The sequence below is a fragment of the Desulfosporosinus burensis genome (assembly GCF_054657535.1).
Genome location: NZ_BAAHYN010000001.1, coordinates 459,495 through 517,165 on the forward strand (window position 1 = coordinate 459,495; position 57,671 = coordinate 517,165).

At 42.0% G+C, this 57,671-nt stretch carries 48 protein-coding genes, 1 tRNA gene and 1 other RNA gene (1 of these 50 only partly in view); 11 read left to right on the forward strand and 39 right to left on the reverse strand.

What is annotated here, in order from left to right; all coding sequences use genetic code 11:
* Positions 1–110 precede the first annotated feature (110 nt).
* Positions 111–242 carry a hypothetical protein gene (locus ACYQ3Q_RS02495; RefSeq protein ID WP_459927078.1) on the reverse strand — a complete coding sequence of 44 codons (132 nt, stop codon included), beginning with the start codon at positions 240–242 and terminating at the stop codon, positions 111–113.
* Positions 243–432: 190 nt separating this feature from the next.
* Here ACYQ3Q_RS02495 and ACYQ3Q_RS02500 point away from each other — a divergent pair, with 190 nt between their 5' ends.
* Both ACYQ3Q_RS02500 and ACYQ3Q_RS02505 read left to right on the forward strand, forming a co-directional pair.
* On the forward strand, positions 433–1,752 hold the full coding sequence (locus ACYQ3Q_RS02500; RefSeq protein ID WP_459927079.1) for an aminotransferase class V-fold PLP-dependent enzyme: 1,320 nt from the start codon (positions 433–435) through the stop codon (positions 1,750–1,752).
* Positions 1,753–1,820: 68 nt separating this feature from the next.
* The gene (locus ACYQ3Q_RS02505; protein WP_459927080.1) at positions 1,821–2,297 is read left to right on the forward strand and encodes a DsrE/DsrF/DrsH-like family protein; all 477 of its coding nucleotides are present in this window, start codon (positions 1,821–1,823) and stop codon (positions 2,295–2,297) included.
* 12 nt (positions 2,298–2,309) lie between these two features.
* On the opposite strand, the gene ACYQ3Q_RS02510 is transcribed toward ACYQ3Q_RS02505, so the two are convergent.
* Positions 2,310–2,942, reverse strand: coding sequence for a ribonuclease H1 domain-containing protein (locus ACYQ3Q_RS02510; RefSeq protein ID WP_459927081.1), 633 nt, complete (start codon positions 2,940–2,942; stop codon positions 2,310–2,312).
* A gap of 202 nt (positions 2,943–3,144) precedes the next feature.
* Here ACYQ3Q_RS02510 and ACYQ3Q_RS02515 point away from each other — a divergent pair, with 202 nt between their 5' ends.
* Together ACYQ3Q_RS02515 and ACYQ3Q_RS02520 are read left to right on the forward strand one after the other, a co-directional pair.
* Complete coding sequence (locus ACYQ3Q_RS02515; protein WP_459927082.1) at positions 3,145–3,813, forward strand: AbrB family transcriptional regulator; 669 nt, start codon at positions 3,145–3,147, stop codon at positions 3,811–3,813.
* Between the two features lie 406 nt (positions 3,814–4,219).
* Positions 4,220–5,671: an MFS transporter gene (locus tag ACYQ3Q_RS02520; protein WP_459927083.1), complete on the forward strand. Its 1,452-nt coding sequence runs from the start codon at positions 4,220–4,222 to the stop codon at positions 5,669–5,671.
* A gap of 72 nt (positions 5,672–5,743) precedes the next feature.
* Here the strand turns inward: ACYQ3Q_RS02520 and ACYQ3Q_RS02525 are convergent, their stop codons facing one another.
* The 7 genes from ACYQ3Q_RS02525 to ACYQ3Q_RS02555 all read right to left on the reverse strand — a co-directional run bounded on the left by ACYQ3Q_RS02525 (position 5,744) and on the right by ACYQ3Q_RS02555 (position 22,072).
* Positions 5,744–6,457: a class I SAM-dependent methyltransferase gene (locus tag ACYQ3Q_RS02525; protein ID WP_459927084.1), complete on the reverse strand. Its 714-nt coding sequence runs from the start codon at positions 6,455–6,457 to the stop codon at positions 5,744–5,746.
* 65 nt (positions 6,458–6,522) lie between these two features.
* A complete protein-coding gene (locus ACYQ3Q_RS02530) occupies positions 6,523–15,102 on the reverse strand; it encodes a GH36-type glycosyl hydrolase domain-containing protein (protein WP_459927085.1) in 8,580 nt (2,859 codons plus the stop codon).
* A gap of 298 nt (positions 15,103–15,400) precedes the next feature.
* The gene (locus tag ACYQ3Q_RS02535; RefSeq protein WP_459927086.1) at positions 15,401–17,926 is read right to left on the reverse strand and encodes a DNA translocase FtsK; all 2,526 of its coding nucleotides are present in this window, start codon (positions 17,924–17,926) and stop codon (positions 15,401–15,403) included.
* A 110-nt stretch (positions 17,927–18,036) separates the two neighbouring features.
* Positions 18,037–19,008: a metal-dependent hydrolase gene (locus ACYQ3Q_RS02540; RefSeq protein ID WP_459927087.1), complete on the reverse strand. Its 972-nt coding sequence runs from the start codon at positions 19,006–19,008 to the stop codon at positions 18,037–18,039.
* Between the two features lie 197 nt (positions 19,009–19,205).
* The gene (locus ACYQ3Q_RS02545; protein ID WP_459927088.1) at positions 19,206–20,096 is read right to left on the reverse strand and encodes a BON domain-containing protein; all 891 of its coding nucleotides are present in this window, start codon (positions 20,094–20,096) and stop codon (positions 19,206–19,208) included.
* Between the two features lie 95 nt (positions 20,097–20,191).
* Positions 20,192–21,199, reverse strand: a complete 1,008-nt coding sequence (locus ACYQ3Q_RS02550) for a potassium channel family protein (RefSeq protein ID WP_459927089.1) — start codon at positions 21,197–21,199, stop codon at positions 20,192–20,194.
* 45 nt (positions 21,200–21,244) lie between these two features.
* Positions 21,245–22,072: a PHP domain-containing protein gene (locus ACYQ3Q_RS02555; protein ID WP_459927090.1), complete on the reverse strand. Its 828-nt coding sequence runs from the start codon at positions 22,070–22,072 to the stop codon at positions 21,245–21,247.
* Positions 22,073–22,280: 208 nt separating this feature from the next.
* Between ACYQ3Q_RS02555 and ACYQ3Q_RS02560 the strand changes: the two genes are divergently transcribed.
* A tRNA-Trp gene (locus ACYQ3Q_RS02560) sits at positions 22,281–22,354 on the forward strand.
* A 192-nt stretch (positions 22,355–22,546) separates the two neighbouring features.
* Here ACYQ3Q_RS02560 and ACYQ3Q_RS02565 read toward each other — a convergent pair.
* Together ACYQ3Q_RS02565 and ACYQ3Q_RS02570 are read right to left on the reverse strand one after the other, a co-directional pair.
* Positions 22,547–22,843 carry a type II toxin-antitoxin system RelE family toxin gene (locus ACYQ3Q_RS02565; RefSeq protein WP_459927091.1) on the reverse strand — a complete coding sequence of 99 codons (297 nt, stop codon included), beginning with the start codon at positions 22,841–22,843 and terminating at the stop codon, positions 22,547–22,549.
* A gap of 6 nt (positions 22,844–22,849) precedes the next feature.
* Positions 22,850–23,077: a hypothetical protein gene (locus ACYQ3Q_RS02570; protein ID WP_459927092.1), complete on the reverse strand. Its 228-nt coding sequence runs from the start codon at positions 23,075–23,077 to the stop codon at positions 22,850–22,852.
* Between the two features lie 496 nt (positions 23,078–23,573).
* Between ACYQ3Q_RS02570 and ACYQ3Q_RS02575 the strand changes: the two genes are divergently transcribed.
* On the forward strand, positions 23,574–23,759 hold the full coding sequence (locus ACYQ3Q_RS02575) for a hypothetical protein (RefSeq protein WP_459927093.1): 186 nt from the start codon (positions 23,574–23,576) through the stop codon (positions 23,757–23,759).
* Positions 23,760–23,805: 46 nt separating this feature from the next.
* Here ACYQ3Q_RS02575 and ACYQ3Q_RS02580 read toward each other — a convergent pair whose 3' ends face one another.
* The 4 genes from ACYQ3Q_RS02580 to iadA all read right to left on the reverse strand — a co-directional run bounded on the left by ACYQ3Q_RS02580 (position 23,806) and on the right by iadA (position 32,419).
* Positions 23,806–28,149, reverse strand: coding sequence for an acyl-CoA dehydratase activase-related protein (locus ACYQ3Q_RS02580; protein WP_459927094.1), 4,344 nt, complete (start codon positions 28,147–28,149; stop codon positions 23,806–23,808).
* Positions 28,150–28,200: 51 nt separating this feature from the next.
* Positions 28,201–28,782 (reverse strand): TetR/AcrR family transcriptional regulator, encoded by a 582-nt coding sequence (locus ACYQ3Q_RS02585; RefSeq protein WP_459927095.1) that lies wholly within the window; start codon positions 28,780–28,782, stop codon positions 28,201–28,203.
* Positions 28,783–29,072: 290 nt separating this feature from the next.
* Entirely contained in the window at positions 29,073–31,094 is a 2,022-nt protein-coding gene (fusA, locus tag ACYQ3Q_RS02590; protein ID WP_459927096.1) for an elongation factor G, read from the reverse strand.
* Between the two features lie 158 nt (positions 31,095–31,252).
* Positions 31,253–32,419 (reverse strand): beta-aspartyl-peptidase, encoded by a 1,167-nt coding sequence (gene iadA, locus ACYQ3Q_RS02595; protein WP_459927192.1) that lies wholly within the window; start codon positions 32,417–32,419, stop codon positions 31,253–31,255.
* A 189-nt stretch (positions 32,420–32,608) separates the two neighbouring features.
* Between iadA and ACYQ3Q_RS02600 the strand changes: the two genes are divergently transcribed.
* On the forward strand, positions 32,609–34,153 hold the full coding sequence (locus ACYQ3Q_RS02600; RefSeq protein WP_459927097.1) for a putative polysaccharide biosynthesis protein: 1,545 nt from the start codon (positions 32,609–32,611) through the stop codon (positions 34,151–34,153).
* An 8-nt stretch (positions 34,154–34,161) separates the two neighbouring features.
* Here the strand turns inward: ACYQ3Q_RS02600 and ACYQ3Q_RS02605 are convergent, their stop codons facing one another.
* Positions 34,162–34,419, reverse strand: coding sequence for a hypothetical protein (locus ACYQ3Q_RS02605; protein ID WP_459927098.1), 258 nt, complete (start codon positions 34,417–34,419; stop codon positions 34,162–34,164).
* Positions 34,420–34,535: 116 nt separating this feature from the next.
* On the opposite strand from ACYQ3Q_RS02605, the gene ACYQ3Q_RS02610 reads away from it, so the two are divergent.
* The gene (locus tag ACYQ3Q_RS02610; protein WP_459927099.1) at positions 34,536–34,766 is read left to right on the forward strand and encodes an alpha/beta-type small acid-soluble spore protein; all 231 of its coding nucleotides are present in this window, start codon (positions 34,536–34,538) and stop codon (positions 34,764–34,766) included.
* A 60-nt stretch (positions 34,767–34,826) separates the two neighbouring features.
* On the opposite strand, the gene surE is transcribed toward ACYQ3Q_RS02610, so the two are convergent.
* The 12 genes from surE to ACYQ3Q_RS02670 all read right to left on the reverse strand — a co-directional run bounded on the left by surE (position 34,827) and on the right by ACYQ3Q_RS02670 (position 45,316).
* Positions 34,827–35,609, reverse strand: a complete 783-nt coding sequence (gene surE / locus ACYQ3Q_RS02615) for a 5'/3'-nucleotidase SurE (protein ID WP_459927100.1) — start codon at positions 35,607–35,609, stop codon at positions 34,827–34,829.
* 13 nt (positions 35,610–35,622) lie between these two features.
* A complete protein-coding gene (locus ACYQ3Q_RS02620) occupies positions 35,623–35,817 on the reverse strand; it encodes a YpmA family protein (protein WP_459927101.1) in 195 nt (64 codons plus the stop codon).
* 13 nt (positions 35,818–35,830) lie between these two features.
* Positions 35,831–36,403: a GTP cyclohydrolase I FolE gene (folE, locus tag ACYQ3Q_RS02625; protein ID WP_459927102.1), complete on the reverse strand. Its 573-nt coding sequence runs from the start codon at positions 36,401–36,403 to the stop codon at positions 35,831–35,833.
* Between the two features lie 46 nt (positions 36,404–36,449).
* Positions 36,450–37,181: a 7-carboxy-7-deazaguanine synthase QueE gene (locus tag ACYQ3Q_RS02630; protein ID WP_459927103.1), complete on the reverse strand. Its 732-nt coding sequence runs from the start codon at positions 37,179–37,181 to the stop codon at positions 36,450–36,452.
* The gene (locus ACYQ3Q_RS02635) at positions 37,181–37,738 is read right to left on the reverse strand and encodes a DUF366 family protein (RefSeq protein WP_459927104.1); all 558 of its coding nucleotides are present in this window, start codon (positions 37,736–37,738) and stop codon (positions 37,181–37,183) included. The genes ACYQ3Q_RS02630 and ACYQ3Q_RS02635 overlap by 1 nt, the downstream gene beginning before the upstream one ends.
* 69 nt (positions 37,739–37,807) lie before the next feature.
* Positions 37,808–38,503 carry a 7-cyano-7-deazaguanine synthase QueC gene (queC, locus tag ACYQ3Q_RS02640; protein ID WP_459927105.1) on the reverse strand — a complete coding sequence of 232 codons (696 nt, stop codon included), beginning with the start codon at positions 38,501–38,503 and terminating at the stop codon, positions 37,808–37,810.
* Entirely contained in the window at positions 38,503–38,883 is a 381-nt protein-coding gene (gene queD, locus ACYQ3Q_RS02645; RefSeq protein WP_459927106.1) for a 6-carboxytetrahydropterin synthase QueD, read from the reverse strand. The genes queC and queD overlap by 1 nt, the downstream gene beginning before the upstream one ends.
* Positions 38,884–39,119: 236 nt before the next feature.
* On the reverse strand, positions 39,120–40,283 hold the full coding sequence (locus tag ACYQ3Q_RS02650) for a tetratricopeptide repeat protein (RefSeq protein WP_459927107.1): 1,164 nt from the start codon (positions 40,281–40,283) through the stop codon (positions 39,120–39,122).
* Positions 40,284–40,537: 254 nt separating this feature from the next.
* On the reverse strand, positions 40,538–40,984 hold the full coding sequence (locus ACYQ3Q_RS02655; RefSeq protein WP_459927108.1) for a Fur family transcriptional regulator: 447 nt from the start codon (positions 40,982–40,984) through the stop codon (positions 40,538–40,540).
* A 69-nt stretch (positions 40,985–41,053) separates the two neighbouring features.
* Positions 41,054–42,328 (reverse strand): class I SAM-dependent rRNA methyltransferase, encoded by a 1,275-nt coding sequence (locus tag ACYQ3Q_RS02660; RefSeq protein WP_459927109.1) that lies wholly within the window; start codon positions 42,326–42,328, stop codon positions 41,054–41,056.
* A 373-nt stretch (positions 42,329–42,701) separates the two neighbouring features.
* Positions 42,702–42,941, reverse strand: a complete 240-nt coding sequence (locus tag ACYQ3Q_RS02665; RefSeq protein WP_459927110.1) for a YkuS family protein — start codon at positions 42,939–42,941, stop codon at positions 42,702–42,704.
* A gap of 65 nt (positions 42,942–43,006) precedes the next feature.
* Positions 43,007–45,316 (reverse strand): M28 family metallopeptidase, encoded by a 2,310-nt coding sequence (locus ACYQ3Q_RS02670; RefSeq protein WP_459927111.1) that lies wholly within the window; start codon positions 45,314–45,316, stop codon positions 43,007–43,009.
* A gap of 142 nt (positions 45,317–45,458) precedes the next feature.
* On the opposite strand from ACYQ3Q_RS02670, the gene ACYQ3Q_RS02675 reads away from it, so the two are divergent.
* Positions 45,459–46,484: a phospholipase D-like domain-containing protein gene (locus tag ACYQ3Q_RS02675; RefSeq protein ID WP_459927112.1), complete on the forward strand. Its 1,026-nt coding sequence runs from the start codon at positions 45,459–45,461 to the stop codon at positions 46,482–46,484.
* A 64-nt stretch (positions 46,485–46,548) separates the two neighbouring features.
* On the opposite strand, the gene ACYQ3Q_RS02680 is transcribed toward ACYQ3Q_RS02675, so the two are convergent.
* The 4 genes from ACYQ3Q_RS02680 to panB all read right to left on the reverse strand — a co-directional run bounded on the left by ACYQ3Q_RS02680 (position 46,549) and on the right by panB (position 48,912).
* On the reverse strand, positions 46,549–47,202 hold the full coding sequence (locus ACYQ3Q_RS02680) for a histidine phosphatase family protein (RefSeq protein WP_459927113.1): 654 nt from the start codon (positions 47,200–47,202) through the stop codon (positions 46,549–46,551).
* A 42-nt stretch (positions 47,203–47,244) separates the two neighbouring features.
* A non-coding RNA gene (gene ssrS / locus ACYQ3Q_RS02685) (6S RNA) lies at positions 47,245–47,430 on the reverse strand.
* A gap of 50 nt (positions 47,431–47,480) precedes the next feature.
* Positions 47,481–47,948 carry an IclR family transcriptional regulator gene (locus tag ACYQ3Q_RS02690; RefSeq protein ID WP_459927114.1) on the reverse strand — a complete coding sequence of 156 codons (468 nt, stop codon included), beginning with the start codon at positions 47,946–47,948 and terminating at the stop codon, positions 47,481–47,483.
* A gap of 130 nt (positions 47,949–48,078) precedes the next feature.
* Positions 48,079–48,912 carry a 3-methyl-2-oxobutanoate hydroxymethyltransferase gene (panB, locus tag ACYQ3Q_RS02695; RefSeq protein ID WP_459927115.1) on the reverse strand — a complete coding sequence of 278 codons (834 nt, stop codon included), beginning with the start codon at positions 48,910–48,912 and terminating at the stop codon, positions 48,079–48,081.
* Positions 48,913–49,040: 128 nt separating this feature from the next.
* Between panB and ACYQ3Q_RS02700 the strand changes: the two genes are divergently transcribed.
* Positions 49,041–49,412, forward strand: a complete 372-nt coding sequence (locus ACYQ3Q_RS02700; RefSeq protein ID WP_459927116.1) for a TIGR04086 family membrane protein — start codon at positions 49,041–49,043, stop codon at positions 49,410–49,412.
* A gap of 210 nt (positions 49,413–49,622) precedes the next feature.
* Complete coding sequence (locus ACYQ3Q_RS02705; protein WP_459927117.1) at positions 49,623–50,054, forward strand: FmdE family protein; 432 nt, start codon at positions 49,623–49,625, stop codon at positions 50,052–50,054.
* A 7-nt stretch (positions 50,055–50,061) separates the two neighbouring features.
* On the opposite strand, the gene lgt is transcribed toward ACYQ3Q_RS02705, so the two are convergent.
* The 7 genes from lgt to ACYQ3Q_RS02740 all read right to left on the reverse strand — a co-directional run.
* Complete coding sequence (gene lgt, locus ACYQ3Q_RS02710) at positions 50,062–50,847, reverse strand: prolipoprotein diacylglyceryl transferase (RefSeq protein WP_459927118.1); 786 nt, start codon at positions 50,845–50,847, stop codon at positions 50,062–50,064.
* A gap of 266 nt (positions 50,848–51,113) precedes the next feature.
* Positions 51,114–51,311 carry a hypothetical protein gene (locus ACYQ3Q_RS02715; RefSeq protein WP_459927119.1) on the reverse strand — a complete coding sequence of 66 codons (198 nt, stop codon included), beginning with the start codon at positions 51,309–51,311 and terminating at the stop codon, positions 51,114–51,116.
* Positions 51,312–51,364: 53 nt separating this feature from the next.
* Positions 51,365–53,467, reverse strand: coding sequence for an ATPase (locus ACYQ3Q_RS02720; RefSeq protein WP_459927120.1), 2,103 nt, complete (start codon positions 53,465–53,467; stop codon positions 51,365–51,367).
* A gap of 304 nt (positions 53,468–53,771) precedes the next feature.
* Positions 53,772–55,058, reverse strand: coding sequence for a TRAP transporter large permease (locus tag ACYQ3Q_RS02725; protein ID WP_459927121.1), 1,287 nt, complete (start codon positions 55,056–55,058; stop codon positions 53,772–53,774).
* Positions 55,055–55,531, reverse strand: coding sequence for a TRAP transporter small permease (locus tag ACYQ3Q_RS02730; protein WP_459927122.1), 477 nt, complete (start codon positions 55,529–55,531; stop codon positions 55,055–55,057). Before ACYQ3Q_RS02730 ends, ACYQ3Q_RS02725 begins: the two co-directional genes overlap by 4 nt.
* Before the next feature lie 64 nt (positions 55,532–55,595).
* Positions 55,596–56,612: a TRAP transporter substrate-binding protein gene (locus tag ACYQ3Q_RS02735; RefSeq protein ID WP_459927123.1), complete on the reverse strand. Its 1,017-nt coding sequence runs from the start codon at positions 56,610–56,612 to the stop codon at positions 55,596–55,598.
* A 55-nt stretch (positions 56,613–56,667) separates the two neighbouring features.
* Positions 56,668–57,671 carry the 3' portion of a (Fe-S)-binding protein gene (locus tag ACYQ3Q_RS02740; protein WP_459927124.1) on the reverse strand. 247 nt of this gene lie beyond the right edge of the window, so only the last 1,004 of its 1,251 coding nucleotides appear in the window; the start codon falls outside the window, past its right edge; its stop codon occupies positions 56,668–56,670.

Genomic DNA, 57,671 nt, shown 5'->3' on the forward strand with positions numbered 1-57,671 from the left:
GGTTCCTACGAGTGCTACTAATAACCCACTACGCTAATTAATCGCTTATAAGGGGTTGTAACAATCTAGAAAACTAGTTTGTTACAACCCCTTAATGTACCTTGAACGATTTAAGTATTAGACTCTTTCTCAGTGACATTCTGATCCTTTTTTTGATGTTGTTTGGATTCAGCGCTTCTAGAATCATACTTCGCACTCGTAAGTCCTTTGGTGTGTTTTTGAATCTCTCCTGACTTTTTCATGCCTACCTCCATGTATCTTTACTTTATCCATTCCTGAGACTCGATGTTCAACTTTCGTAGACGAGTTCACTAGAATCCTATATTTAGTATGTTTCATTAGAGACTATATCATGTAGCTAAAACTTCTTTCACCTTTTTCGTCACGCTAAAATATTATGCTAGCAGACATATTTTCGAAAGAAGTGATGGTATGAATTTGAATTTCAAGTTATCGAGATCCATCTACCGACCTTTAATCGTCGGAGTTGACACCAAAATTCCTCTCCAGAATGGTCAATATGCAACCGCTATTAACTTTGATAACGCAGCTTCTACTCCCCCCTTTACCTCAGTATTAGAAGAAATTAACCAATTTTCAATGATTTATTCTTCCATTCATCGAGGTACAGGCTATAAATCGCAGCTTTCGTCGAAACTTTTTGAAGAAGCCCGATCCGTGATACTCAAATTTGTTAATGCTGATCAGCACAAAGATACCGTTATTTATGTTAAAAACACGACTGAAGCGATCAATAAATTAGCCTATCGACTTTGGGATGGAGACAAAAGAAGTGTTGTCCTCTCAACGTGGATGGAACACCACTCTAACGATCTACCCTGGAGAAGTAAATTCAAAGTAGATTATGTACAAACAGACTCGAGAGGAAAATTGAGTCTAGAGGATCTGGAGAGTAAGCTAATCAAACATAAGGGTAATGTGAAACTTGTGACTGTGACAGGTGCTTCTAATGTAACAGGATATGTAAACCCGATACATAAGATTGCAGAACTTGCTCACCGCTATAAAGCGAAAATCCTCGTGGATGGGGCCCAACTCGTTCCTCATAATTCCATCAATATGAATCCCAAAAACCTGTTGCAGAAGATTGATTATCTGGCTTTTTCTGCTCATAAAATGTATGCACCCTTTGGTATTGGGGTCCTGATTGGACCAAAAGAAACCTTTATCAAGGGGGTATCCGAATTCGTAGGCGGTGGAACCGCCCAGGTGGTAACTCATGATTGGGTAATGTGGGAAGATGCTCCCCACAAAGATGAAGCCGGCTCACCCAACGTGGTCGGTGTCATAGCCCTCGTGGCAGCGATTAAAACCCTGACCTCCATTGGCATGCAAACGATCGATCAGTATGAAAACCAGCTTACTCTCTATGCCAATTCAAAGCTTAAATCAATCCCAGGCCTAACTCTTTATTCTCATACTGCCCTAGGAGAACCCAGAATAGGGGTTATACCCTTTAATATTAACGGAATGGCACATGAGACGGTTGCTACTATTCTTTCCAATCATGCAGGCATTGCAGTGCGCACAGGCTGTTTTTGTACTCAGCCCTATATCCAACAATTGCTTTCCATTTCGCCGAAACAGATGGAGTTTTACCGGAAAAATGCTGATGCTCCCCGCCCTGGGATCGTTCGACTAAGCTTTGGACTATATAATGATTTTAGTGAAATTGATAGTTTAGCCCATATACTAGAGCGTATCGTGAGGCATCCAACAACTTTCGGCTAAAGATTGTTATATATATTCTCATTCTACAGATAATAGAGTCTAATGAATGAGAATAAAGGGGTGCCAATGTGAACAAGAAAATGAATCTTCTTATGTTTAGCGGTGATTATGATAAAGCTTTAGCCGCCCTGATCCTGGCCAATACTGCCCGTGAATTAGAGGTCGATGTAACCATGTTTTTCGCGTTTTGGGGGCTTTTTATTGTTCGAGACCCTGAAAAAGTGACTTTAGAGGAAAAAACTGTCTATGAAAAAATGTTTGGCATGGTAACTCCCAAGGGTCCAGAAGATCTCCCGCTATCCAAAATGAACATGGTCGGGATTGGCAAGCAAATGCTTTTGGAAATGATGGAAGACGACAAAACCCCTTCTCTAACAGACTTTCTTAATGGTGCCCGGAAAAAAGGGGTTAAATTTTATGGCTGTAAGTTATCGGTGGAGGTTATGGGTTTTAAGGCGGAAGAATTGCTTCCAGAAGTCGAGGTCATTACGGCAAAAGAGTACTTACGCGATGCGCTGGACTCAGATATGCAACTCTTTATTTAAATGTTGAAAGATTTAAGCTTTAATTCCTAGGGCATTTTTGGCCAGCCGGTCTACGTAATCGTTAAATCGATCTCCGCTATGACCGGTTACTTTTTTAAATTCATAACATTCAAGATTTTCCCGCATAAAAGCCACATAAGCTTGAGTAAACTTATTTTTCGCTTGCCAATTTCCATTCACCCACTCGGAAATACCAGAGTAATCGTGATAAATGCGAATCCGAACCCCTAAAGATTTTGCTTGCTCCACTGCTAGTTGGACAGCAGCTAGCTCTCCCGCAACATTTCTCATGCTTGCTGCTTCTAGATCTTGCCCTACCCCGTTACTTTCTAGAACAACTTGTCCATCCTTAATGAAGGCATAGCCATAGGAATACCGGCCATTGACATAACTACCATCCGTATACACTTCATAATCCACCGTACTCATCGACTGGCGAGGTTCATCAGTCTTCAACTTTCCACTCTGATCTGTCAGCACCCCTTGATTAGATTGATTTTGCCACTCCAGTGCTTCGGTTTTGGTTTCAAATCCTTTGTAAACAGCACCTTTAAAACCCTTAACGGATGCTTGACAGTCCGGCCAATTGTTGAAAATCCCTACCTTTGACCCTTTCTTAACGACATAGTAATTCTTTTTACCCAATGCAGTCTCCCCCATCAAAGAGATATGGACTTCCTAACCTAATTATAAAGGTTTGAATCGATTTATTATACATCAGAGATAAGAATTCCAGAAATGTGCCTTGGTATACTGTATTCATCTTATGTATAGTCGGAATATTCAATTATTGATTGTAATTTATCTACCTCATGTAATATACTATAACTATGAAGGGGGAGAGATTATGGAGACTTATAGCGTAAAGGTTGGCACTGAAGGAGAACTTGTTTTACCCAGCGAGTTGCGCAAGCTCTTCGGGCTGGTTGCGGAGGATACACTTGATTTATGTGTTGACTCAGAAGGAAAAGTGTTTGTCCGAACTGCTGAGCGATCAGTACAACCTCTTTCAGATTTCTTCGAAGATCTGATTATTAATGATTTGTTAGCAAAAGGGTGTAGAGGAGATTGTCTGAAGAAACAACTCTTGGATTGCAAATTAAAACTCAGTTCGGTTCTTGATCGCTTATCAGAAGATGCTTACAGGGCTTATAAAAATGGCCAATCCATAAAGTGCTGGGATACTCAAGCTTTAGCTCCCATGGGTATTCAGAAGGATAACAACGCTCTATTTGATGTTATGCTAACGGCACGTGGTGTTCATGATTTGGTCGTCCTTCGCAAAGCAGAACTGCGAGAAATACCTGCGGTTTTCAAGTGTTTAGAACAAGATCCCTACGGATTTAAACGGCTGCGCGGTCCGCATTATGAAACCTATCGAGTTTCTTTTCGGAGTGGAACCAAGGAATATAGAGTAATTTACACGGTCTTTGCAGTTGAAAAGCTCATTGTTGTTACCATGGTTGGAGCGCGCAAAGCAATTTATGAGCGACTTCAAAAGGACTTTAGCTTCTAAATAATTTATGGCATCCACTATCCTAACGGTAATCGAGATTAGTCACATATTGATGCTTAGTCCCTAAGAGCCGTCCACCTTGGTGGATGGCTCTTAGTATGCCCCATGCTTTCATCTAACAAAAAAAACCTTGATATAGTTTAACTAGACAGGTTATGATATATTATTTATTGAAATTAATTTATGGCATCCACTATCCTAACGGTAATCGAGATTAGTCACATATTGATGCTTAGTCCCTAAGAGCCGTCCACCTTGGTGGATGGCTCTTAGTATGCCCCATGCTTTCATCTAACAAAAAAAACCTTGATATAGTTTAACTAGACAGGTTATGATATATTATTTATTGAAATTAATGTTTAATGTTAAATGTTTCTTTTGAAGATCGGAAGGAGTCTGAAACTCTATGAGTCAAATCGGCAACAATCTCACAGCAAGGTTTCAATCATCCAATCGGTACCGCTGGTTTATCTTGATAACCGTTTCCATCGGCACATTTATGGCAACTTTAGATAGTAGTATCGTTAATGTAGCCTTACCCACCATTTCCAGTAAGTTGAATTCCGATCTTTCAACCTTACAATGGGTTGTGACGGCTTATTTATTAACCATTTCTAGTTTGCTCCCCGTGTTTGGACGAGTGGCGGATCTTCTAGGACGTAAACGCATCTTCTCCATTGGTTTTCTAATCTTTACTCTGGGGTCTGTTCTATGTGGATTAGCGACAAACATTTGGTTTTTAGTCGGGATGCGTATCCTTCAAGCCGTCGGAGCATCAATGCTGATGGCTAACAGTGCCGCACTTATCACCGCTAATTTTTCACCCAAAGAGCGCGGTCGGGCCTTAGGATTAACTGGGACAGTGGTTGCTTTAGGTAGTCTAACCGGTCCAGCTCTTGGTGGGGTCTTGGTCGGACTGTTAGACTGGCGTTCCATCTTCTATATTAATTTACCGATTGGGGTCATTGGTTATCTGGCTGCTCAGATCATTATCCCCCCCGATACAGCCCAGCAAAAAAATGAAACCTTTGATTATGTCGGTGCCCTCTTTTTTACGCTTGGTATGGTTAGTCTGATGTTTGCCATTAGTAATGGTCAAAGTTGGGGCTGGAACTCCTACCCTATCCTGATTGGTTTGATCATCGGAACGCTTTTTCTAGGACTCTTCTTCTATATAGAGGTTCGAGTGACTAATCCCATGATTGACCTTTCTATGTTCCGTATCAGAGCATTTTTCATAGGTAATCTTACGGGTCTTCTCTCCTTTATAGCGATGTTTGCCAATGTAATGCTCATGCCCTTCTATCTCCAGCATGTTTTAAACTATAATCCAACTCAAGTAGGATTACTGATGACCTCATTTCCTCTGATGATGGCGATTGTAGCACCTCTAAGCGGACATGCTTCTGACCGCATTGGCCCAACTATCTTAACCACTACAGGCCTGTGCGTGACTGCTTTAGGCTTATTTTACCTTTCAACTTTGACAACAACGTCATTATTCTGGCAAATTGCTCCCGGACTCCTGCTCATGGGTCTAGGGGCGGGCCTTTTCCAATCCCCCAATAACAGTAGTGTCATGAGTTCGGTCCCTCCCAATAAGCTGGGGGTTGCTGGTGGAATTAATGCCCTCGTCCGCAATGTCGGTATGGTTATAGGGATCGCCTTCTCAGTATCTTTATTCGAAAACCGGCAAGCGATGTTCCTTATCGGCGTCAACAACCCCACTTCAGTCCAAAAAATGAATGCTTTTATGAGTGCCTACCATACCGTCATGCTCGTTTCAATGGTAATTGCCATTTTAGCCGCTTTGATTTCTTTGAATCGAAAAAGAAATCCACACCCACAAAAGTCTTAAAGAGAAAAATATACAACAAAAGCCAGTGCCTTGTAAAATAGGCTACTGGCTTTTGTTGACTGATCCTTACCCTTAGGTAACTATTGCCGATACTATGGTTGCTGGAGAATCGTCAGTCCACGGTGCTTTTTCAAAGTTTCCCCACTGCTCTTCAATTTTCCAACCACTCTCGAGCAAGGCATTTCTAAGCATATCACTTTTTATGGGGTAGAGAAGGTTAACCCCAGATACAATCTGACTTGTGTCTGGAAATTCGATGCTCATAGAAAACTCAATACCATCCGGGCGATGCTTGTAAAATCGAGAGAATATTAGATTCTTAGTGCGAATAATGGGGAGTTCAGTAACCTGTTTAGCTAAAATTCGATCGTAGTTCACGATTTGTACTAACAAGTGAGTTCCCTTTTCCCGAAATTGAGCCAAAACCTGTTTGAGCTCGAATTCTCCAGACACGTGAGCTAAGGTATTACCTAAGCAAACAATTCCCCCAAACTGTTGCTTTATCCCACTGAGGTCCAGCATATCCGCTACTGAGAAGGTGGCAGTACTTCTAGCCTCCTGTGCCTTGCTTTGAGAAATCTCAATCATTTCAGCACTTAAGTCCACACCATGCACTTGGGCACCTAGCTGACTTAGTTCTAAGGCAAATGTTCCAGTACCACAGCCAATATCTAAGACTGAGGTTAGAGATTCTTGCTTTAAATAATCGTGCAAAAATGCTTTCTGAGGTCCCTTTAACGGGAATACTTCATCGTAATGTTCCGCCAGAGCGCGATAAAAATCCATTCTCTTCATCCTTTCCCCTTGAATAGCAGGCAAAGGTCGTCCTTGTGGACTCTCTTTAAAGTCCATTATAATACTAAACGAACCGTATGTACTAGACCGTCGTCCTTCAGGACTATGACAGGTTCCTCTAACGCGTCACCATCTAAGGTAATAGTTTCGCACCCTGTCATCTTAGCTTTAGGATTTTCAACGCTAATCTCATACTTAGTCGATTGATATTGATAAGTTAGACTATAACCCGTCCAGCGACTTGGAATACAAGGTTTTAGGATCAGCTTCTCCCCTTGACGGGTAAACCCTAATATTCCTTCTAGCCCTGCCTGATACATCCATCCAGCTGCTCCAGTATACCACGTCCATCCTCCTCGGCCTACATGTGGATAGATAGCATAGACATCAGCTGCCATAACATAGGGTTCAACTTTGTAGCGATTAACTTCGTGTTCGGTACGGGCATGATTAATGGGGCTTAACATCTGAAACAATTCTCCTGCCTTGTCCCCTTCTCCTAAACTTGTGTAAGCCATAATTGCCCAAGCGGCTCCATGGGTATACTGTCCACCGTTCTCCCTCACCCCAGGAACATACCCTTTAATATAGCCGGGGTCCGGTAAGAATTTATCAAAAGGCGGAGTTAGTAAGAGAAGAATACCATCTTCTTTACGCCATAAATAGTGTTCTAAGGCCAACATGGCATCTTGGGCCCGGGTGGGTTTTGCTGCCCCAGAAAGCACCGACCAAGACTGAGCAATGGCATCAATTTGACATTCTTGATTTCGAGAAGAGCCTAAGATTGAGCCATCATCGAAATAAGCCCGCCGATACCATCCGCCATCCCAACCATGCAATTCCATATTATTTTGCAGTTCCTCGGCTATACGACGGTATCTTATACCTCGCTCCAAATCATGATGACGATCGCATACTGCCGCAAAGCGTATTAATGTTAGGTACAAGAACCACCCCAACCATACGCTCTCCCCTTTCCCTTTAGTCCCTATTTGACTGAATCCATCATTCCAGTCTCCAGAACCGATGAGGGGTAGCCCATGTTCTCCAAAACGCAATCCTCTTTCAATCGCCCGGATACAATGCTCATATACACTACCCTGTTCCTGGGAGAACTGCGGAATCGAATATCGTTCATCCTCGTCGTCTTTCAGAGGCCCGTCTTCAAGGAATCCCTTCACCTCTTTAAGAATTTCCTCATCTCCGGTGCGTTCGATATAGTGAGCAGTTACAAAAGGTAACCATAACAAATCATCGGAAAATTTAGTTCGGATTCCTTTTCCTTTGCTGGCGTGCCACCAATGTTGCACATCCCCTTCAATAAACTGATGCCCACAATGGAGAATAATTTGCTCACGGGTCGCTTGAGGAGTCGTATAAACCAAGGCCATCACATCTTGGAGTTGATCCCTAAAACCATAGGCACCTCCTGATTGATAGAACGCTGAACGCGCCCATAAACGGCAAACGACAGTCTGATAGAGTAACCACCGATTGAGAAGCAAATTCATGGACATATCTGGCGTAGATACCTGAACAGTTCCTAGCAACTTATTCCAGTAGTTTGTCACTTCCTCGAAGGCCTGACCCGCTTTCTCGGATTGCCCATAGAAAGCCATGATCCCCTCAGCTGCTTGGCGATTTTCAGCTTCACCCAGCAGAAACGTAATTGTTTTGCTTTCGCCAGGAGAAAGGGAAAGAATCAGGTGCAGAGCAGAACAAGGATCAAGCCCAGCCCCCACGGTTTCAGATAGTCGTTCCAACTCTAAACCCAAAGGATCTGCCAAACTTCTGTTTCGTCCAATAAATTCAGAACGATCTCCCGTAAAACTAGTCACCGGCGCTCCAAAAACAGTCAAAAATCCTATCCGGTCTGCATACTCCTCTTGATACCTATTTTCTGCAAAGAAACAATTCCGCTCTCGGTCGTAATCTGTCACCAAATACGGAGCAGTATGCTCGCGAGCCACTCCTAGCACCCATTCAACATAATAGATCGCGCTCAGGCGCTGTGTATAGTTCATCATGTTCGTAAGCGATAATTCGACAATCTTCACCGATTCGTCAATCGGAGTAAAAAGCCGCAGTGCTTGTTTTAAGCCATGACTAAGGTGCTCAAAAATAGAGTATCCCTGACCATGCCGTATGGTATAAGCACCTTTACCGCGTTTAGGATTGGCAGTAACTGACCACGATTCTCCAGTTTCTTCGTCACGTAAATAGAGAACTTCACCTGAATAATCCATAATCGGATCATTGGACCAAGGAGTCAGCTTATACTCCCTACTATTTTGGGACCAGGTATAGCCAGCACCTACTTCTGATACTTGAAAGCCAAACTCAGGATTGGCAATCACATTAAGCCAAGGGAGTGGTGTGTTCATTCCTTCCTGTAGTCTAATAATATACTCTTTACCATCTTCGCTAAATCCACCGTATCCATTCGCAAAAAGCAAGTCTTCGGAAAACTGTCCTATGGCCCCTTCACGATGTTCTTGTATACTCTCTTGGGTAGCAAGGAGCGCACGGTCTTGAAGACTCGGCTGTGAATCCACGACATCCTTGATAAGCTTCCCTTTTTTGCGGATTTGAACGGTACAAGATCCACCCTCGCCATTGAATACAATTCTTGCCACAGTCGATAGAAGCACGACACCCTCTGCATGAACATGGTCTTTTTGGAGTAGAAAGACACCGCCAGCCTGATTTAAGAGATCACGAGCATGACCCATGGAGATTAGATCTCGGAGGCTATCCTGGAAAGCTTGTACATATCCGCTTTGATCTTCATTGAGAATGACTAAATCTGCAAACAACCCTTTGAGTCTCCAATACTCATGGATTGTCAAAAGTCGCCGCACTAAATCTAAGTGTTCAAATTCCTTGACTCGAACCAGGACGATCGGCAGATCTCCAGAAATAGCATAGGGCCAAAGAGAGGATTGTCCTTTGCTATTTTGCTTAATGAAATCAGCCTCATCTCTGCGGCAAGGACTAAGATAAAGCAAATGCCCTCCAAGGCTTAAACTTTCGTTGGCCTGAGCGGCCGTCAGATTTAAATGCCGCAGTTCCATTTTACCGTGGGTCCAGGCCAGCTCAAACGCTCGATTCACAGAGAGAGGATCTCGGTATTTTTCGGCAATCCGAATGATTTCCTGACGACTCTCCGCATAGCCAACCGAAAAGGAGACCCTTACGGTCTGCCCTGGACCAATTTTGACTCTCTGACGAAGGCTCATCATGGGATCCAGCACCGCGCCTACTGTATTCGACAACGGGTGATTGGCATCCAACGCTTGAGGGTTCTCCAAGTTTCTTCCCCGTCCAATAAAGCGCATCCGGTCAGTTTCATATTGTAGGGAACCGACCTGCTCTCCTTCGGTCGCAACTGTATGCATCAGCCATAAACGGGTCTGTTTATCGCTGCGTGGCCTGCGAGACGCTAATAACGACTCGTGAGTAAATTCAGTCTGAATAAATAGATTACTAAACGCAGGATGCGCCAAATCTTCGCTGGACCTTGCCAGAACAACCTCAAAATAACTCGTTACTTCAAGGGTTCTGTCATATTTACTGTGATTTGTCAGAGAAATTCGGCGCATTTCTGCTTGATCCTCAGGGGAAACGACGATTTCAGTATGGGTTGTAATGTTACCATCCTTGCGGCAATACTCTACTTGATCCGCTGCATAGGTCACCTTGTAGTCGTCGCCGGGATTTCGACATGGCTGGTAGGCGGCAGACCAGACATCACCAGAATTTAAATTTTGAATATAGAAGAACATCCCCCAAGGGTCTCGTGTTACGTCCTCCCTCCAGCGGGAGAGAGAAATATTCTTGAATCGGCTGAATCCAGCCCCAGAATTCGTCATCATGACAGAATACTGACCGTTCGAAATGCAGTGAGTGATGGGAATAGGGCTATTGACAGAGTCGATGAGTATAAACTGATTCTTTTCATGGTCAGGTCCTGTAATTTTACGTTCTGTCCTCGTCTGTTCGTTTTCTGGTTGAGGAATTATGATGCTTGATTCAGGAATACGTTCTTGCAACAAAAGTTCTGTAGCTTGAATCAACGCTTGATTATGTAAGCGTTGCTGCATGACATTGTCATGCAAGGCATTGTCAAGCGCTAATAAACTCATGCCTTGATGATGGGCCATAAAACTCTGAACTAACTTAAACGACCGCCCAACTGGAACTCGTTCACTCGTATAATCAATCGCTTCATACAGTCCGTATCGTCCCCCAAAACCTTTTTGTTCCATATCAGTTATATTTGACAAAGCTTCATGCGGAGAAACCATGAGCGCCAAAAAGCTGGCATAAGGCGCAATGACTAGATCCTGAATTAAGCCACGTTTTAGACCCAATCCTGGAACTCCGAAGGCTTTATATTGATAATTTAGTTGAGGATCGAAGGCGTGAAATCCTGATTCTGAAATACCCCAGGGAACATTGTGCTCTAAGCCATACTTCCTTTGTACAGCCACAACGGAATGATAGGTTTCATCCAGTAATGTCCCCTCATAATTCCGCATTACTAAGAGTGGCATTAAGAATTCAAACATTGTCCCGCTCCAAGAAACTAGACTCCGTTCTCCTAAGGCTACGGTCAGCGAACGCCCCAGCTTGAACCAATGACTATGAGGCACATCTCCTTTAGCAATTGCCAGAAAGCTTGCTTGACGAGCTTCTGAAGCCAATAAGTCGTAATAGGACTTATCAAGCATACTTTCTGAAACCCGATAACCGATGGAAAAGAGTTGGCGGGCTTCGTCAAACAAAGGCTTGAAATCTGTCTCGACAAAAATTTCCTCAAGACGATGTTGAAGTTGCTCTGACCCTTGAATATAACCCTGTATCTTCTGGAGTGCAGGTTGGATTATTCTCGTTTTCTCTGGAGAAAACCCATCTTCCTCTAGCATCCCATTATAGTACTTGGCAAGTTCAGTTAAACTTAAATCTGTGAACCTCTGTTCGTTCAGATCCGGAAAGGTGCCTAAATCTCCAGTATTCTTAATCCACGGGTAGATTGCTTCCGTATCTTGACGAAAGGATCGAACCATCGAATCCATTCGCTGGGCCCAGTAAGCCCCTTCTTTGGGTGATTCAGGTGTTAAAAAAAGCTCTGGCCATAAAGATAATAGCTTCAGCCAGTTCGCTAAACTCCATCCCTGATTTGAATTGAGAAGCTGATCAAGAGCCTTCTCAAATCCCTCAAGTTCTGGATAAGTCTCCTTATCGATGACCTCAAGCAACAGATTATAAGTATCCTTAAGACCGCGAACAAAATTTAGATCGATCAAGGGCTTCTCTAGGAGCTCTGCAAGACCAGATTTCAAGGTCAAGAGATAGAGCACAAAATTCCCGCTATCAACCGTTGATATATAACGCGGCTCTAACGGAACAAGGGTTTGAGTATCATACCAATTGTACAGATGCCCTCTCCAGTGCTCTAAGCTCTCCAGGGTTTCCAGAGTATGCTCAATATTTTCATGCACCTTGGCTAGCGGGATGTACCCAAAATCCCGAGCACTTAAATTTGCTAACAGAGCTAGACCTATATTAGTAGGGGAGGTTCGATGGGCAACACCATTAGGAGGGTCTATTTGAACGTTATCAGGTGGCAGCCAGTGATCTTCGCTAGAGACAAACTCTTCGAAAAAGGCCCAAATTTTTCTGCCCCACCGACGCAACTCCAGCTGTTCCGAAGTCGTTAGTATCTCCCGCTTATGTCTTAAGGGAAGACTCACCTGCAAAGCAATCCATGGTGATACGATCCAAACAATCGCAACCGGAATAAAGCGCTCAAACTTGGCAGGGTAATTTAGAACGATGGTTAAGAGGGCTAACAATACAAAGAGCATAACCTGCCACATCGTTGAAAGCACCGTTTTATAGTTGACACCTAACCGTTTCTCAGTATCGGCTGCTGTTTCCCATTCTAACAAATATTTATGCGATATAAATTGCCGATATAGACTACGGGTAATTGCATCTAGCATCATAATAGCTAGATAGGGAAAGAAAACAAGCTGTAGCAAAAACTGAGTTACCATGTTTACAAGATCATGACCCACATTTCCTCTTTCAGCGCGTTTTACTAAAAGCCGACTAAGTATAGAAAAAACCATTGGCCAGATCAAACTTAAAGAAATTAGCCCTACCCATACTAAAGGCTCACCAGCAAGAACCGTGAACCCTAGGATAAGCAGCAATAGTTGTACAGGTGCTTCTATACTTCTCCGCAAATTATCGAAAATCTTCCAGCGTGAAACAAGCGGGATAGGCTTAAATAACCACTGTAAAAGTTGCCAATCCCCTCTGACCCAGCGGTGTAGCCGACGAATATAGGAAAAATAGTTAGCAGGATATCCATCGACTAACTCAATGTCTGTCACAAGTCCAGTTCTAGCATACAATCCTTCAACCAAGTCATGGCTGAGAATGGTATTCTCCGGAAAGGCCTTATGCGTCACCTGATGGAAAACCTTAACATCATAGATTCCTTTTCCTGTATAAATCCCTTCACTAAACAAGTCTTGATAAATATCTGATACTGCTGTGGTGTAGGGATCAATTCCCACTCTACCCGAAAAAATCCGTGTAAATTTTGAAGCACCTGCACATAAAATGGAAACTCCAACCCGCGGTTGAAGGATTGCGTAGCCTTTATCCACCCTAGTTCCATCCTCACTGAGGATGGGTGCATGCAAAGGATGAGCCATCGTGCCAATCAGCCTTTTAGCTGTACCACGTGGTAATTGGGTATCAGCATCCAGGGTAATAACATAATGAAAGGTTGGCAGAATCGAAAGATCGCCAATTTGAATATCGTAACTCGTTTCCCCTTCCTGACGCAAGAGACAGTTAAACTCCGTGAGTTTTCCACGTTTCCTCTCCCATCCCATCCACACGTCTTCAGAGTTATTAAAAATCCTCTTACGATGAAAGAAATAAAATCTACCTTGATCATATTTTTGGTTCAAATTTTGGATTCCAGCCGTTGCCGCGGCAATAATTTCCGCATCTCCTGGAACATTCTCAGACTGGGCATCTGAAAAATCGCCCAGTAAAGCAAAATGCAAATTGGCATCTCGATTGGCAAGATAATAGACTTCCATTTGACTGATGAGTTCATAAACCCTCTCAACACTTGTTAGAAGGGTTGGAACAGCAACCATCGTTCGTAAGGGATCGGGAATTCCATCCCGCAACTCTAATTTAGGCAGAAAGGTTGGCTGAATGAAGTTTGATGTAACCCAATTCAAAAAGGGAATTACCAAACTACTAGCCCAAATTATAACTCCTAGCCATAAAACAGGAGCAAGCGCAGAAATTGGATTGGATTGATGGATATATGTTAAAACCCAAGCACTAAGAGTCGCAATTCCTATCAGTAAGCTACCAAAGTAATATTGAACTGGCTTCCTTTGAATCGTTCGCCGAATCTCGCTCCCTAGATGGCGTGGTTTGCCAAAGTCTTGTTTCAACTCCTGTTCGAGGGTTTCACGCCCTGCCCCCATCAAGTCATATCCAACATGGGACGCTAATGTCTCACCTAGCTCATGAGCCTTCTGTGCTCTGGAGAGCACTTTTCGAGCTACGACCAGTTCTGAAATCTTAAATTGTCGGGCAATTTTTTCCACCCGATGGCGATAGGCGTCTCGAGACTGAAAATCCATAGCGCAATAAACCCGACTGGGATCCTTTTGAAAAACTCGTTCCACCATACTGACCTCTTCGAAAAAACGAGGCCAATCTTCGGCGGTGATAAAATGAATACTCAAAATTGCATGACCCATTGACACCTGATACGTCGTCTGACGTTGACGTTCAAGTTTTGCTAATTCTTCGATGGTTGTATCTTGTTTAGCAACGACCCGGTCAACCCACTGTAAAAGTGGTGCTACATCTACCCCGAGATCTCGCATGCGCTTTAGAATCTGTTCCGCATAGGCTGAGGAATATTCCTCTTGAGGATCCAGAGATTGTAATAGTTCTTCCCACTCTGCTGGAAGATGTTCTGACTCCAAAAGGGGTAAAACCCACCGATCGGCAGCTTCTCTTTCCGCCTGGGTAAAAAGAATGAGTTCCGTTAACCTGCGAATGTTTTCCAGAAGAATAATCCGCAACATGATAGGTATCGCCCATAGTTCTCCGCTCGATAAAGGAACTTGAACCTGATAGGCGTTGATAAACGCTTTAAGTGTGTCTATACGCAATTGACTATCCGTATGCTCGATAAGTTCAATCAGCAACCCGTAAATTCGCGGATATCCTTGAAAGTCTCCACTGGCAATGCGCGGTAATTGACGCTCAAATTTATCGGGTAGACTACTTTGGATCTCCTCTCTCAGGTCTTTCAAACTATAAAAATTATCAAGTAACCATTCTGTAGCGGGTACAACATCTTGAGTTCGTGTTGAATAATCCGTAATTTCTCGGTAAGCCTGCTCTAAGAACCTCATATTTTGCTTAACCCTAGGTAACAACGTTCGTTTCGGAAATCTGGTTCCTTGGCTAGCATTTAAGCGGGCAATCTCTTCGGCGTGACTAAGCAAATCTTCCCCATTTAAAACAATATCTTTATAGGGTTTATCCTTCGTCATTGATCTCGTATAAAACTTCATTCTTCAGTCTCCGTCTATTTTTTAACATTATTTATGCATTATTCCCATTTCCTCTCACTTCATTCATAATACAGAAACACCCATTAATCGAGGCTCGATGTTCGACGTTCGAAGCTTAAACATCGCAAAAAAACACTCTAACCAATTCATATGGTTAGAGTGTTTCGTGAGGCGTTAGACGTGAGATTCGATGTTCGAAGTTATTATATCGAGGCATTAGGCCTGATGCGCGATGTTCGAGGCTCGAAGGTTAAATATCGCGTTTCGTGCCTCGCGCTTCGTGCTTCGTGCTTCGCAATTATCCAAACCGTTCATTGAATTCTTCTAAGGTTAAGAGTACCTGGCGAGGCTTACTTCCTTCGTAGCCTCCCACCACCCCTTGTTCTTCGAGCATATCCATCAACCTGGCCGCTCTAGTGTATCCTAATTTCAGGCGCCGTTGGAGAAAGGATACCGATGCCATGCCTGTCCTAATAAAAAGCTGTCCTGCCTCAATAAACACTGCATCATCCGCACCATTAGTCTCTTCATTTTTGACCGTGGTTTCCTCAAAAAGCCGTTCTGGGTCTAGATACTCCGGTTTACCTAACCCTTTCCAATGCCTAATCACTCGTTGCACTTCGTCATCGGTTACTAAACAGCCTTGTACCCTTAGCGCTTTATTCACTCCCAGTGGCGAATAAAGCATGTCTCCTCGTCCCAGGAGCTTCTCGGCGCCTGTAGCATCAAGAATAGTACGGGAGTCGATCTGAGACGAAACAGCAAAGGAAATCCGGCTGGGTATATTGGCTTTAATCACCCCAGTGATGACATCAACCGATGGGCGTTGCGTGGCAATGACCAAATGAATTCCTGCCGCCCGGGCCATTTGGGCTAATCGGCAAATAGCTTCTTCGACTTCTCCCGGGGCAACCATCATTAAGTCGGCTAATTCATCGATAATTACCACAATCAAGGGCAAGGCAGGTTTAGTTCTTAAGGGCTCCCCTTTTAGGTGATTATAGCGTTCGATATCACGTACACCTGCAGCTGCAAATAGTTCATACCTATTTTCCATTTCTTTAACGATCCATTTTAAAGCACTTGCTGCTTTTTTAGGATCGACGACAACAGGCGCTAAAAGGTGAGGAATACCATTATACTGACTAAGTTCAACCATTTTCGGATCGACAAGCAGAAATTTTACCTCATCAGGAGTCGCATTAAAGAGAATAGAATTAATGATCGTTGTGATACAAACACTTTTTCCTGCTCCAGTTGCCCCCGCTACGAGCAGATGGGGCATTTTAACTAAATCAGCAATAATAGGCTGATCCGCGATATCTTTACCTAGAGCGACTTTAAGCTTAGAAGGATATTCTCCGAAGCTCTTTGTCTCAAGCACCTCACGAAACGGAACAGCTCGTGCGTGTTTATTAGGAACTTCAATTCCGATTGCTGCTTTACCGGGAATCGGAGCTTCAATACGCACATCCCGAGCGGCAAGCCCAAGGGCAATATCGTCCGAGAGATTTACAATTTTACTAATCTTCACACCTGGTGCTGGCGCTAATTCATAACGTGTGATAACGGGACCTCGGGTTACCCTAATAACCTTAGCTTTAACTCCAAAATCAAGGAGTACCTTTTCAAGTAGCTTTGGGGTTTCAGTATCTTGGATTACTTCACGCTGGATTATAGACTCCATTAAGTTAATATCTGGGAACTTCCAGTGATTGACCCTATCAACGTTCTTCACATCCTGAGGGACTTTCACTCCCTCAACTTTGTCTTTCATCACTTGTTCAACTAGTTGAGCTACTTGCCCTGCATAAGGAGCTTTTAACGTGTCTTCCATCTTCGCCTGATCATTGATTAAGTCGGTAGCCAAGGTCAGTTCAGAAATAGGTTCTGAACACGCAGCAATTTGGGTTTGAGGCATTTTTCCAAGTTCATCGACCGTCAGACGTACATCCTTCATGAACTCTTCCTCATCCCGAGTTTCATGATTCAAAGTTGCTCGTTCTAGAGTTACTTGATCCACAGTTTCTCGATCCACTGCCTGTAGATCCGCAGTCTTTAGATCCAGAATTTCTTGATCGAGAATTTCCAGATCTAGAATATGCTCATCTGTTTTATATCGAGAGAGGAATTCTTCTTGTTCCCTTTGAGACTTAAACACCGTGGAAAACCCAGATTGTTTTGCAAGAGGTTCTTTCGCTAATCCCTGAGGAGAAAAGCTCACCTGCTGGAAGGTTGATCGTTCAATTCGTTCCTCTTGGTCAACTTCCTCGAAATAATCATGCAACCCTTTTAAACTCTTTAGCTTAGAGGGGGTCTTCGGATAAAGCGACTCACCTGTCCCAAAATACGAGGGGAAATCCTTGCCAAATCCCTCCATCTCCTCAGCTTTCTGGGGATTGATGTCTTTCATTTCTACCCATTCAGGTGAAGAAAAATATTGATTAAACCCCTTCATGCTTACAAGTTTCCCCGCAGGTAGAGAAATGCCCTTGTCTTGAGCTTGATTAGACTTTTGATCCATACTCTCAATCATTTTGCGTTTAGGCACTCTTGATTTATCTGCCGAAGATAACACACCTGATCGTCTAGACCTCACAGACGTTAAACTCTCCGCATAAATCCAGAGCAAGATTGCAGATACAAAACAAATCATGGGGCCTGCCCAGGTAAAACTTCCTAACATTACCTCAAATAAGATATATACATGTTTTCCGATCGCCAAACCAAAAGTCCCCAGCAAGCCAAGAATCGAAATCGTCAATAAAATGATACTCATTAATTTAAGCCAAAAAGCATTTGACCGTTTCTTCCTTTTCGACACACTAAACCACCTCCAAGCTTCCTACTCATTATGGTAGATGAGCTATAAGAATGTCAAAAGATTTTTTCTTACAAAAATCCCCTAACCAGTCACGGTTTAGGGGATTAAAATCAATAACCTACGAGGACACCCTCTCGATTAGGTAAAGGCTGAAATATTTCTTGAGAAATTTCTCCGTCAGCATTCAAAAAGACATGGCCAGTATAGATAAAATCTCCTTTGGCCCAATAGCGTAAGTCTAAAAATTCAACCTTACATTCTTGGTCACCAGAGTGATGAATTACATGATAATAAGGTGTAAATTGACTAAATATTTCCGCTAGGTTTCCTTCAAGCGCATTGGAAAGTGATGGGTTTTCTCCATCGAACTTGGGTAGAACTCGACAAATCGCAGGAATTTTATTGCGGATAATGCCAAAACTCACATTGTCCCCTTGAAAGAGAATAAAGTTCCACGTAAAAGGATGATACATTGCGGGCAGCACTTTAACCTGCTTCCGATCCTTTAGATGATATATCCCCATTATACGGTCGTGTGTCTTCAGTCGTCCTAAGTGACGATAGCCCAGATAGATCCCACTAAATAGCAACGCAGCAGATGAGGAGATTGTCGCATAGTCAGGGAGTTTTAGAGCAATGAATAAGGAGACCAGCAAAGAACTTAAGACGACGGGATCCGTCAACATAATCATATCGGCCGTAATTTTCTTGCGTGAAAAAGGCCATAATAGCTCTGCTCCATAAGAATTCAATAAATCCATGATGCCATGAGAAAGTGTCCCGAGAATCGTCCAAAAGAAAACAGTCTTCCATGAAGTTGTTGGGAAAATAAGATACAAAATTGTGCTCAGACCTACTGCCATAGCACTTAAAGCAATCAGAGAATGACTAGCTCCCCTGTGTTTTAATAAATAATTCAAACGACCTTTTATATGAGTAATAATGTCTAAGTCAGGCAGCATGGCTCCTAATGTGCAGCCTAAGATTATCGGATCATTCAGTTGGATTGTGTGCCCCGAAAGGGTACTCAATGCAATTCCTATTAAGCCATGTGTTATCGGATCCACTTTTGCCCTCCTCATATTAAGTTGCACTCGTACAAGCCGTCTATAACATTCTTTAACAAACAAACCCCATTATATCACGTGAACGGAGTAATAAAATAATATTTAGTTCCCTATAGTACCATTTTTTGTAAAGAATTCATTAGGAGTTATCAACTTAAATAAGACCAAAAACCAGTAAATGACAGTAGGTTTTTGGTCTTATTAATCAAGGGTTAACCCTTACTAGAATGCGCTGCTACTTTGATTGAATTATTAACATCGCGAATTTCAGGGATATGTTGAATTAGTTTTCCAGCCCCTTCCCGATCTTCTTCAGAGTACACTTCTCCAGTCAGAAAAGCAATTCCATCTTTGACAAAAGCTCTAATTTGTCCGGAGTTTAAGCGATGTTGACCGAGCTTGGAAACTAACTGTTCAGTTAACCACAAATCATCCCCTTGAGAACGGTGACGAGTAAATATTTCGCTGACCACTGCTTTTACTCCGGGTACTTGATAAGCCGTTTCTACAGCCCATTCCATCTCTTCTTGAGTATCCACAAGTCCGCTTAGCGTAATTAGACCCATTCGAGCTTCTGTCCTAATCTCATGAGCATTGACCCAAGGAGAAGCAACCAAAGCATTTTCGACACGATTGACTAACGTCGCATCGTCCACAGCCTTTTCTAAAAATTGAATCTCACTGCGTACTTCTTTAACTCCTCGAACTTGGGAGGCTAAGCGTTTCGCTAATCTCTCTGTACTTTGGGTCTCCACATGCCCTAGCAAGGTGGCAATTCCTCTGCTTACACGACAACCTAACTTCGTAACATCCATATAGTTAGATCCTTGGAATCGTTGATTGATGCCCTTTTCAATGTCTTTATCCTTGATAGTTCCGTCATCGGCTACTGTAAGCGAATTATCTAATTCTCTTACTCCATCAATTCGACCGATTCGACTTCCGAAAAAATCCTTTTCTACCAGACTATCAACCGTCCCCCAAATTATTGCCCGATCTCCGGTTACCTTAACGTGAAGTCCTTGGCCACTTTCCCCAAAATGTGTATGAATTAGGTTTTTGATATCCCGAAGGACGTCTATTTCGGCTCGTGAGTTATGCATAAATTCTCCCTCCACAATGAAAATCTTATTACTCTTTCACTTAGAGGGTATTTTATCCCAAGACTTCCCCTTTTAATCTAACACCCCTACGATTATCAAGATTCGCAAGTTATAAGATTTGCAGCAAGTTTTTCTAACCGATGTAGCTGATCTCTTAACCCTAATACAATTAACAGATCTCCATGCAATATTTCTTCGCTTGCACCAGGATTACTGATCACCTGATTGTCTCGTAAAATCGCAAGAACCATGGCACCTGTTTGCTGTTTAATTCCGCTCGTTAATAATGTCTCGCCAACTAAACACGAACCAATATCAATTTTCAGCTCCACCATTTCCATTTCAATGTTATGATCATGAATCACGGTCTCCAGATATTCCACACTTATAGGTTTTAGGATCGACATCGCCATTCTCCACCCTCCTAGAGTTGCTGGAGAAATCACTTTATCTGCACCTGCCCGCAATAACTTCTTTTCAGACTCAGGCTGATCCATCCGAGCTACCACATGAATATTGGGATTTAACCCTTTCGCAGTTAAGGTGACAAAGACATTTAAAGAATCCTCGGGGAGAGCTGAGATCAGTCCCTTAGCCGTATTAATGGAGGCCTTAATCAAGGTTTCATCATGGGTAGCATCACTGTTAATGACTAAAAATCCTTCTTCAATGAGCTGTCTAGCAAGATCTTCCCGTTGTTCTATTACAACGCATTTTGCCCCCTCTTTACGAAGGCGATATACGACTTGTCTGCCTACACGACCTGCACCACAGACAATGATATGATCTTGTAGTTGTTCAATCTTCTTATTCATCTTTCTTCTCCAATACACCCCGGCTAATTGACCTTCAACCAGAAAGGCCATCAGAAGTCCGGCAAAATAGAGCATAACACTGACTCCGCTCAGCATCAGAAAAATCAAGAAGGCATGCCCAGCCTCAGTTTGAGGTTCAATATCTCCATAGCCTACCGTCGTGACCGTCTGAACTGTGAGATAAATAGCTCTAGATAAACTGAGATGTTCCGTTAATATAAGTCCGACTACCCCCACAATCAGGATGATAAGTACGGCAATAAATGCGAGCCAAACTCTCCTACCCAAGGACTCGCTCCTTTCTGTCTACTGGAACCTTAGTGAAAAATAGATTTATAGTGTTAAGTAAGATCTTAGTTTAAGGACACTGTCATAAGGCACATCCATTTGCCCTAGTTTTACATACCCTGAAGGTCCATGATAGTCACTACCACCAGTCGCTATGATAGCAAATTTATCGGCGACTTCGGCATAGTATTGAATAAGTGCTGATTGTCGTTCCCAGTAACCATAATACACTTCTAGCCCAATAGGCCGATAGGCTAAGAGAGAGAACACCATCTGGGGATCCCACAGCAGTCCTGGATGAGCCACTACAGGAAGTCCTCCGCAAGAAAAAATAAGATCAACGGCATCCTCAAATCTGTGGTTTAAATACGGTAAATGGGCTACCCCCCCTGGACGAAAATGAGCAGCTATTTCTCGCCAATTTTTCTGACTGCCACCATTTTCCTGATGATAAATGGCCCTCATGATATGTCCCTTGGTTACAGCTCCCTTGGCTCCGACCTCCTTTTCAACATCTTGCCATTCCAAACAAATTCCGCCACCTTTTAAACTTTCCACCATATCATAGGCTAAAGCAGTCCGTTGTGCCCGAATTTCTTGCAGACGATCTTGTAGAACTGGGTGATTTATAGTCTTAAAATACCCAAGTAAATGGACTTCATGACCTTGATAGCTGGTTAACAATTCCACACCAGGGATAATCTTAATATTTAGTTCTTTGGCAAGACTTTCAGCCTTGTTGATTGCTTGGGTACTTTCATGGTCCGTAATAGCTATGGTTTGAACATTGTTGGCCTGCGCAAGGTTCATGACCTCTTCTATCGAAAGCAAGCCGTCAGATTCATAGGTATGAATGTGTAAATCGGACCTCAAGAACACCCCTCCCTCAATTGCATTTTCACTTCAAATCCCACATCAAGAGGTCAAAAAGACAATACTTATCTATAGTATGCCTATTCTTGTTCTTCTTCAAAAATCCTGCCTGCCTGTTCTGAATCTAAATCGAAAATCTTGTAATTTATTTTTAGATATTGACACTTTTCTCTTTATGGGATATAATTCACTTCGTTGCAAAAAATATAGGGGATTAGTTTAATGGTAGAACAACGGTCTCCAAAACCGTCAGTGGGAGTTCGACTCTCTCATCCCCTGCCAAACAAAAAATGAGACACCGCATGAGTTTGCGGTGTTTTTTATTTTGCTCTGTTGGGTGTTAAATCTTTAGTCATTTTTCTGCCTCCCTTATTCAATAATCTCATAACATCCATGCGAAGTAATGGGAAACCTGTCTCACAATACAAAAAGGCCCCTACCTCAATAGTAAGAACCCTTCAGATACTCATCCTTTTATCTCCTAGCAAATAACTTATTTTTTGCTCTTACGTAGATCTGCTCCCTCTTGTCAACAAGTAGAACCAAGACTGAGATAATAGAATCATTAATCTCATATATTGCGCGATAATTCACTCCGTTGTAAGATAATTTCATTCGATACAAACCCTTGAACTCACCCTTCATGGGTGATCCTCGCTCCCTTGGGGAATCCTCAAGTAACAGTAATTGACTTTTAATGCGTTCTTTCATTTTCTTCGGGATAGACTTTAAGTATTTTTCTACATCACTCGATACCTCAATATTGTACATTCAATTTTAGATGCTACGAAGGGAAACTGTCTTTCCTTCTCGCGCCTCTCTTCTAGCTTTCTGAATACGGTTCGCCTTATTTCGGTCCATCGTTAAAAAAAACGACTCCGCATACATCTCTAGTTTCTTTGATAACTTATGATCACTAGATCCCTGGATAGCTCCAGCTCTTGCGTTTGCCAACGTTCTCACCCTTCCTCTTTTCCAAAAATACCGTTCTCTCTTTGACACCATTGTATTCGCCCCCAGCGTATATTGCAAGAATTATTTACCAAATATAGATGTATTTTTACCAAATATATGTGTATTTTTACCACATATACATGTATTTTTACCATTTTTATAAGTATATCCAAAAACGCAAAAAAGCCTCCCTCCACTTGGATCAAGGCCCTTAATGTAATCCCTAGTATAAAAGTAATCCTTAGACTCATACTTGTGGCCCCGGTAATCTTTTCTAATTGGTAATAGATTAACGGACTCATAAGGTTTACAGAAAGGTTCACTCGCCAAAAACATCAAAACAGATCGGGAAAAGTCCCAAGCTAATCAGAAAAAGATTGAAGCCTTTACTTCCATTCGCCCGAAACTGCGTCAGATAACGCAGACCCCTATGAACAGGCTGCTAAATTTCGTGCTTAAGTCCTATACAAATATGACTTACGACATATGCTCAGATTGGCTTTTCTCTTATAAACTGTAGGAAAACTCAAAAGGAGCTTGACAAGCTATGTATGGAAGAGCACACAGACTAGATACTATACAAACTGCACAAATGATGTGCGAAAATGAAGATTCTCCTGCTGTGATTAGTGATTGCATCACTCGAAAAATGACACCCGAGGATTGGCAGAAATATGGACCCTTGAATACTAAGGAGCGCAAGGAAATGAAATTCTTTCCCCTTAAGAAATAGCAAAGACAGCTGGCTAGCTCATGAGAGTAACCAGCTGTCTTCTTTATTAATCCATTTCACATTCTACTAACTTTGTGTCTCGATTCAACATTAGCGTCAGTTTGCTTTCTACCAACTCAGTCTCTAGATCTATGATCGGTTTGGTCTCCACTGGTCTATCCCCTAGATTATCTAAGGCTACTGAAAGCATGAGTTTTATGCGATTTAATTGATTAACTTCACTCGCTCCAGGATCATAGTCAATGGGAGCTATATTAGCTAAGGGATAAGAACGTCTAATTTCTCGAATCATCCCTTTCCCGGTAATGTGATTGGGTAAGCAGGCAAATGGTTGCAGACAGACGATATTGTTAACCCCGCTTCGAATTAACTCAACCATCTCACCGGTAAGGAACCAGCCTTCTCCCGACTGATTAGCAAGCGAAAGGTGTTTTTCCGCTAACTTGGCGATCTGACTGATAGATTTTGGAGCTTCAAATCGCTTGCTGGCCTGCAAAGCCCTCTTCATCTCTTTACGAAGCGATTCTATTCTGTTGATTGAAATCATCCCAGACACCATTTCCCAAAAACTTCCTGAAAGTTGCTTATATTTAATACTGTGATCAAAGGCACCATATAAAAGAAAATCCGTAAGATCCGGTACTACTGCCTCAGCCCCTTCAGCTTCCAACAGTTCCACAATATTATTATTGGCAGTAGGATGGAACTTGACGAGAATTTCCCCGACAACCCCTACTTTTGGTTTGACAAGATCCTCATAGATCTCTAAATTATCAAAATCCTTAACTATTTGACGAATGTTCTCAGCATAATCTTTGTTATCACTTTTCAGGGATTCTTGGCACCGCTGAACCCAAGATTCATACAAGATATTGGCGGAGCCAGGAAACTTCTCATAGGGTCGAACTCGATAAAGAACTCGCATTAAAAGATCTCCATAAATAAGACCCCTCACGATTTGGTTAAACATAGGCAAGGTAAACTTAAAACCTGGATTGCTTTCTAGATTTGAGGAATTACCCGTATTTAAAGCAATGACTGGGACCTGTTCTAGATTTGCATCTTTTAAAGCTTTGCGAATAAAGGCGATATAGTTCGTAGCCCGGCAGCCACCACCTGTTTGGGTGATAATGACCGAAGTGTTGTTCACATCATATTTACCAGATCTCAAAGCTTTCATTAATTGACCGACGACGATAATCGCCGGATAACAAGCATCGTTATGCACATACTTTAAGCCTTCATCGATGGCAGATTTATCCACAGAGGGTAAGAACTCAATCGTATAGCCCGCCCCTTCAAAGGCCGTCTTAAAGAACTGAAAATGAATGGGTGACATTTGCGGAGCCAAAATCGTATGCGTCTTCTTCATCTCTTTACTAAACAACGCCCTGGGTGGTAGATCATTGAGTTTGTGTGGGGTGAAATTCCGCTTGTCACGTTCGTTAATAGCCGCGATCAAAGAACGTAAGCGTATTCTCGCAGCTCCTAAATTATTAATCTCATCGATTTTCAAAACGGTATAAATCTTCCCATAAGTTTCAAGAATCTCTTTTATTTGATCAGTGGTCACAGCGTCGAGACCACATCCGAACGAATTCAACTGGATCAAATCCAGATTTGTCTGTTTCGCAACATAGCTGGCTGCAGAATACTCTCTAGAATGGTAGACCCATTGATCGACGACACGCAAAGGCCGATCAACTATGCCAAGATGGTGAATCGAGTCTTCAGATAAGATGGCAAACCCATATGACCCAATCATTTCCGGTATACCGTGGTTTATTTCAGGGTCAATATGATAAGGTCTACCCGCCAGTACGATTCCCTTGATTTTATTTTCTTGAATATAATTAAGGGTTTCTTCTCCTTTTCTTCTGACATCTTCCTGATATCTATCTTGTTCGGCATAAGCCTTCTTCATGGCTCGAGCAAGCTCATGCTTGGCTATTCCCTCGGGTTTTAATTCTTCCGCCAAACGTTTAACCATTCTGCTCGGCTTATCCAAGGGCAAGAATGGGTGATAAAAGATGACACTAGGTTCTCTAAGAATATCCATGTTGGCATTAATGGTCTCCGGGTAAGAGGTGACGATTGGACAGTTGTAATGGTTGTTCGCCTCTGGATCTTCTTTTCGAATATAGGGAATACAGGGATAGAATAGTTTTCTTATCCCTTTTTTAATCAAATCTGTGACATGTCCATGAACGAGTTTAGCAGGGTAACAGGCTGAATCTGAAGGGATAGTATCCATGCCTTGTTCATAAATTTGTTTTGAGGATCGACCAGAAATTATGACTTGGTAACCGAGTTCTGTGAAAAAGGTAAACCAAAAAGGATAGTCTTCATAAATATTTAAAACTCTAGGAATTCCGATCGAACCTCTCCAGGCCTTTTCCTTAGTCAAGGGTTTATAGTCAAACACTCTATGGTACTTATATTCGTAAAGATTGGGTATATCGTTCTTAACGACGTCTTTGCCTGTACCCTTTTCACAGCGATTACCTGAGATATACTCAGTTCCGCCAGAAAACTTTTTGATACTGACTAAACATTTATTCCCGCATAACCCACAGCGTTTCATGGAAGTTTCTATCCTAAAATCGCTCAAATCATTTCCCTGTACGAGACTAGTTCTATGCCCGATCTCATAGCGGCTTTTGGCGATCAAAGCGGCGCCAAAAGCGCCCATGATGCCTGCAATATCAGGACGGACTACTTCCTGTTGAGTAATTCTTTCAAACGCTCTCAGAACTGCATCGTTGTGGAAAGTTCCACCTTGGACAACGATTTTCTTGCCTAGATCTTCAACATTTCTCAGGCGGATAACTTTATATAAAGCATTCTTGATGACTGAAATAGATATCCCTGCGGAAATATCACTAATCTCAGCACCCTCTTTTTGGGCTTGTTTCACTCTGGAATTCATGAATACTGTGCAGCGGGTCCCAAGGTCGACGGGATGTCTTGAAGCTTGGCTCAAACTAGCAAATTCTTTGACATCCATATCCAGAGAATGGGCAAAGGTTTCCACAAAGGACCCACAACCTGAAGAACATGCTTCATTTAAAGTGATGGACTCTATGACCCCCTCTCGGATCACTAAACTTTTCATATCCTGTCCACCGATATCTAACACAAAATCGACACCCGGTTGAAAAAAATTGGCAGCCGTGTAATGAGCAACGGTTTCGATTTCGCCAATGTCGACTTGAAGGGCAGCCTTGATAAGATGTTCGCCATAACCGGTAACGGCCGAGTTCACGATGGTTGTGCCCTGATTGAGTTTTCCATACAAGCTTTTTAAGGCCTCAATGGTCGACTCTAAAGGATTACCCATATTACTACCATAATGTGAATACAATAAGCTTCCTACTTCATCGACGAGAGCAATTTTAGTGGTTGTCGAACCAGCATCTATGCCAAGATAGGCATTCCCGTGATAATTTTCAAGCTCCACTCGATTGACTTTATGCAAGGCATGCCGTTCCTTAAACTCACGATAGTCTTCGTCATTGGCAAATAGAATCTCTAACTCTTCGTTCTCAATGTTATTGATTTTATAAATCGCGGGTATTTTTTCAAATAAACTCTCACAGGTAAAAAGCGCTTTATCTTGTGAAGACAAGGCAGCTCCAATAGCCACAAAAAATTGGGAATCCTCTGGGAAAATTACATTCTCATTCTTTAAGTTAAGGGTTTCTATAAAGCGCTGTCTCAGCTCGGACATAAAATGGAGCGGACCGCCCAAAAACGCTACTTGGCCAGTAATAGGCCGTCCTTGAGCCAGACCGCTAATCGTTTGATTGACAACTGCTTGTAAGACAGAGACTGCAATATCCTCTTTGGCGGCTCCTTCATTTAATAAAGGCTGCACATCGGTCTTGGCAAACACACCGCACCTTGAGGCAATTGGGTAGATGTTTTGGGAATTTCTGGCTAGTTCATTTAAGCCAGGAGCATCCGTCTGCAGCAAGGAGGCCATCTGATCAATAAAGGCCCCCGTACCACCGGCACAGGTTCCATTCATGCGTTGTTCAATGGATTCACCGAAATAGGTGATCTTAGCGTCTTCACCGCCAAGCTCTATGGCAGCATCCGTACTAGGAATCATAATCTTGATGGCCTTAGTACAGGCAATCACTTCTTGAATAAACGGAACCTCTAAATTTTGAGAAATATTATAGCCTCCAGATCCAGTAACCATTAAGGTCAATAAATGACCATGCAAACTAACTCTGGCATCATTTAGAATAGAAACTACTGTATTTCTAATATTGGAAAAATGCCTTAAATATTTCTTATAGACAATATTTTTTTCATTATCTAAGACTACAATTTTAACGGTTGTTGAACCAACATCCAATCCAATATTTCGAACTCTAATCATTTTTTTCCTCCACAGATACATAGCATTTGATAAAGCTTTAATTACAAGTCGTTATTTGTCAGAGCTTATACCTTTTGCGAAAATTTTAACATAACTCAAAACACTAACCTGAATATCTGTTTCAAAGGTAAGTTTTTTCATAACTAAAGAAGTTATAAATAGACCAAAATTTGTTCTTAAAAAACTAATAGCCAACATATCTGGATTCTCTTGGATGACCCCTCTATGCCTCATTTCTTCGAAATAATAGTTTAGGAGTTTTTTAAACTCATTCGGAAACCTGAATAACTCAATATTATAGTCAGAGTTCAATTCTTCATTTTTTAAATACATCAAAATGATCTTACGATTTTTATATAATATGTGTTGATAAGCGGAACAGATTTTAATTAAGTCCTTTTCTAAATCCCATTCTAAGCCATCAAATAAAGCCTTGTATTTTGGAAAGAACACAAATCTATCAAACGTTTTTTCGAACAAATTATGCTTATTTTCGAAATGCCTAAAGAGAGTCATTTCACAGACGCCTGCTTCTTTAGCAATTTCTTTAGTAGTTACGGCAGAATAACCTTTTTGTGAAAAGAGAAGAATGGAAGCATTTAAAATTTTATCTTCCGTCTTAAGTGAGCACATACTTCTTCTCCCATCACTTTGATTTCTTGATGTTAGTTCTTACTAACATAATAATTGTATCATTCTCTCGGAATAACTTCAATCCAACTTTAAGGGACTATTCCCATGAGTTCCTCTTACAGTATACGCCACAAGGGGCGAAACAATCTTAAATATTAAGGTTGTTTCGCCCTTTTTTAAAAATAGTAGTTCCTTATAGTTTTAAGGGTTGAGTTATCCCAAATGCAAATTCGCAACTAAAAATGGTTGTAACAAACTTGCAGAAAAGAAGTTTTGTTACAACCATTTTCTCAATGGCTTTGTGCAGTTTTTAATTGACTAACTAAGGTTTCGCTTAATTTACCGGGCACCTCTTCATACCTCAGGAAATTCATAGTAAAGGTGCCTCTTCCTTGAGTGATACTTCTTAAATCAATAGCATAACGCATCATTTCCGCCTGTGGAACATGGGCACGAATCACTTGAGATTTTTCGCCAACCAGCATACCTAATACTTTGCCGCGCTTTCCATTAAGGTCACCAATCACGTCTCCCATAAACTCTTCAGGCACACTCACTTCTACTTCCACTACAGGTTCGAGCAAAGTGGGTTTTGCTTGCTCTACCCCTTTTCTGAAGGCCATGATCGCCGCAAGTTTGAAGGCCATTTCTGATGAATCAACAGCATGATAAGAACCATCACAAAGTGTGACCTTTATATCTGTTACAGGATAGCCAACCATAGTTCCTTCGGCCATGGCCTCCCTGATCCCCTTTTCAACGGCTGGAATGTATTGCTTCGGTACGGACCCTCCAAAGATGGACTCAGCAAACTCAAAGGGAGTCCCTTCCAAAGGTTCTATGTTAATCCAGACATGTCCATATTGACCATGCCCACCGGTTTGCTTTTTATGTTTTCCTTCTACTTTGACAGCCTTACGAATTGTCTCACGATAGGGAACCCGCGGAACCTTCATGGACACTTCAACTCCGAACTTTCGGGCTAGTTTTTCCTGAAGGATTTCAAGCTGCATCTCTCCCATACCCGTTAAGATCAACTCTTTTGTTTCCGTATTCTTATGAATTGTAATCGTTGGATCTTCCTCAATAATACGGGCTAAGGTAGATCCCAACTTATCCTCATCCCCTTTAGTCTTGGGCTGAATCGCCACTGATAAAGTCGGAATTGGAAAATCAATTCCTTGTAGTTCGAGGATATTTTCCTTACCACATAGAGTATCCCCCGTCTTAACTTCCGCTAATTTGGCAACAACTGCAATATCCCCAGCTGCAACTGTAGAAATGGGTTCTTGGCTCTTACCCCTTAAATAAAAGGGTTGCCCTATCTTTTCTTCTGACCCACGAGTTGAATTCATGACTAGAGCTTCGGCCTTAAACTTCCCCCCATAAACCCGGAAAAATGACATTTTACCGACATAGGGGTCCGCGAGAGTTTTAAACACTAAGGCTGCTTTATCTACAATAGCTTCAGGAGCTGGGACAGATCTAGCCAACAAGTTTAGCAAATTTGTAATCCCAATATTTCTCGTCGCAGAACCGCAGAGTACCGGAATCACAAGATTTTGCTTCAACGCTTTCCTCAGAGCAGTTTGAATATCTTCTTCATTGAGAGCTTCCCCTTCAAGGTATTTCATGAGGATTTCATCATCCGCTTCAGCGATTGCTTCAATCAATTGCTCTCTCAGTAGTTCAACTTCATCTTGATATTCTTCGGGAACCTCGCTAACTGAAAATTTACCGCTTCCATTGTCTTCATAGTCATACGCTTCATTTTTGACAATATCGATGATTCCTTTGAAACCTTCTTCTTGCCCAATGGGAAGTTGTAATGCTACAAACCTTTCATTTGGATAAGCGCCTTTGAGTTGGTCCAATACCTTGCCATAATTAGCATTTTTTCGATCCAGTTTATTGACAAAGATCGCTCTGGGTAACTTCTGTTCTTCCATAACATTCAGCGTAATTTCCGCTTGCACCTCAAGGCCTGCAACCCCACAAAGCACCAAAACTCCACACTCCACAACTCGTAGAGAACTCTTAACTTCCCCAAAAAAGTCTGAATATCCAGGAGTATCAAGAACATTAACCTTGACCCCTTGCCACTCAATAGGAATAAGACTCATACTAATCGACACTTTGTGTTTAACTTCTTCTGGTAGATAATCTGAGACGGTGTTTCCTTCAGATATTTTGCCAATGCGGTTCGTCACACCTGAATTGTAGAGAAATGTTTCCGTCAGGGAAGTCTTACCTGCTCCACCATGCCCAACTAGACAAACGTTGCGAAGATGTTGTGTGTCATAGGTTTTCAAGACGATTCCTCCTTGATATGTTATTTAAGAAAAAGGACGGTGCCTTTTTACTTGCAACAGATAACTGGAGTCACTATGTCTAGATATCCCTAATTAGTCTTACTTATGAATTTAGTCTTACTTATGAATTAATAAGGGCCAAGTATTCTTGATAATAGCTAATTTATTTGTTCGTAAGTTCCCCAGACCTGCGTTTGATAATTGCGCATCATACATTTTCCCATGGCCCAGACATCTTGGACCTGTAAATCTTCATCGAGGACGACGAGATCAGCATCGTACCCAACACGAATTATCCCTTTATTCTGTAGTCGAAGTACATTAGCGACATTAGAGGTGATCGTACGCAAGGCGACTTCTAACGGAAGCCCAAAGTGTATTACAGACTCTCTAATATCTCGCCAGAGAACCTCAACAGAACCGATTCCCATGCCAATCAGTTCCCCTGTTTCGTTATATTGGGGCATACTTCCATTTCCATCTGAAGTTACTGTAATCCGGTCGTTGAGGATTTGACGTTGATTTAACATTTGTAAGACGGACGGGACACGTAACTCTACCGGAAAATCGTCACAGCCTGCAGTCAGATCGATATGACCCCCGGCTAGAAGAAACTCGATCCCTTGTTCAAGTAAGGAATGAGTGCGGTTGATATGAGTGGGCATAAATTGCGTAATCGGAATCTCCGTTTTTTCTAGGATCTTCCAAATTAAATCTAAGCCTCGTTTACCCTCTCCAAGATGAAGATGAACCACTCCAGCCTTTTTCCCAAGCATTCCTCCTACTCGGGCCTGCGCAGCTAAATGTTCAAGTTCACCTATTTGGGGCTGTCCGGAACGATGATCCGAAATGGCTACTTCTCCTGCACCTATCACCTTTTGGATCAAAACAAGATCTTGTTCTAGCGTTGGTAGCAGGGTTTTCATAGGGACCTGATAGGCACCACTGTAGATAAACGTGCTTATTCCCTCATCTTGAAGGGCATTCGCCTTAACGAGTAATTCAGCCATGGATCGGGAGACAGAATCTGTTCCCAGGCAGCCCACGACAGTTGTCGTTCCTGCTCGAGTTAATTGGGAAAGTTTAATTTCTGGAGTACGCGAGGCAGGGCCGGCTTCGCCCCCTCCTCCGCAAATATGGACATGGGCATCTATAAAACCCGGCACCAGTGTTTTACCTTGAAGATCGACTACTTCCCCTTCTACAAAATCAGGAAGACTTAGATCTCTATCGATCGCTGCAATAATCTTACCGACAACTATGATATCTGAATTTACAGTATATTCAGGACAATAAAGTTTGGCATTCTTCAGAAGTTTCCACACCATGACACACCCTCTCCTGAGGTATAATACCCCACTTTTGGATCGATATCCCACAATAATTAATATTTCTCTGTCTTCGTTAAAAAATCCTTTATACCCAGAGGGTGATCTGAAAATTTCACAGCATTTCTTGTTTTCCACAAGCATAAGGTTAAAATGCAAGTTCAACTATTGATTGTGGAGGGTTAAATGACGAAAAGAACCTTTGTCTATGGTGCGACAATCCTCATGGGAGCAAATTTGTTAAACCGCCTGCTAGGCTTTGCCTACCAATATTTAATCATGAATTATATTGGGGGTGAAGCTTATGGCCTCTTCAATATGGTTTTCCCAATTTATATGTTGGCTCTTGTTTTCACAACGGCTGGAATTCCACTGGCCATTGCTAAAATGGTCTCGGAAGAAATATCCTTAGGACGTCCGCAACACGCTCAATCCATCTTTCGACTAGCCCTCTGGCTACTCAGTATTTCTGGTGCCATCGTCTCGATCGTCCTCTATTTTCTTGCCCCGCACCTTTCCCATCGGATTTTTCCTGACCCTAGGGTGATGAATGTATTTCTTATTTGCACTCCGGCAATTTTTATCGTCTCAGTGTCCTCAGTTTTCCGTGGTTACTTCCAAGGCTTGCAGAACATGGTTCCTACGGCGATCAGCCAAATTTTCGAACAAATTATTCGAGTCATCGTCGGTTATACTGCAGCGCTTCGACTTCTTGATCACGGAGTAGAATGGGCTGCAACAGGGTTAGCCTTAGGGATGTTGGCGGGAGAACTGATCGGATTGATATCAATCATCTTTCAGTATCAAAGGCGCAAACCTAAACCGACCCGCGAGAGCCAGGCACCCGGTTATTCAAAACGCCAAATCCTAAGGCGATTATGGCACTTAGCCTCCCCTGTAACCGTCGGAAGGCTTCTCTCCACAGGCCTATCTTCCTTAGATGCCATCCTTATCCCTATGCGCCTACAAGCAGCAGGGTATGGGGCACGTGAAGCCATCACCTTGTTTGGACAACTTGGAGGCTCAGCCTACACATTACTATCCTTTCCTAGTGTCTTTACCTTCGCCTTAGCCGCTTCACTAGTCCCATCCATTTCTGAAGCGGCTGTTCGCCGTCAATTTCATATTGTCCGGGCCCGAAGCGCTGAAGCTATTCGCTTAACCATTTTAATCGGTATTCCCTGCCTAATTATCCTCTTCTACTTTTCCCGGCCATTGACGGCATTTTTCAAGAGTACAGACATCTCCCCTATTTTACGTATACTAGCCTTTGGCGGGATCTTTTCGTATATACAACAAACCACAACTGGAATTCTCCAGGGACTTGGTAAGGTTCAGTTACCAGTCCTTCATTCCATCATTGCAGCAATCATTCGCTTTCCAGTCTTAATATACCTCACAGGACTTCCCCAATGGGGTCTTAGAGGAACGGCCTGGGCCTTTGTGCTTGGTTACTTTATCGTGGCATCTCTAAATATTATGGCAATTGCCCGCTATACTGGAATGCCCTTAGACCTTCAACGCTTTATTCTCCAACCCTTCAGTGGAGGCGTTGGCATGCTTCTTGTGTTTCAAGGTTTAAATCCCTTTTTGGGCGGACATATTTTAGGGTATGTCATCGAGTTTTTCTTAGGAATAGTCGTTTACGGTCTAATCCTATTTATAAATGGTGGTATTGCTTTGCAAGATTTAAAACGACTTCCTTGGATTGGCAAGTTCCTTCCAATCTAATCTAATCATTATTTCCAGAAACGACGGATTTGGTCTCCCCATTGCCAATAGGTTAAGAGAAACATGATAATAACAAACAATAAAGCTAAGATTTTGTAGACAAAATAGACTTTGATGACCGTTAAAAAGACCATAGCTAGACCTAAGAGAGCTGGTATTGTCAAAAGCTTAAGTAGTGAGCTTGATCTTTCTTTTTTATTAAATTTCGGATATGAAAAGACGATCACAAAAAGAATAAAATAAAAAATAAACGTGCCAATAATCATGTAACTTCCTCCATTAGTAAATACACATTATATATCCATTATTTTAGTACAATAAACCGACGCTGAAACGTGAATACTACAATTGTCTTAGAGATTAATGAGAGGAGATGAACTTAATGAGTCGCAAAAAGAATAATAGCAACAGTGGTATATTGCCCAACGCTGTATTAGACCAATTCAAATGGGAAGTTGCCGAGGAATTAGGATTAAGTTCAAAGATCAAGTCTCAAGGCTGGGAAAACATGACCTCTCGTGAATGTGGTCATGTTGGAGGCCGAATCGGTGGTAGTATGGTCAAAACCATGATTCGGAGAGCAAAGGAATCTCTGAACACACCCGTTGAGTAAAACGAATTCTTAGATCGCTGATTTTAAGTATAAAGGAGTACAGAATGATTCTGTACTCCTTTATTTATCTCGTTTAACAGACATAATGTCCGATTCACTCAAACGGGTTTGCCATACTTGAAGATCATTATAATCCGTCAAATCACTATGCATTGGAGTAATGGAAACAAAGCCATCTTGGATTGCTCTTAGATCAGTGTCACCCTCTTGATCCTGAGTTAAATTTCCACACTGCCAGTAATAGGTTTTTCCGTGAGGGTTAACACGTCGCTCAAACACATTCTCATAAACAGCCTTACCCAATCTCGTCACCTTCGCTCCACGCCACTCTGTTTGAAGCTTACCTGGAAAATTAATATTCATTAATCCCTTTCTATGTTCCTCAACAAGGTAATCAAGGTGCTCAGCTAAATACATGGCAGACGGTTCAAAGTTATCATATTCATAACTCGCCAGCGACACTGCTAAAGCAGGAATTCCAAGCAAAACGCCTTCCATTGCTGCCGAAACCGTCCCCGAATAAAAAACATCTGTACCTAAGTTTGAGCCTTGATTAATGCCTGAGATGAGGAGATCCGGTTTGGAGATAAGTTCCCCTTGTATCGCAATTTTTACGCAATCCGAAGGTGTACCACTGACGGCATACCCCTTCAGATCCCCGTCCAACTCATATTTTGTAAGAAACAGGGGTTGAAATAGGGTGATAGAATGCCCAGTGGCTGAACGCTGACTCTCTGGAGCAACTATACTAATGTCATGCTTTGTCTGAGATCTCAAAGTGCGATATAGGGTTTGAATCCCAGGCGCATGATAGCCATCGTCATTGGTCAGCAAAATATGCATGGTATTCCCCCACTCACTCTACTTCGTAGACCGAAATCATCATTTTATCGTCCTTTTTAGTCAAGCCAAACATAAGTCGACGGTCTTTCAAATTCTTATTCAGAAAATCGACCACCTTATAAAGTTCTCCATTCACGCCAAGCCGCAGTGACGAAATTAGTTCAATTTTCCCTTGTCGTTCGGACGGGTTTACATGTTGTTCTCCCATAACATCCTCTTTCTTAACGTCTGTGTCCTTGAATTAGTGAAAACGCTTCTGATCTTGTAATAGGATTGGTTTTAAATATGCCCCGTACAGCAGAGGTTAAGGTTTGGGATCCTGCTTTCTTAACCCCTCTCATGGTCATACACATGTGTTCTGCCTCAATGACCACCAAAACGCCTAAGGGGGTTAGTTCGCCCATTATGGCATCCGCAATCTCGGACGTTAAGCGTTCTTGAAGCTGAGGTCTGCGGGCAAAGCCTTCCACAACACGAGCGAATTTTGATAAACCCGTTATTTTACCTTTCCGTGGAATATAGGCAACATGGGCTTTACCGTAAAATGGAACAAGGTGATGTTCGCACATAGAATAAACCGGGATATCCTTCACGATGACCATCTCTTCATGTTCTTCGGAAAATTGGACTTTCAGATGTCGACTCGGATCTTCATGTAACCCTGTAAAGACTTCTGCATACATCCTAGCTACACGTTTCGGAGTATCTCTTAACCCTTCTCGATCAGGATCTTCGCCAATAGCCTCTAGAATCATGTATACTGCTTGCTCAATCTTTTCTAAATCCATCCCCATAATCTATTTTCTCCTTTACTCTATGGTTCCTTGAGTTACTAACCAATTATAGTTGACCCATAAATACGTGGGTCTGAGGAATTACTCGAATATTACAAAGTTGTTCCAAAAAAAAGCTTTGCCATTTCAAAAGCTGATCCGGCTTAGGAGCCTTTATTCCGTGCGTTGGTGTGACCGGTTGAAGTATTGTCTGGATCAATGGGTCAACTCTAGCAATTAAATCACGAGCGATGTGAAGATTTATTAAACTAGTATCTTCTTGAACTACAAGTTTTATAAAAACTTCCTTTTGCAGGCTATAGCGTAAAAAGGATTCATGAACATCCCAGAAAACCTGACCATCGAAAGGTAGTTTAATATCCATGCTGATGATATCAACCCAAGGTAACACTTCAAGCAGTTGTTGGGGTAAAGTCCCATTGGTCTCCAGGTAAATCATTAACCCTTTATCTCGTAACAAAGGCAGTAACACCTTTAGTTCGTTGACCCAAAGCAGAGGCTCTCCTCCAGTGATACTTAGCGAATGATGAAGAGTAACGTCATAAGTCTCTATGAGAGCAACCAGTTTATCGATAGGAACTGGATTGTCCAATTGCTTAAATCGTTGTGTGCCAGAATCTGTCTCCATCCTGAACTGTGGAGGTATTGAAGTATTTGTATCACAATAGGGACAGTTTAAGTTACAGTTTGGTAGGCGCAGAAAAATTTGTCTGACTCCAACGTAGGGACCTTCCCCCTGGATCGATGAGAAAATTTCTGTAATTGGTAGTTTAAGCATTACGATACCCCTCGAACTTTACAACGCGCAAGGCGCATCGATACGACCTCAGCACAGTATTGTTTGGCGACGCTCTCCCCAAACCCTAACACATCCAGAATCTTAAGATCAGTCAAACCGACGGTAGGAATTGGCGTATTGAGATTGGACACGTTTAGACCACAATGAATCAAGGTGGATACGGGAGAAAGTGTACTGATGCTCACAGAGAGCTTTTTATCTGCCTCATAGAGATCATCCCCACTGCGGCTGAGGGTTCTCACTCCAAGCCTTTCGAGTTCTTCCTTAATCGTCGCAATGAGCAGTCTTTGCCGGATAATGGTCTTTTCTAAATCCATCTCGAAATGCTCCACAATAAAATGCAGCATGTCCTCACTATAGATCCAGTCTTTGGCCAAGACATCCTCCATATCCACCATCTCGTCTTGTTCTACACGGCACGAGCCACGGAATACACTCATGCTATCTCCCATCAAGCCAAAGTTTTTGTAGGCAAACAAGGATTGAAGTTGACTGCCATCATAGTTGAGGGGGGTACGCAGGACTGTATATTTCATAACTAACCCTCTTTCTCAGCCCCGATTACAAATCTTGCCAAGTAAATTTTGTATTTTTGTCCTTATATCTTATTGAAAACCAAATAGTTGAGTTACTAGTCCCTGAGCTCCATTGGCAAGGAGAGCACGTTTTAGTCTTAGGCAGCTTTCGCATTGCCCGCATACTCTTTCCTCACTCTCATAACAGCTCCATATATGTTCAAAAGGGACGTGCAAGCGCAGCCCTTCTCGAACAATTTCCTTTTTCGAGTAAATCGAAGTCTCACTTACGACGGTCACCTGATTTTGAGTGGAAAAAGTGAAGCATAAATTCATGGCAGCCATGAACTCTAGAGAGTTGTCTGGAAAGGTCGCAGCTTCCTCACTGTTAAAGCCTGTAATTAAAACAGCACCTTCAGCCATGTTTTCAGCATATACAGCCGCAATATTCAAAAATAAGCCATTGCGATTGGGCACCCATACCTGACGAGCACTTATTTGTGCGTGTCCGTCAAGGTCATCAAGATCACTCAATTCCATAAGTGGCAGCCCTTCTGAACGATTCACAAGCGCGGAAAAGGTCTGCTCTTGCAAAAAAGGTAATGGTACAACCTTATGTGGAATGTGATAATGCTCAGCAATACTTCTCGCTGCGGAGATTTCACGTTGATTGGCCCTTTGCCCATAATCAAAGGTTATGGCTAAATCCACAACATTTTTTTCCAAATGGAGTGCCAAGGCAACGGTCGAGTCTAAACCACCCGATAGTAAAATGATTCCAGGCATCACTCGTCCCCCTTAAATAGGGCCCATGTATCGGGAGACTCGTAGACTTTAATCCAAGCTAGGCGCTTGTCCTCAAGCACCAAGTCCTTCTTAAATTCCATAAACAGAAATTGCGCAAGATTTTCAGCCGTTGGATTAACTCCTTGGATACCAAAAGCTGACTGATCATTTAACAAGCCATGATCCAATATCTTTAATGATTTTCGAACGGACTGCTTAACAACACTAAAATCGATCAACATTCCCAGATGATCTAGTCGTTGACCTTCAATACAGACTTCAACATCCCAGCGATGACCATGCAAGTTAGCACAATCTCCGTCATAATCCCTGATAAAATGAGCTGCATCGAAATGCGCTCGAACACATACCTGAAACATTTTACGCTCCTTATATGACAAATTACAGTCTATTTTATCATTATTATTCACAAAAGAAAACGAAATATCAACAAATTCATAAACTAGGTTTCTAGACCCTGGGTTAAGTTGCTAAAAAGCGTGTAAAATTATCCATCGTTGAAAAGGAACCTTCAGATAGAGTAATCTAACTCTATCTAAAGGTTCCTTGAACCTACAGCCTTAGGACAGTCGCTCATTAAAATAACCCTTCTCCGTCAGGCAAGCTTTAAAGCCTTATTAAAGCAATCAATTGCTGTATCAGATTGATCAATTTGTTCATAAATATTACCCAGTAAGGCCCAGCCAGCTGAATGGTTGGGATCGATTTCAATCAACTGATTGAGTAAATCAATGGATTCCTGCCAATTCCCTTTGCGAGTAAGGCAAACACTTAAATTGTAGAGAATTAGGGGATGATTGGGTGTCATCTCCAAAGCTTCTCGATAATACTCTGCGGCTTTTCTTGTGCGTCCTTGATGAACCAAGGTAAAGGCTAAATTATTGAGCAGGATTGGATCTTTGGGATAGATGATAATGGCGCGATCTAATAGTTTTAAAGCATCTTGAGATCGTCCTAAATTTTGATAGACTGCAGCAAGGTTACTCAAACTTTCATAGTGATCCGGCTCATTTTTTAAGGTGAATTTGTAGTATTGGATTCCTTTTTTGATTTGATCGTTTTGGATATAACAATATGCTAATCTTGCCGCTAAATCCGTAGTTCCACCGTAGCGAAGGGCTTTTTCAAAACTATCACAGGCGTCTGGCAACTGTTCTAATACTAAATGCATTTCGGCCTTCATTTCCCAATATAAATACTCCCGTGGTCGGAGTTGACAACATCCTTGAAAACACCTTAATGCTTCAAGATGTTCTTCGTGATATGCATAAATCATACCCAAACGATAATTGGTTTCCACATTTTGAGGTGCAGCTCGCAAAGAATTATCAAGTGCTTTAATCGCCTCACGCCAATCTCCAATTTCCAGATAGATGTCAGCGAGTAAATCCCAATACATCGCCATCTGAGGTAATGACCGAATTGCTTGCTCAATTTTTTCTTTGGCTTGTGGTATGAGTGCTTGACCAAGATAACATCGGGAAAGCAGATAACTAATTTCATGTGAATTTTCACTATCGAATTTGAGACCTTCTAGATAATCTCTTGCTTCTTGAAATGCTTGAACCTCAATTAAGTGACGCACTTCCCTTAAACGTGGCTTTGGCGATTCTCGATTTAACAAATCTACCCAATTTCGGATGGCATCATCCGTCTTGCCAAATCGTTGATACCATTTGGCTTGGAGAGAATTCCAGACATATGAAGTTTGAAGAGAAGGCCATTTCTGTTTACGTCTCGAGGCCAAAGGTAAAGCCATAATTTCCGCCCCTTTATTTACTTATATTTCCATATTTACGTTCTCCTTTTAGGCTGCTTTCCCCTTCTCTTTATTCCTAAAATCGTACGTCAAATACTTTCCAGATGCCCAGTAATTCTCATAAAGTAAATGAATATCCACTTTTCTCGCCAGGGTTTCAAACTTACTGTCCTTGATTCTTTATTTTCATTCATAATATCTACAAAAGGGAGTATCATCATTCACGAACTTACAAATTAAAGGAGAGGCGCACTTTACTGCGCCTCTCCACAATGTTTACAATATCCGTAAAATTTCAAATCGTGGTCCATGACTTTAAATTGGTTGCGTTTGATAATCACAGCCTCCAGCGACTCTAATAAATCATCATCAAATTCCGAGACATTCCCACAGCGTAGACAGATGAGGTGATGATGATGATGTTCGTCCTTTCTGCTAAATTCGTAGCGGCTTCGTCCATCGCCAAAATCGTTTTTAAGTAAAACTCCTATTACAGCTAATATGTCTAAGGTACGGTATACGGTTGCTAAACCAATTTCCGGATTTTGGTGTTTGACGAGCATATACACCTCTTCAGCACTCAAGTGGCGATCTACATGTTCTAAAAACGTTTGTAAGATCGTCTGGCGCTGAGGGGTTACCTTATAGGAATGATTGCGCAACATACTACAGATACTTTCAAAAGTCTTTAATTCCTCCACCCCTTGACCTCCTCCACATATCTCCATTATATGTCAAGAAAACTCCTTTGAAAAGGGCATTCGCAGAATTTAACGATTAAACACCTCATACATGGCAAACTTGAGATAGTCTGTTTCTTCACTACCCAGCAGCACGGGGTGGTCAGCACCAGCGCGCCTGAATTCAATAAGTCGCAATACTTTATGGGCATCCGCTGCTGCTTCTTGGAGCATCGTCAAGAAGCGCGCCGCACTTAAATGATAGGAACAAGAGGCCGTCACTAAGATTCCTCCATTACGAACCAGCTTCATGCCCTGAAGGTTGATATCTTTATACCCCCGGAGAGCACCTTCTATCGCTTGGCGATTTTTGGCAAAGGCTGGTGGATCTAGGATGACAACATCCCACGTCTTCTTATCCTTCACTTGTTCACGCAAAAAGTCAAAGGCGTTGGTTGCTATAAATTCAGTGCGATGCAGGAACCCATTAAGGAGTGCATTACTTTTAGCCATCTCAATAGCCTTCTCTGAGATGTCTAAACAGGTCACCTTTTTGGCACCGTACAGACAGGCATGGAGCATGAAAGAACCCGTATGCGAAAAACAGTCTAATACCTCAGCACCGTCCCAAAAAGGATTTTTAATGGCTTTCCCTTTTGGATCGACGGGCAGCCCATTACTATCCACTTTAATCCCTCGCCCAGCTCCCCAACCTGTCATCAGAGGTTTCAGAGCAGCTCTATTTTCACGCTGATCAAAGAAATAGCCAGTTTTTTGCCCCTCTGCAACATCCACTAAAATGCTCAATCCATTCTCACGAACTGTTACCTTAGTCTCAAAGGGTTGGTCTACAAAACCCATTCTTTCTTCGAGCCCTTCCAGGCGTCTGACCGAAACATCACTTCGTTCAAAAATTCCAAGAGGATTAAATAGTTTAATTAAGGCTTGATAAATCCATTGGCGTCGCATTTCTATTCCTAACGAGAGAATTTGGACAACTAGGACATCTTCATATTTATCTATGATTAATCCTGGTAGAAAATCTGCCTCACCATGGACTACTCGACAAGATGTGGCTTCAGGTACTAGCCATTGTCGTCGTTTCCAAGCTTGTTCGATTTTACTGTAAAATAAGCTTGCATCAACGTCGTCTTCAGAATACGATACAACTCGAAGTATGAGTTGGGATAATGGATTATAGAATCCTTGGGCTAAAAAATGTCCGACATGATTGACAATATGTACTATATCTCCGCCTTGAGGATTCCCCTCTATTTTTTCAATTTCACTGGGAAACACCCAGGGATGCCCCTGTTCAAGTCGCTTTTTACGATTTTGTTTTAGAAATGCTTTTGGCACAATCATTTTGTTATTCCTCGCTTTCAGGTCCATCTACTAAAATGGGCGTATTGCTTAAGAATACCTCGAAAGTGGCAGAAAAGGAAGCTTAAGCTTCCTTCTCTGCACTACGAGACCCTCTAATTACCATCCCCGGTAAGGATAGGGATAGGCAGCGTAAGCGGTAGGATACGCATAAGGGTAGGGGTATGGTGCATAACGAGGAGACACGAAAGCTCCAAGACCAAACCCAAGAGCAAAGGGGAGTAAAAACATAAGAGCAACTCCTTCCTGAGATAACCTATCTTCTCCTTGCATTATATGTTAATTATTGCCATTTTGGTGACTAAAAAACCGTCCCTGCAAAAGGACGGAGAATGGTTCGTTGAAAGGTACTTGCTTATGAGAGACGATCGCGAAGAATATCCAATACTTCATCAGCACTTCGACCTGAGGCATTTATAATTGGCATTTTAACGGGCCAATCTGGAGCTATCAGCGACGTTCCGTTCCCTTTAACAACTGCGGCGCGGACATTTTGCAATTTTTCGCCCTCTAAAGGTGTGGTTTTAAATCCCCCGGCATGTAACGCTTGAATCACATTATCGAGCCCATCTTCTACTGCTATAGTTTTATACATTTTCTCACCTTCCTCACTTAAGCTCTATTTTTCCCCAATAGTCTCAACCTATACAAACCTGTTTTTTAAAAATCAAAGTTCTCTTTAAAGCTAATCTGATAATCAACTGATAAAAGAGGATCTTGAATTAGGATTCGGGGGGAAGGTTCAGGAAACATTGCCTCCACTGTGCAGGACATTACGCTCTGAGTTTCCACAGCGAGTTGGATCGTATTTTTCTGAGGAGGCGTCCTTTGCAGGATGATTGAATAGGTTCCAGAGGATTGTTCTATTCCTCTAAGTTGTAATTTTTTGGGTAATTTGGACATCGGTAGAAATTCGTCGGTCTGTAATTCAAAAGGTTGATCACTTTCTAAGATAAGTCGGATTAAATAAGGTTCACTGGAATAATTTAATTTGAGAGCAACTTCTAGGGATCTCTGTGAATTTATAATTTTCTCTACTACTGAGGTATCGATACTAAGGGGTGGTTTTTCATTGAGTACTGGTACATAAAGGCTCTTGCCTTGCTGGCCATTCAAATCAGTCACTACTTTACGTGGCAATTCTTCTTTCGAAAAAACATGTAAGAACCCTTCCGATCTTCCAGACCACTCTTCTCGAACAACAACCGTCTGTGGGTAATCTCGGGTGTACATTGGGACTAACCCCAACGATAAAATCAGTAAGCCTGTCAGAACTAAGGAAGGTTTGCGCACATGATTCAATAGTTGCTTAGCAAGTTTTCTTTGTGTGATAGCTACATGCAATGCAGCTAGGAAGAAAGGAATTAACAGCAAGCTGTATATAGCCAAGAAAATTAAAAAGTGGTTATGTATTGCCTCATAATAGCTTAGCCACTGTGGAGAATTTAAAAGCTCAAAGTGCATCCAATAGATAAAATAGGGACCGATCAAAACTAATATAATGTTCGGTAAGAAATACTGCAGATTCAGGCACAATAACCAAAATACAAACGGAAAAGCAAGGTCAATTCGATTGAGCGCTAATACTAAACTAAGTACTAACAAGATCAACACTCCGATAAACCAATAGAGCTGGGGATCTCGCGCTAGTGGAAATGAATCCAACCAACTCGCTAGAATTAGAAAAATCCCTAAGCCAATTCCTATACGAACAACAAGAAAGATTGTTGGATAAGCGTAGTAGATGAACGTCGCCTGTTTAATCCATTGCCAAAGAGCTTCACTAATCCCACTTAAGCCAATCACAATAAGACTCATCAACAGAGTAATCCCTAGAATCAGCAAAACCTTTTTACCGTCCAATCTAGGCTTTTGAGCACGAATTTTAATTGATTTAATGATAATCAATACTGTGACCAATAAGGTGAAAAACGTGAAGATACGAATACCATGACTTGGGACAATAACAACCTTCTTACCCATTTGAAACGGTAGATATAACTCATCCCAGTTCTGCGGTCCTAGCTTTTCTAACCTTATAGACCTTAGCAAGCTCTGGGAATAGTCTCCAATCTTCTGCATCTCTTCCAGAGAAACACGATCTAAGCGATCTTCTGGCCGATGATAGTATCCAGAAGGGCGCCCGAAAATTCCTAAACCTAGTGCAGGAATTCCTTGATCTAAGAAGGGGCTAAAATCACTCGTCCCCCCTTGAGAACTTTCACGGGTCATTATGATAGAATCTCGACTGAGATGGAAAGGGATATTGCTTTCACCAGCTAAAGCTGTAACCTGCTTAATCAGTTCCGGTGGAGCAGACTTTTTACCAGCTACATCAATTTCTAGAGGGGTTCCAACCATGTCAATATTAAGCATCCAACGCACGGCGGATAAGTCTGCTTGTGAGGTATAGTATTGCGACCCAACCAGCCCAAACTCTTCTGCTCCAAAGAATACAAGTTGATAGGTTTCTTTATGGGGTTCCTTACTTAATACTCTGGCAAGTTCAAGTAAAAGGCCGACTCCGGAGGCATTATCCACTGCCCCAGGGGCATTAAATGTTGCTGAATCATAGTGGGCACCTATGATAATTGTATCTGGACGTGATCCCGGTAATTCGGCAATGATATTTTGGCTATTGATGAGTTCGACTCGTTGTTCAGGCTGCAAGATTGAAACTTCGCGAACCACAACCTTGCTAAAGGGTTGTTCGCGCACCTTCCAACCATTTTGAGTTAGTACGTAATGAATATATTGAGCAGCCTTCAACTCTGATTTACTTCCCGCCGGTCGAGGCCCAACTTTTTGCACGAGATATTTTACATGCTCATAGGCCATTGTCGCGGAAAAATCCTCAACAGCATGATTGGAAGTTGGAGTAAGCTTGGGTCTAAAACTATTAAATCCGAAAAAAACCATTAGACTTCCCAAAACTATGAACACGATCATGATCGTCTTGGAAACCTTCATAATCTATTACCCCTTCGAAGTTCAAACTCACTTTGCCAATTCTTATGAAAAACTTCTTAGGGTTATTCCTCACAACGGTTTTAACCGCTTGGACATATATGGTATACTGTAATTAATATTTAACTTTGGGAGAAGTAGCGCCATGTCAAAACAGAAATCCTACCTTTCAATCCTAATCTTACTATTGTTTAGTCTGTTGTTCTTAAGCGGTTGTACGATTAAATTACCAAAACTTTTCCCTGAAGAAATCCCAATTTCCAACCTACCCGCTGAAGCACTTCTAGTGGATAAAGAGGAGATCTATGAACGAACATTAACTCTCATTCAGTCCGCACAAACGTCAATCTACGTTGAGCAGGCAGAATTTGATGACCCTCGCCTTATTGAGCTTCTCCTTGAAAAATCCAGCTCAGGTATCGATGTCCGCATTCTCTTAGACCAATGGCGAAAGGTAAATCGAGCAACTCTCGATAAATTCAAAAATCAAAATGTTTCTGTCCAGTTTTATCCTGCTCAAAAAGGCCAGTATAACCACACTAAAAACTTAATAGTTGATCAGACCCGAGCTATTATTTATGGTCCTCACTGGACAGAGCACGGATTTCAGACCCACGATCTTGCTCTCGAGTTATCCGGCAGATCCGCCTGGAAGGCAGCTGCCTTATTTTCAAAAGATTGGGAATTCACTACAACATTCCCTTTAAATGTCCCCAAGACATCCTCCCTACCGGAAGATAATATTATCTTAGCTACGAACGCTAATGTCCGACAACAACTTGCCGATCGAATCTCATCTAGTACAACTTCAATCTGGATTGAAAACACAGAAATTACAGATCCAGATTTAGTACAGGCCCTAATTGATGCTGCTGGTAAAGGATGTGACGTTCGGCTAATCCTTGATCGCGCTGTAACCACTAAGAATCCAGTGACTCTCGAAACCTTAACAGCCGCCAAGGGGATTCAGATTCGCTATTACCCCAGCGAACCACCACTCGGAATGAGCGTAGGCATTTTTGATAATAAGTCGTTTATCTTAAGCAGTTCAGGTTGGACACGTTATTCATTTCTCGTCAACCATGAGTTCTCCACAACGGTCCCTTCCCCTACTGCAGCCATTGGATTAGGCGAGATGTTCCTAAAGGACTGGGAAAAAAGTTCTGAGTAACTACTGTGGCTATTTTCTACATAAGTAAAAGGACAGGCTCATGCCTGTCCTTTTACTTATGCAATTATTTTTTGGGATCTGACGCTTGATCAGCTAATTCCTCAAGTCCTTCTAAATGTTGGCAATCTGCGAGGATGCTGGGGATCCATCTTTGTCCTTCTACTTCAAGAATATTTAAGGCCGTATTATGTTGCCAAGGAGTTTTTGCCCACTCATGAACTTCAAAACCCAGTGCTTTCGTAATCAAAAGCTTTAAGGTCAAGCCATGAGTTACTAGACAAACCGTTTCTCCTGAATGAGCTTGAATTATATGTTGCACAAAATTCCAGGCCCTTTCCATGACTCCAGTCATGTTCTCTCCGCCTGGTGTGGTGACTAGATGTGGTTCTGAGTCCCAAATCTTAAAGATATCCGGATAGGTTTCCCGTAACTCTTGCCAAATACAGCCCTCCCATTCGCCAAAAGAAAACTCACGAAGTGCAGGATTTAAGGATAATTTGCCAAGACCAAGCTCAAGGCGTATCTCTTCTGCTGTTCCAATCGCTCTTTGGGAATCACTGGAGTAAATATGATCAATCCTCTCGTTCTTAAGCCGAAGAGCTAAGGAACGGGCCTGAAGTATTCCCTTTTCCGTAAGCGGAGAGTCTAGACTTCCTTGTACTCGACCTTCAATATTCCATAAGGTCTGACCGTGGCGCGTTAATATGATTCGAGTCATCATTACACCCCTTCAATCAAAAGGGTAGGGAATAATTCCCTACCCTTCCCCGACTTGCCGTAAGATTCCAGGTTTCTGACCCTGCTCTCGCAGGTGGGTACCTAGTCCCAATTTTCCAACTTCCCTTATTCACACGGATAGGGCCTGTTGTACTAATTTGACATTTAGCTCCCTTGTCACATAATAGGATCAAAACCATGGTAATCAATACGCACAAGCTAGGTTATGTTGCTATTATACCACCACTAGTCAAAAAAATCTCTAGCAAATCTCGGAAATTATCGTTTCCGCATTTTGTCCTCAATTTCTGCTAATCGATCTTGAAGTAAGGCAATCGCCATTTCTTGATTACGTACTCGCCGCTTTAAATGCTCCACAAGCTGCGTAAGTTCTCCTACATCTTCGGACATTGATTCAAGAACTCCACCAGAGCGAAGCATTTCCTCATTACTGATTTCCTCTGGAGCTTGAGTTTTTTCCAAAGCGTTTTCTATTGAATTTTCCCCAGCGCTCAGAGGAGCTAAAAGATAATTAAACTTCGCATATCTTGAATTACGTCCAGGATGAACTTCTATAACTCCATCTTCAGCTAATGCCTGAATTGCTCGTTTCAAAGTTACACTTGCGGCACCTGTTTCTCGTTGAATATCTGAATATGCTAATTCGAAATCCTTACCTTGATACATACTAGAAATCTTCTCGAAAAATTCGACAAATTTCCGATGGGTTTTTTCCTTTAATCTCAATGCTAGTCCATCCTTCCCAATATTAATTAAATAATTCTTAAGAATAATTAATATTATATCAAATTTACGAATAAATGCTATACTGAATATTGGTAATAGTTAAACTTTAATTCTGAAAGTAGTATTTAATTCATTTATCCCCATAAAGTTTTTGAATTACTTCATCTGACAAGCCAAAGGTATGTTCATCTGCTGGAAAGAGACTTAATTTAACTTCCTCATGATATTTATGAATGGATTGAACAGCTTCTTGTCCAAGTTGAGCAAATTGTTTAACAAATTTTGGTTTAAAGCGTTCAAAGAGTCCCAGTAAATCGTGAAATACCAGTACTTGCCCATCACAATCCAGCCCTGCCCCAATTCCAATCGTAGGAGTTTTCAGTCCTGTGGATATTTGGGCGGCTACTTGCCTTGGTATGGCCTCGAGAACCAGTAAGAATACCCCAGCCTGTTCTAGTGCCTGACTGTCTTTAACTAACTGTACAGCACTCTCAAGGTCTCGACCCTGAACCTTAAAGCCGCCCAATTGGTTTGCCGTTTGGGGGGTAAGGCCAATATGTCCTACAACAGGAATTCCTGCACGAGTTAAGCTTTCAACGATCGGAACAAGGTTTAAGCCTCCTTCGAGCTTTATGGCGTCCGCTCCCCCTTCCTTAATCAGTCTCCCTGCATTGATTATGGCAAGATCGAGCGTCGCATAGCTCATAAACGGCATATCAGCAATGACAAACGTTTTTGTAGCACCCCTGCGGACGGCTTTTGTATGGTGAAGCATGTCTTCCATGGTTACTGGAACAGTGGAATCATAGCCTAAAACTACCATCCCTAAAGAATCCCCTACTAAGATTGTGTCGACGCCTGCATCTTCGACTAACTTGGCTGAAGGATAATCATAGGCTGTTAACATGCTGATTTTTTCACCAGCTTGTTTCATTTTTTCAAAATCAGGAATAGTCTTTTTCATCGTCCATTTTACCTCCCTTATTATAGTTCATACTTTCGCAATACATTTTTAATACTTTTTATACTGTCAATTAGTCATACTCCTTCGAGTTTAGGCATAGGTAGATATCAGTCAAAGGAGGGATAACCATGTCAAAATCCTTTCATTTAAGCTTAATTCTAAAGGGAATTCTCTGGGCGGCGATCTTAGCATTATTATTGTCTCTGTTCTTTGGTGTCCTACTCTCTTACACATCACTCCCTGAATCTGAACTGTCGCTCAACATTATCTTTGGAGCCAGCATTTTTATCGCTGCCTTTGTCACGGCACACCAAGCTGGCACAAAGGGGCTCTACTATGGATTGAGTGTAGGTCTCGGATTCATCCTACTGGTATTAGTCTTATCCGCGGTTTTTTTGTCTGGTACCCCATCCTGGTTAAAGATGGCAGAGAAATCTATCATAGCCTTAGTTGCAGGCGGAATAGGCGGAATAGCGGGAGTCCTTTTTCCTCAATCTTAGCTGCAATTTTGAAGCAACCTCTTTTTAGAAGAAAGGGAAATCTCATAGTGAGATTTCCCTTTCTCTAAATTTGAATATTTTAATAATTTCTATCTTTACTGCCAAATTCCTGCTTACTTGACGCAGGAATTAAATAAATATTCAAAATGCTTCACATTTCATCTCCCAGGTTATACAATACCGTCAAAGTTACTTTAGGAGGATTAATCTATGTGCATTGAAAAGACACCTTGGGAGCAGGTTATTGAGTTTCATGGTCATACTTGCCCAGAAATTGCCTTAGGTTTTCGGGTAGCCCAAATTGCCAGGCGTGAACTAGAAATTAGCCCTTCAGCCAATTCTGAACTTATCGTCTCAGCTTATACCCATTCCTGTGCTGTCGATGCTTTTCAAGTCTTAAATCACACCACCTACGGCCGTGGGAATTTATTTGTTCATGAAAAGAAGCAACATGTCTATGATTTTAAGTACTCTGGGATAGCTGGGGGATTGCAAATCTCCATACGCTCTGAAATACTTGAACGCCTCTCGGCAGCTTCCGACCACTTGTCTCACCGTGAGAAACAAAATGATTTAATTGAAACCCTAAAATTTATCCTGGGGATAGAAGAGCTCCTTTTCTGTACAATTCAGAAACTCTAACTCCCGGTTAAACCACCCCACGTTGACGATCTTTCCAAAATCTCCATACGAGAAGGATAAGGGAAATCCCTACGAATGCCATACTACTCCATTGGGCAGCTGTCCAGTCGAATAAAAATCGTGGGCTATCCCCTCTGAGGCTCTCGAGAAAAAACCTTGATAAGTTATATAAGACCATATATAACAAAAAGATCATACCTGACGGCCACTTTCTTAATTTAAGAATCACAAGCAGAGCAAAAATTATCACATCTACTTGCCCTTCCCATACTTCGGCTGGCCACAACGGTTGGTCCCCAAACTTATCTCGGGCAATTGTCCCTTCGGGATATAGAATTCCAAAATTCCCTCCTGTCGGCCCTCCAAAAGCATCCCCATTCATCAGATTGGCATTCCTGCCGATCGATTGAGCCAACACAAGTCCTGGAGCTGCCAAATCAGCAAGTTCCCAAAATGGTAACTTCTTATACCAAACGTAAATTCCGGCCGCTAAAAGGGCTCCTATTACCCCTCCTTGGATGGAAAGTCCACCATGCCAAATCGCAATAATTTCACCAGGGTATTGACGGTAAAATGCCCAGTCGAAAAAAAACACTTGCCAAAAACGAGCACCCAAGATGCCGGAAATTAGTAATATGGGCGCTAAATCCATGAAAACGTCCATATATTGCGGTCGACCCTCTGCTTTAGCGAAATACAGTGTAACACCTACCCCAAGAATAAATGCTAATGCAAAAAGGGTACCATAAGCTCTAATCGGAAAATCTCCCACAAAAAACCAGTACTGATGCATAGTGCCCTCCTTCGATTGAAAAACCCGTCTTCACAAATTATTCCTACCCATAAACTATCTCTGCAATAAATGAGCATCATCATTATATCTTGTATGATAGAAGAGCTCAAGCGCACATCTAGCTTAACTTAGTGTCCGAGACCACTAATCCGTTGATTAGTGGCTTTTATTGCAGCTTTAAAACGTCTTTCCTGAAGAATACGTGCTACAGTGAACTGGATAATTATAAAAACAGACTCGATACTCCATCGAATCTGTTTAAACTTTCAACTATTTAGTTTTGCGTAAAAAGGATCAAATTTATTGGAATTGGGTATCGCTGCATCTCGCTGTGCTTTTCCGGTTGGTTTTTGAACTCTTTGAAAATAGTCGGAATGCTTCTTCTTAGCCGATCCCGCATCGGAGTATAATGTAACAAATAAGGCAGCAAATGCAAGTAGTACTACAAACCACTGAAATAACATAACTAAACACCTCCATCCTTATTTTATGACCTTCTGGGCAATTGTCAAGTCTTTTAATTAAAAGTTGCTTTTAAGCGGTCACCAGGATGTAAAACCGTCGTAAATTCAGCGGGTTGTCCATTGACACTGAGTTTTAAGGAGCCTGAAATCGTCTCTTCAGGAAACTTAACATAGGGTAACAAATCCGAAAGAATCGGCATGCGCTTGAATCCCTCTACTTTAAGATCCATTCCATCCGTAAGGGGTTCGTCCATGGTAATAGTCTTGCCATGAAATGAAATAACGGTCTCTTGGGGAGGATACTCAATATCTATGCCATTAACGTTAAAGGGCATGGACTTGGGACAGAGTTGTAACTCACCAACCGTAATCTGCTTTGTGTTAACCTCTATCGAATCCCCCTCTTGGATTACACAGTTCCTCTCTATTTCACAGTCATTGATTAAAATCGTACGGTTTAAGGTAAGCACAAGGGGTTCTCCATTGATCCGAATCTCTATAGCTACCTTTTTACACAGTTCATAACCTTTTTGTTGCAGGAGATTGTCTAAATTATCATTTGGAACGTAGGTAATTTTATATCCGTCCAGTATGGGATCTTTTTCGTTCATCGTTTGATGATTTACGAAAACCTGCGAAACAAATTTTTCTCGCTGACCATTCCAAGAAATCCATCTTGCCTTTTGAGGAGGCAATACATCCTCAAGATATGCTTTAGCATCGATCCCCTGTTCTCCTGGGGTAAAGGAAATTTCGTCTCCAGCCTTTAATGACTGATCTAATTTCCCCTGCTTGTCATTTACCCGTAATTGGGCTGGACTTCCCATAGTCCCCTTAATGACCCGCATCTCACTGTTCCATTCAAAGGTTAAGGCCGCTCCTGGCTTTCCAAAAAAAGAACGAGGCTGGATGCCAGCAGCGAGTAAGGCTTCCGCAACTGTGGTTAATTGTAATTCAAAAATTGGTACAGGCTTATTGTTCACTAAAACGGTATAATACTGAAGCCCGTTTCCTTCAAGAGCAGCTATTCCAATTCCAATCGGAGTGATGCTTTCCGGTCCCTTGACACTTTTCTCCCCAAAAATCTCCCCTAACCTTTCTCTGATTTGAAGACCGACTCGATTTTTGGGGATTTCAAGTGTCTCTGCGAGGACCTCAGTAAGCATAGGAGTTAAACTGCCACCGCCAATCAGAATAATGGCTTGTGGAACGTCATGATTGAGATTCAGAATCTCTCTCGAAATACTCTCAGCTAACTTTGTGACCACAGGTTGGATTATCTTTAAGACTTCGTCCTTATTTACAACGACTTTTGCACCAAGAAAATCTTTAAATTTCAATTGCTCTTTGGCATTTAATTCTCGTTTTACTTTTTCTCCAACCTTAAAATCGAGCAAATAATGCCCACAGATCGCTTCTGTGACTTCATCTCCTGCCATAGGGACCATCCCATAAGCAAAAAAAGATCCATTTTTAGTCAAAGCAATATCTGCAGTTCCAGCCCCAACATCCACCAAAGCCAGATTAAGACGCCTCATATTAGCAGGTATTGCTGCTTGGCCTGCGGCAATCGGTTCTAGGGTCAAACTTGTCATTTCTAAACCTACTCGACCTAAGACAGCTACCAAACCATCGACGACTGTTCGTGGTAAGAAGGTCGCAATCACAGACACCTTAGCCTTTTTTCCGCGTTGCCCGATCAGATTAGATATTTCTTCTCCCTCATTCCAGCGGGCAATGGGGTTATACCCAACACAGAGGTAGCTTTGAGCCTCATCTGCACTGGATGATTCAAGTTGGTGTAACGCTTGATGAACCGCCTCCATCTCTAGGGCCAGTACACTCTCTCGTTCCCAACGGACAGGAAGCACTTCTTGATGTTCAGCAACAGCCACTTCTGTTCTCAGCGCACGGCCTGCAGCAGCCACAGCAACCTGTTTTAAGGGTCTCTCTAACTTCTTTTCCAAGCTCTCTTTAACCTTGACGACCGCCCGAGCGACTTCGTCCACATCATGCACTTGTCCATCATACATAGCTCGTTGCCGATGCTCAGTTTGGGCACTGGCCAAAATTTCATAACCTTGTCCTACACCCTTGGTCATCACAAGCCCCATCACCATGCGGGTCCCAATATCCAAAGCAAAAATAGGTTCCACTTATTTCACCTCTCTTTGTCTAAATTCGACTCATTCGAGACAAAATCCTTTAGTTATAGAACAAAACTCCAATATGTTCTCCCTCTCACCATTACCTGTGCCGCATAATTCAATTTAAGATATAATTAGTTTGTTTGCATAACCTAAACAATTATACCTAAAAGACGGGACTAATGGACAAAACTTTTTAGGTCTTAAATAAAAAGGTCTCCTCCCAGAGAAAATTTTATTTCAATGAGTGGAGAACTTTTATATACATTACCTGTTTTCCTTACGTAAGATAACAGAAAAAATATGCTTTAAATTATTTGCTCAAAGACTTAATCATTTCCAAAGGCCAAAGGGTTATCTGCGGAATGTAAGTAATAATGAATAGGACCACAATCATAGCTAGCAAGAATGGCCACAGCCGCTTGATGATAAGATCCATTCGAGTAGCTGCAATATTTGCAGCTACATATAAGTTAATGCCGACAGGCGGTGTAACAAGACCAATCCCTAAATTGACAATCATTAAGACCCCGAAATGAACCGGGTCAATTCCTAAGGCCATGATAATTGGCACAAGAATTGGCGTAAGGATAATAATGGCTGCAGCAGTCTCCATCACCATACCCACTAACAGAAGAAAAACGTTAACAATTGCCAGAATGACTAGAGGATTACGGGAGATCCCTAAGAGCCAAACTGCAATATCTTGTGGAATCTGCTCCCGAGTAAGCACTAAAGCAAAAAGTGCAGCGCAACCAATAATAAACATTATGATTGCTGTGGTAATAACACTCGACGATAGACTCTCCTGGAGTTCTTCCCAAGTAAGTTCTCGATAGACGAAACTACCAACAATATACCCATATACGACTGCAACTACTGCGGCTTCCGTAGGTGTGAAAATACTTCCATAAATTCCACCCAGAATAATTACTGGCATTAACAAACCCAAAAGAGAGTCTTTAAAAGCCAATAGAATCTCCTTCGGAGTAGCAGGTTTTTCCTTGCCATACCCTTCCTTACGGGAAATCACATAACCGATAATTATCAGAGCAAGCCCAATTAGTAAACCAGGTCCAAATCCACCAAGGAAGAGATCGCCGATTGACACATTGCCACTTATCCCATATAAAACCAGAGGTATACTAGGGGGAATAATAATTCCGATAGCCCCGGAACAAGCTTGTACGCTCGCCGAAAATTCTCTATTGTATCCTTTTTTGACCATGGACGGGATGAGGATTGATCCTAAAGCAGCGGTGGCAGCGGCACCAGATCCAGAAATGGCGGCAAAAAAGATACCTGCCAAGATGGACACGATCGTTAATCCACCATGCATCCTGCCCACTAAAGTATTGGCAAAATCTATTAAGCGTCTGGAAATTCCGCCAGCGGCCATAAGATTACCCGCCAAAATAAAGAAGGGAATAGCCATTAAAGGAAATGAATCCATAGCCCCAAACATCCTTTGGGGAACAATCAGTAAATTCATATTGCCTACAAAAAATAAAGCCGAAGCAGCGCCCAACCCAAGACTTACAGCAATAGGGGCACCAATTAACATGAGTACAAAGGTAATAACAAATAGAACAATACTCAAGTCAATTTTCCCCCTTTATAAATTTTTTCAATTTCGGCAAAAGAACTTATAAGCAGTAAGACACCACTAATTGGAATAATGAGGTATACATACCCGATCGGTAGTCCCATAGCTGGAGTTAATTGCCCAAAGGACCGCGCAGCAAATTGACTGCCGAAATAAATTAACAAACTGTAAAACACACTGCTTAATAGCATGGCAATAACCTGTACAACTTGTCTAATCCGCCCTGGTAAAAAGCCAACAAAGATCTCAATCATGGGATGGGCTTTTCTTTCTATTGCTAAGCTCGCTCCCAAGAAAGTAATCCAGATCATTAAATATCGAGCAAGTTCTTCAGACCAAGCTAGTGGATGTTTTAGTAGGAAGCGGGAAATAACCTGAGCGAAAACCGCTAAAGTCATAATTATCAGGAGTAAATTAGTAAATCGACCTATAACTTTATTAACATTATGCACGACCGTACTCAGCATATGGTTCCCCCTTCTGAAATATTGTAAGGGAAGTAGGAAACCTCTACTCCCCCTTACAGAATTTCTATTTTGTGTCAAGAATTTGTTTGATGATATCTTCACCAATCTCTTTTGAATATTTATCATAGACAGGTTTTACCTTATCGCGGAACGCAGTGGTATCAGGTGTTGTGATAACTGTACCGAATTTCTTCATATCGGCTACGTACTTTTCATCAGCCTCTTTCAACATTTGTCTCTCAACTTTAGCGTTGCTCTTAGCCAGTTCTTTAAAAGTCGCCTTGATATCATCAGGAAAACTATCCCAAACTTTTTTACTAATGACTAAGACCATCGGTGAGTAGTTATGATTGGTTAGTGCTACGTATTTCTGTACCTCGTACAAACGGGATGTACTAATAATAGCCAAAGGATTCTCCTGTCCGTCGATCGTTCCTTGCTGGAGAGCAGTAAATACTTCTGCAAAAGCCATTGGAGTCGGTAAAGCACCCAGTGACTTCCAGGCATCCATATGAATTGGGTTCTCCATAGTTCTGATTTTCAAGCCTTGAATATCTTCTGGTTTCTCGATAGGTCTCTTTGAATTCGTCAAATTACGGAACCCGTTTTCCCAGAAGGATAAACCGACTAAGCCCTGACTAGACATTCCGTCTAAAAGCTTTTCACCAATAGGTCCGTCCAATACTTTAATTGCTTGATCCCTGTCTTTAAATAAGAAGGGCAAATCAAATATTTTCATTTTAGGATCAAAGTTACCTGCTACGGCCGTAGTTGATAACACCATATCCATAGTTCCTAGTTTAGCACCTTCAAGCATTTCCCTTTCACCGCCTACAGTTGCCTCAGGGAAGACAGCGATTTTTACACGGCCATTGGTTTTTTCTTCAATCTGTTTACCCATTTTAATTAATTCTGTGTTCATTGGATGACTGGCAGCGGCAACATGCCCAGCTTTTAGCTCCCATTTTTGCTCACTAGTAGCAGCCTTATCCGAGCTTTTAGCACCGCAACCGGCCACCGCCAATAAACCGAGTGTTAATAATCCAACTAAACTAATACTAATAAATTTTGACTTTTTCATTATTCTCCTCCTCCATAATTTTAAGAATTTTTTTTCTTAATTTATAATCGCTTCTTCACCTTATCTCTATTTTGGGTACCCCTCCCTCTTTTAAAAACGATTTTTCAAATACTTCGATAGGATGTAACACCTCTATAGTCAAACCATGCCTTTTTATGCCGTGCTCCAATTGAATGCGACAGGCCGGGCAGGAGGTGGCCAGAACGGAAGCCCCTGTTTGTTTAACATTTTCGATTTTCCGATCAAGTATTTTCATCGAAATATCATAGTGGAAAATATTAAATGTACCTCCACCGCCGCAACAGCGATCAGCTTCAGCCATCTCCTTAAATTTTACCCCTGCCGACTCCAGAACCCGGCGGGGAGCCTCCCTCACATTTTGGTAGCGGACTAAATGACAAGGATCATGGTAAGTCACCGTTGTTTCAGCAAATTCGCTTACTGTGGGCAACTTGTCAGACAAAAACTGATTTATATCCATCACCTTACTGACAAAACTCAATGCTTCAGCCTCTTCACTCTTCCCCTGGAAAAGTTCACCATAAGACTGCATTGTGGATCCGCAAGTAGCGCAATCAGTCAAAATGACATCCACCTCGGTAGCAGAGAAGGCCTCTATATTCTGCCAAGCAAGTTTTCGGGCGTTTTCCACATCTCCATAATTATCATGAGCCGCCCCGCAGCAAACGACCTTAGTCGGAATGACAACTTCATATCCCAGCTTTTCCAAAATGTTAATAGCGGCTCTAAGCACCTGCGGGTAAACATTATTATCCATACAACTTAAGAAAAATCCTACTTTTTTATCGCTCTTTTTAAGTTCAATTCCTTTTAATAGTTCTCGGAAAGTATTCTTAGGCAATTGAGGCAAGATATCTTCCTTAGTCTTTAAAGTTTTGGGCAGTAAACGATTTACTCCAGTACTTCGAGCCAGTTTTAAAGAATCTAGAACCGCCGTAAAGTGTTTAGGTTTGACCAGCACATTTTTTAACAAAATATGACGTACCAAGGGTTGCCCCTTTTTTATGGCGAAATGGGCCCTTGCTGCTCTAATGATCT

Coding starts and splice junctions, on each gene's coding strand:
- ACYQ3Q_RS02495 (WP_459927078.1), bottom strand. CDS start 242: ATGAAAAAGTCAGGAGAGATTCAAAAACACACCAAAGGACTTACGAGT.
- ACYQ3Q_RS02500 (WP_459927079.1), top strand. CDS start 433: ATGAATTTGAATTTCAAGTTATCGAGATCCATCTACCGACCTTTAATC.
- ACYQ3Q_RS02515 (WP_459927082.1), top strand. CDS start 3,145: ATGGAGACTTATAGCGTAAAGGTTGGCACTGAAGGAGAACTTGTTTTA.
- ACYQ3Q_RS02520 (WP_459927083.1), top strand. CDS start 4,220: ATGAGTCAAATCGGCAACAATCTCACAGCAAGGTTTCAATCATCCAAT.
- ACYQ3Q_RS02525 (WP_459927084.1), bottom strand. CDS start 6,457: ATGGATTTTTATCGCGCTCTGGCGGAACATTACGATGAAGTATTCCCG.
- ACYQ3Q_RS02530 (WP_459927085.1), bottom strand. CDS start 15,102: ATGAAGTTTTATACGAGATCAATGACGAAGGATAAACCCTATAAAGAT.
- ACYQ3Q_RS02540 (WP_459927087.1), bottom strand. CDS start 19,008: ATGAGGAGGGCAAAAGTGGATCCGATAACACATGGCTTAATAGGAATT.
- ACYQ3Q_RS02545 (WP_459927088.1), bottom strand. CDS start 20,096: ATGCATAACTCACGAGCCGAAATAGACGTCCTTCGGGATATCAAAAAC.
- ACYQ3Q_RS02565 (WP_459927091.1), bottom strand. CDS start 22,843: ATGTACAATATTGAGGTATCGAGTGATGTAGAAAAATACTTAAAGTCT.
- ACYQ3Q_RS02570 (WP_459927092.1), bottom strand. CDS start 23,077: ATGGTGTCAAAGAGAGAACGGTATTTTTGGAAAAGAGGAAGGGTGAGA.
- ACYQ3Q_RS02575 (WP_459927093.1), top strand. CDS start 23,574: ATGTATGGAAGAGCACACAGACTAGATACTATACAAACTGCACAAATG.
- ACYQ3Q_RS02580 (WP_459927094.1), bottom strand. CDS start 28,149: ATGATTAGAGTTCGAAATATTGGATTGGATGTTGGTTCAACAACCGTT.
- ACYQ3Q_RS02585 (WP_459927095.1), bottom strand. CDS start 28,782: ATGTGCTCACTTAAGACGGAAGATAAAATTTTAAATGCTTCCATTCTT.
- ACYQ3Q_RS02600 (WP_459927097.1), top strand. CDS start 32,609: ATGACGAAAAGAACCTTTGTCTATGGTGCGACAATCCTCATGGGAGCA.
- ACYQ3Q_RS02605 (WP_459927098.1), bottom strand. CDS start 34,419: ATGATTATTGGCACGTTTATTTTTTATTTTATTCTTTTTGTGATCGTC.
- ACYQ3Q_RS02610 (WP_459927099.1), top strand. CDS start 34,536: ATGAGTCGCAAAAAGAATAATAGCAACAGTGGTATATTGCCCAACGCT.
- surE (WP_459927100.1), bottom strand. CDS start 35,609: ATGCATATTTTGCTGACCAATGACGATGGCTATCATGCGCCTGGGATT.
- ACYQ3Q_RS02620 (WP_459927101.1), bottom strand. CDS start 35,817: ATGGGAGAACAACATGTAAACCCGTCCGAACGACAAGGGAAAATTGAA.
- folE (WP_459927102.1), bottom strand. CDS start 36,403: ATGGGGATGGATTTAGAAAAGATTGAGCAAGCAGTATACATGATTCTA.
- ACYQ3Q_RS02630 (WP_459927103.1), bottom strand. CDS start 37,181: ATGCTTAAACTACCAATTACAGAAATTTTCTCATCGATCCAGGGGGAA.
- ACYQ3Q_RS02635 (WP_459927104.1), bottom strand. CDS start 37,738: ATGAAATATACAGTCCTGCGTACCCCCCTCAACTATGATGGCAGTCAA.
- queC (WP_459927105.1), bottom strand. CDS start 38,503: ATGCCTGGAATCATTTTACTATCGGGTGGTTTAGACTCGACCGTTGCC.
- queD (WP_459927106.1), bottom strand. CDS start 38,883: ATGTTTCAGGTATGTGTTCGAGCGCATTTCGATGCAGCTCATTTTATC.
- ACYQ3Q_RS02650 (WP_459927107.1), bottom strand. CDS start 40,283: ATGGCTTTACCTTTGGCCTCGAGACGTAAACAGAAATGGCCTTCTCTT.
- ACYQ3Q_RS02660 (WP_459927109.1), bottom strand. CDS start 42,328: ATGATTGTGCCAAAAGCATTTCTAAAACAAAATCGTAAAAAGCGACTT.
- ACYQ3Q_RS02665 (WP_459927110.1), bottom strand. CDS start 42,941: ATGTATAAAACTATAGCAGTAGAAGATGGGCTCGATAATGTGATTCAA.
- ACYQ3Q_RS02670 (WP_459927111.1), bottom strand. CDS start 45,316: ATGAAGGTTTCCAAGACGATCATGATCGTGTTCATAGTTTTGGGAAGT.
- ACYQ3Q_RS02675 (WP_459927112.1), top strand. CDS start 45,459: ATGTCAAAACAGAAATCCTACCTTTCAATCCTAATCTTACTATTGTTT.
- ACYQ3Q_RS02680 (WP_459927113.1), bottom strand. CDS start 47,202: ATGACTCGAATCATATTAACGCGCCACGGTCAGACCTTATGGAATATT.
- panB (WP_459927115.1), bottom strand. CDS start 48,912: ATGAAAAAGACTATTCCTGATTTTGAAAAAATGAAACAAGCTGGTGAA.
- ACYQ3Q_RS02700 (WP_459927116.1), top strand. CDS start 49,041: ATGTCAAAATCCTTTCATTTAAGCTTAATTCTAAAGGGAATTCTCTGG.
- ACYQ3Q_RS02705 (WP_459927117.1), top strand. CDS start 49,623: ATGTGCATTGAAAAGACACCTTGGGAGCAGGTTATTGAGTTTCATGGT.
- lgt (WP_459927118.1), bottom strand. CDS start 50,847: ATGCATCAGTACTGGTTTTTTGTGGGAGATTTTCCGATTAGAGCTTAT.
- ACYQ3Q_RS02715 (WP_459927119.1), bottom strand. CDS start 51,311: ATGTTATTTCAGTGGTTTGTAGTACTACTTGCATTTGCTGCCTTATTT.
- ACYQ3Q_RS02730 (WP_459927122.1), bottom strand. CDS start 55,531: ATGCTGAGTACGGTCGTGCATAATGTTAATAAAGTTATAGGTCGATTT.
- ACYQ3Q_RS02735 (WP_459927123.1), bottom strand. CDS start 56,612: ATGAAAAAGTCAAAATTTATTAGTATTAGTTTAGTTGGATTATTAACA.